The organism is Mesorhizobium sp. P2_E9 (assembly GCF_056403815.1).
The window spans coordinates 107,858-163,814 of sequence record NZ_JBFUET010000017.1 but is presented as its reverse complement, the minus strand read 5'-3'; the positions used below and the strand labels follow the sequence as shown (position 1 = coordinate 163,814).

Here is a 55,957-nt window from a genome sequence, read left to right as displayed (position 1 = left end):
AGGATTTCAAATACATCAAGACCATCGCCGTGTCGGTCTTCAGCAAGCGCGAATCGACCTCCTGGCATTTCGGTCCGCTGCGGCTCAGCCTGCGCATCCTCTACAATCTGGTTCCGGTGAAGTCGGAAATCTTCGTCGAATGCGGCAACGTCAAGAACTACTGGTACGACAACCCGCTGTTCATTTTCGACGACACGCTGCTGCATCGCTCGGTCAACGAGTATGACGGCCGCCGCTACTGCGTGTTCATGGACATCATCAGGCCGTCCCCGGTTCCCAGGCTTATCGCCGGTATGCTCGCGGTTGTCTCGGTCAGCGTCGAACGCATCAATTCGATGTTCTACAAGAACTGGAAGATGATCGGTTCGACCAAGCCGAAGAAGGTCGAAACCACCTGAACAGAAAACCCGTCGACCGGCAGCGGTTCGCAAGCAAGCACCTCTGCCGGTTGCCCGTGGGCCGGCCCATCCAGGCGTTTCTCCACGCTTGCGCCGTGCGCGTTCGAGCAACAGCCATTTGGGCTCTCGACAATTCAATATAAGAATCTGTTCGCAAGATTCGCCGGGATGGCTCTTGGCGGCGTCAGGGGATGGCTCCTGCTTGGTCCCGGCAGTTCTGTCCCTTCTCTTCCTTGGCGGCTTCGAGTGACAAAGAGCAAAATCCTCGGATTCTGGACGGTCACATACATATGCACCGTCTTGCTTGGGGTTGCCCTCAGCGCTGTGTACGTAAATCTCGAAGAGGCCGTCTACTATTGGGACTTCGCGGCCTATTTCAACACGTTCAACCAGCAGGGCGCGCTGCTGGTCGAGAGCCCTTTCGCGTGGCTGAGCCAATTGGGCACTTCTATCGCGACGGAAGATTACGGCGTGGCGATCCTGGTGCCCTTGATGCCGTTTCAGATCATTTTTGGCGGTTCAAGGCTTTCCTTCGTCGCCGGAATAGTCGCGGTTTACCTAGTCCCGGCGGTTCTCTTCATAGGCAGAATAAGCTATCTGGAGGCTGCCTCCGAGACGCCTTCCAGAAGTTGGATTGCCGTCTGGATTGCGGCCTTTCTCTATACTCCGTTTTGGGCGCCGACGCTTCGAGGGTTGCCTGACATTGCCGGTTGTACCGCTCTCACGGCGGCAACCTATTTTCTTTGGAAATCAAGGTTCCTGACCCGGGAGCCGGTGATGAGCGGAATATCGGTCGGCGCATGCCTCTGGTTGGCGTTCATGCTGCGTCGTTGGTACGCCTATGCCGTCATCGGGATCACCGTTTCCGCAGCATTTTTTTGTTTGCTGCAGATTGCAAGAGACCGAGACTTTCCCGCCTTCCGAAAAGCGGCGTTGGGCGGCGTGTGTGCGATTTTCGTTGTTGCCGCAACCGCCTTGAATTTCCAATTGCCGCTGATCGCCAAGATTCTGGGAACCAGCTATGCCGATCTTTACAGCGGATACAGGACGACCATCTTTACCCAACTCGGTGAAATTGGATCCCGCCTTAGCTACGTGAACTGGGCCTTGATCATGGTGGGTCTCTATATCTCCCTAGTGCGCCGCAACAGATTTTCCTTGTTCTGTACCATCGCTTCGATCCTCACCTTTTTTCTTTTTGTCCGTACGCAGGACCCGGAACGTCATCATTCGCTACCGATATTTCTCTGGCTCTTTCCTGCATACGCTCAAGCAATCGTTTCTATTGTTTCGGCGCCGGCGCTGAGATCGCAATGGTCGACCGCCGTGATATCCATTGCCGCTGGACTTGCTTTTTTGGGTACCTTTTTTCCAATCGGCCGGCAGATGCTGTCGCCGATCAGCTACGTTTTTGCCAGGGAAGCCACACTTCCTCTTCACCTCGACAATCTTCCTGAATACAGACGCCTGATCGATGACCTTGTTGAAAGAATGGGGCCAGCGGATCGATTTTCGGTCTTCGCCTCCGGCGCGGTCATGAGCGACGCGCTGTTGTCAGGTATGAACCGAGGCCTTCTCCAGCATGTCGGATGGGCTTGCCAGGTGGATAGCCGCGATCAGTTCCGATCGGACGCATTGAAATCCAGATATGTCGTCGTCACCGACCGGCCCGTTACCCATCTGCGATCCGGCGCACAGCTATGTGTCACGGTTCCGAACGAGTATATTGTTGAAGGGAAGGGTATTGGCGCCGCATACAAGCGCATTGCGGCATACCAGTTGTCCGATGGCGTTACCGGTTACCTCTATGAGCAGGTGCGTCCGGTCAGCAAAGCGGAACTCGATGCGCTTTATGGCGAGTTCAGGACAAAATATCCCGGGTGGGCAACGCCTGCGTGGTGATGATCAAGTTCGCCTGCGTTTGGGCAGTTAGGGCACAGTCCGCGGCTGTTGGACCATTGTCGTATAGCGCCTGCAGGCATCAGTCCTCTACAACTCGATGCTGCGGATATATCTGAACGGATATAACGCTGCTTGAGTTGGAAGCGCCTTGGGAGGATGAGGTGAGCGGACAGCCGGCCCATCATGCTGATATCGTCCAGGCGGCCATTGCCACCAGCGATGCCGCCCGATCGGCGTTGGTTGCCTCCTGGAGGCGCTCGCTCACGCTGCATGGACTGGATCCTGGCCAACGACAGGCGCCTCGACGACTGACCGAAGGCGAGTTCAGGCTGGCGCGGCAGCGGGTCGAGCAGCTGCTGCGGGCCGCGGATGCGAGCCTTGATCGTCTCTATCTCGCGGTCGGCGGCATTGGCTGTTGCGTCCTGCTTGCCGATCGCGACGGTATCCCTGTCGAACGCCGCGGGGCTTCCGCCGATGACGAGACCTTCGACGAATGGGGCCTATGGACCGGGACCGTATGGAGTGAGGACTCCGAGGGCACCAACGGCATCGGCACATGCCTGGCCGACCAGCGCGCACTGACCATCCACCGCGACCAGCATTTCTTTTCGAGCAACACGCTGCTCAGTTGCACCACGGCGCCGATTTACGACCACGAGGGCAATCTGGCTGCCGCGCTCGATGTCTCGTCGTGCCGGTCGGATCTGACCGAAGGCTTTGTCGGCCTGATCGCCATGGCGGTCGGCGATGCCGCCCGCCGCATCGAGGCCGAGAATTTTCGCCTGTCTTTTCCCAATGCCCGCATTCTGCTTGCCTCGGCGGCCGAACGCGGCGCCGGTGCGCTGATTGCGGTCGACGGCGATGATCTGGTCGTCGGCGCGACACGCTCGGCGCGGCAGACCCTCGGTATCACGCAACAGGCGCTGGCCAGGGGGCTGCCCGCCGCCGACATCCTCGGCGACGTCGCCAAGGCCGCGGAGGAACTCGAAGAGGCGGAGCGCGGAGTGATCCAGCGGGCGATCGCGCGAGCCGATGGCAACGTCTCCGCCGCCGCGCACAATCTCGGCATTTCCCGGGCCACTCTGCATCGCAAGCTCGCCCGCTTCGGCATCCGTCGGCCACATTGAGGTTTCCGCGCCGAACCTGTCGCAATCTTGCGACAGTCGGCCCGGGGTGGATGACTTGCCTGGGCTGACAAAGCCCGACGGCATCCTCACTCTCCCTCGCAGCGCGGTACATCCCGTACCGCTGTTTCCTGGGAGGAAGACAATGAACAAGGTGGAATTTTCACGCACGGCCAAGGTGCCCTTCGCCAAGCGTTACGACAACTACATCGGCGGCAAATGGGTGGCGCCGCATTCAGGACGGTATTTCGACAACATCTCGCCGGTGAACGGGAAGCCGCTGGGCGAAATCGCCCGTTCGGATGCAAACGACATCGAGGCGGCACTCGACGCCGCGCACAAGGCCAAGGACGCCTGGGGCAAGACCAGCCCGGCTGCACGCGCGTTGATCCTCAACCGTATCGCCGACCGCATGGAGGACAATCTCGATCTCCTGGCGCTCGCCGAGACCTGGGACAATGGCAAGCCGATCCGCGAGACGACCGCAGCCGACTTGCCGCTCGCCATCGACCATTTCCGCTATTTCGCCGGTGCTTTGCGCGCCCAGGAAGGCAGCCTGTCGCAAATCGACGATGATACCGTCGCCTATCATTTCCACGAGCCGCTTGGCGTCGTCGGTCAGATCATTCCCTGGAATTTTCCGTTGCTGATGGCGGTTTGGAAACTGGCGCCGGCCATTGCCGCCGGCAACTGCGTGGTGCTGAAGCCGGCCGAACAGACACCCGCCACCATCATGCTGTGGGCGGACCTGATCGGCGACCTGCTGCCGGATGGCGTGCTCAACATCGTCAATGGCTTTGGCCTCGAAGCCGGCAAACCGCTCGCGTCGTCGAACCGCATCGCCAAGATCGCCTTCACCGGCGAGACCACGACCGGTCGGCTGATCTCGCAATATGCCAGCCAGAACCTCATTCCGGTGACGCTCGAACTCGGTGGCAAGTCGCCCAACATCTTCTTCCAGGACGTGACCTCAGAAGATGACGACTTCTTCGACAAGGCGATCGAGGGCTTCGTCATGTTCGCGCTCAACCAAGGCGAGGTCTGCACCTGCCCCAGCCGGGCGCTGGTGCATGAGAAGATCTACGACAAGTTCATGGATCGCGCCCTGAAGCGCGTTGCCGCTATCGTCCAAGGCGATCCGCTCGACCCGGCAACCATGATCGGTGCACAGGCATCGGGCGAACAGCTGGAGAAGATCCTGAGCTACTTCGATATCGGCAGGCAGGAAGGCGCCGAGGTGCTGATCGGTGGCGAGCAGAACCATCTGCCGGGCGATCTGGCCGGCGGCTATTACGTCAAGCCGACCGTGTTCAAGGGCCACAACAAGATGCGCGTCTTCCAGGAGGAGATTTTCGGGCCAGTGGTCTCGGTGACGACCTTCAGGGATGACGACGAGGCGCTGTCGATCGCCAACGACACGCTCTACGGTCTCGGCGCCGGCATCTGGAGCCGCGACGCCAACCGCTGCTACCGCTTCGGCCGCGCCATCCAGGCCGGCCGTGTGTGGACCAACTGCTACCACGCCTATCCGGCGCATGCTGCATTCGGTGGCTACAAGCAGTCCGGCATCGGCCGTGAGAACCACAAGATGATGCTCGACCATTATCAGCAGACCAAGAACATGCTGGTCAGCTACAGCCCGAAGAAGCTTGGCTTCTTCTGAGAGCCCTCCCAGGGCTGCGTATGACCTCGGAAGGCCCTATATCGCCGATGGGTCATGCGTATCAGCAAAAGGGGCGCGGCCGTTCCGCCGCGCCCGATCACCTGATGATGCCCGATCGCTTGATAACGGAGAAATGCCGTGCTCGACAAGGTTTCGCTTGGGAAAGTCTCGGCGACGCCGGAGGCCAGAACATTCCTGGCTGAAATCATCGCCGACCACGGGCTGGTGCTGTTCCATCAGTCGGGCGGCTGTTGCGACGGCTCCTCGCCAATGTGCTATCCCCAGAACGATTTCATCGTCGGCGACAATGACGTCATGCTGGGCGAAATCGGCGAGACGCCGGTCTACATCAGCGCTTCGCAATATGAAGTGTGGAAACACACCGATCTCATCATCGACGTCGTGCCGGGCAGGGGCGGCATGTTCTCGCTCGACAATGGTCGCGAGAGGCGGTTTCTGACGCGTTCAACTGTGTGTGCGATCCCATCGCCCTCGGCTTGAAGGGATTGACGTCACCGCCCTTGCACGGGCAGTAGACGACAATGTTCAATCTGCTTCTCATTGTCATCGGCGGCGGCATCGGCTCTGGCGTCCGCCATCTGACCAATATCGGTGCGCTGCGCCTTGTTGGCCCCAACTATCCCTGGGGCACGATGGCCATCAACATCGTCGGCTCCTTTGCCATGGGGCTGTTCATCGCCACCTTGGTGCGCCGCGGCGGATCGGATGAAGTCAGGCTGTTTGTCGCTACCGGCATCTTTGGTGGTTTCACCACGTTTTCCGCCTTTTCGCTCGATTTCGCGACACTGTGGGACCGCGGCGCCACGCTGCCGGCGTTTGGATATGCGCTGGCCAGCGTCATTGGCGCCATCATCGCCCTGTTTCTGGGACTTTGGCTCGCAAGAAGCCTGCCTTAATGCTATTGCCGCGCCAAGCGCAGGCCGAGACCTGCTTTGGAAACGGATAAGCGAAGAAAAAATGGCAGGCGTTGAACAGATCACGGTGGAGGCCGGCGAGGCGGGCATGCGGCTCGATCGCTGGTTCAAGACCCATTTCCCGGGCCTTGGTTTTGGCCATCTGCAGAAGTTGCTGCGCTCCGGCCAGATCCGCGTCGATGGCGGCCGGGTCAAGGCCGACAGCCGTGTCGAGCCTGGCCAGGTGGTGCGTGTTCCGCCGCTCGAGGTCGACAAGAAGGGCGAGAGCGCGCTGACCGGCCATTCGATCCGCAACCAGGGCGATGCCGACGTCCTGGCAAAAATGCTGATCCATGAGGATCCGAAGGTTTTCGTCTTCAACAAACCGGCCGGCCTTGCGGTGCAGGGCGGCTCGGGCGTCACCCGCAATGTCGACGACATGCTGGAAGCCTGGCGCAACCAGAAGGGTGAGAAGCCGCGGCTGGTCCACCGGCTCGACCGCGACACGTCGGGCGTGCTGGTCGTCGCCCGCTCGAGACTGGCCGCCATGAAGCTGTCGGAGGCGTTCCGCGCCCGCGAAACGAAGAAGACCTACTGGGCCCTGGTCAAAGGCGTGCCACCCAAGCGCGAGGACAAGATCTCGACCTGGCTGATCAAGGAGCCGACTGAGGACGGCGACCGCGTTCGGGTGGCCGCGCATGGTGAAAAAGGCGCCGACCACGCCGTGTCCTACTACCGCATCATCGAGCAGGCGGCGCAGACCATGACCTGGCTGGAAATGGAGCCCTATACAGGCCGCACCCACCAGCTTCGCGTCCATGCCGCCTATATCGGTTGCCCGATCATCGGCGACCCGAAATATTTCGAGGCCGATACCAACTGGGATTTCCCAGGTGGCATTCAAAATCGCCTGCATCTGCATGCGCGCCGCATCATCATTCCGCATCCCGACAAGGGCGTCATCGACGTTACCGCGCCGATGCCGCCGCATATGCGCCAGAGCTGGAACCTGATCGGCTTCGACGACGCCAGCGCGGAGGACTGAGCTTGAGCGGCGCCACCGACACGCTCGATCGGCGCGACACAGTCGACATGGCCGCCGCCGCCATCATGGTCGGCCTGACCTTTTCCTGGGGCCTGAACTACGTCGCCGCCAAGATCTCCTACGCCGGCTACGACCCTGTCTTCCTGTCGATCGCACGCTCGGTCATCGGCGGCTTCTGCGTCTTCCTCTGGTGCCGCTGGCGCGGCATCGCGCTGTTCACACGCGATGGCACGTTGCTGGCTGGCATCGCGGTTGGCGTGCTTTTCGGCGTCGAATTCCTGTGCCTCTATGTCGGCCTGGAGCACACGACCGTTGCCCGCAACACGCTGCTGGTCAACTCCATGCCGTTCTGGATGCTGATTGGCGGGCACTTCCTGCTTGGCGAACAGATCACCATGCGCAAGTTCCTTGGCCTGCTGCTGGCCTTCGCCGGCCTTGCCGCCGTCTTTTCCGACAAGCTTGGCGGCGGCGGGGACATGCTGTTCGGCGACCTGCTCAGTCTCGGTTCCGGGTTCTTCTGGGCTTTGACCAATATCCTCATCAAGCGATCCAAACTGGTTGAGGCGAGCGCGGAGAAGCTGCTGCTCTATCAACTCGCCGGCGCGGCGGTCGTCGGCCTGTTGGTGCTGCCGCTCGCCGGCACGCCGGTGCGCGATCCCTCGCTGTTGCCGACATTGGCGCTGCTTTTCCAGGCGATCTACATCGTCGCTTTCACCTATGTCCTCTGGTTCTGGCTGCTGCGCCGCTATCCGGCCTCCGGCCTGTCCAGCTTCACCTTCCTGTCGCCGGTTTTCGGTGTTTTGTGCGGTGCGGTCATCTTGAACGAGCCGCTGACCATTCGCATCTTCCTGGCACTCGGCCTGATTGCCGCCGGCCTGATCATCGTCAACCGGCCGGCACGCAAGCTGACACCGGTGTGAGAGAGATTTTTCATGCGTGATATCCTCAACGACCTCGAAGCAGGCAAGTATCTTTCCGATCCGGATCCGGTGCGCCGCGCCCAGATTCAGATGAAGACACCGCAGCCCAAGCGCTTCTACAAGACCGTTTCGGTTGCGCCGACAGAGGGTGGTTTTGCCGTGCATCTCGACGGCAAGCCGGTGCGCACGCCGGGCAAGGCGCTGCTGGCGCTGCCGACCGAGGCGGCAGCAGTGCTGGTTGCCGAGGAGTTCGCTGAGCAGGGCGAGACGATCAATCCGGTAACGATGCCGGTCATGCGGCTGGTCAACACCGCCATCGACGGCGTCGCCAGCGATCCGCAGGCGGTGCTGGAAGACATACTGCGCTTTGCCTCATCGGACCTGCTCTGTTACCGCGCCGATGCGCCGCAAGGGCTGGTCGAGCGGCAGAACGAGCAGTGGGATCCGGTCATCGATTGGGCGCGCGCCACGCTTGGAGCCCGCTTCAACCTTGCCGAAGGGATCATTCATGTCGAGCAGCCGCGTGAGTCCATCGCCGTTCTGGGCAGTCATCTTGCTCAGCGCGTCGAACCGTTGCGGCTGGCCGCCATCCACGTCATGACCTCGCTGACCGGTTCGGCGCTGCTGGCGCTGGCCGTCGATTTCGGCGAACTCGACTCGGAGGCCGCCTGGGCCGCCGGCCATGTCGACGAGGATTGGCAGATCGAGCAATGGGGACAGGACGCCGAAGCGGTCGCGCGCCGCGCTGCCCGTAGGCGCGATATGCTGGCTGCGGTCAGCCTTCTCGAAGCGCTCAAGGCCTGACCGGCCGGTCCCTGCCGCACCGCACCTAATACCAAAGTCATAATCCCATCGTCGCTCTGCCTTCGGCGAGCGCTTTCTGTCATTTTTTCCGTGATGGCTCGGCATTTCCGAGTCCGCGTTCGGAGGAGAGCGCGGACGTTGGCGCCCGGCATCGAGGACAGGGTCTCACGGGAGGACAACTCAATGGCAATTGCATCGACCGCCGGCGGAACCAGCCGCGGCATGACTCGGGAGGAGAAGAAGGTTATCTTCGCCTCCTCGCTCGGCACCGTTTTCGAATGGTACGATTTCTATCTCTACGGTTCGTTGGCGGCCTTTATCGGCTCGACCTTTTTCAGCCCGACCATTCCGGAGGCGACGCGCAACATCTTCGCGCTGCTAGCCTTTGCCGCCGGCTTCCTGGTGCGCCCGTTCGGCGCGCTGCTGTTCGGTCGCATCGGCGACCTCGTCGGCCGCAAATACACATTCCTCGTCACCATGACGATCATGGGCCTGTCGACCTTCCTGGTCGGCCTGCTGCCCGGCTATGCAACCCTGGGCATCGCGGCTCCCGTGATCCTGATCGTCCTGCGCATGCTGCAAGGCCTGGCGCTCGGTGGTGAATATGGCGGTGCGGCGACCTATGTTGCCGAGCACGCGCCTGACGATCGCCGCGGCTTCTACACCTCATGGATCCAGACGACAGCGACGCTCGGCCTGTTCCTGTCGCTGATCGTCATCCTGATTGTCCAGGGATCAATTAGTAAGGAGTCTTATGCCGCCTGGGGCTGGCGCATACCGTTCATCGTCTCCTTCCTGCTGCTTGCCGTCTCGGTCTGGATCCGGTTGTCTCTGTCAGAGTCTCCGACGTTCCAGAAGATGAAGGACGAAGGTAAGGGCTCCAAGGCGCCGCTGTCGGAGGCCTTTGGCCAGTGGAAGAACGCCAAGATCGCTTTGCTGGCGCTGCTTGGTCTCACCGCCGGCCAGGCCGTCGTCTGGTACAATGGCCAGTTCTACGCGCTGTTCTTCCTGACGAACGTGCTCAAGGTCGACGCGCAGTCGGTCAATATCATGATAGCCATTGCGCTGGCGCTTGGCTCGATCTTCTTCGTCGTCTTCGGCTGGCTCTCCGACAAGATCGGTCGCAAGCCGATCATCATGGCTGGCCTCGCGCTCGCCATTGTCTGCACCTTCCCGCTGTTCAAGGCGCTGACCCGGGCGGCCAACCCGGCACTTGCTAACGCACAGCAGAACACAAGGGCGACGGTGACCGCAGCCCCGGGCGACTGCAGATTCCAGTTCAATCCGGTCGGCACGGCGAAGTTCACGACGTCCTGCGACATCGCGACTTCATTCCTGACCAAGAACTCGGTTCCCTATGAAGTGTTGTCGACGGCGGCGCCTGGAACGGCTGCGTCGGTCAAGATCGGCAACGAAACCGTGGACTCCTACGATGCGGTCGCTGCCGGTGATCAGGCCAAGGCCAAGGATGCAGCCTTCGCCAAGGCTATCAACATCTCCCTGAAAGACGGTGGTTATCCGCTGAAGCGCGCGGCGATCAAGGTCGCCGACCAGAAACTCGACGCCTTCATTGCAGCCAATCCTGAACTCAAGCTCGACGCGGCAACTATTCGCGGCGGCGAAAAGGCAGCGGTGCCGACTGATCAGGCGGTCAAGGACAAGCTCTTGACATCAGATGAGGCAGCGGGTGCGCCGGAGGTCACAGTCTACAACATACCGGGCGGCGGTGCCTTCGCCATGTTCGCCGACCCGGCCGGGATCAACTGGCCGATGACGATCGGCATCCTGTTTATCCTGATCCTGTTCGTGACCATGGTCTATGGTCCGATTGCCGCAATCCTGGTCGAGATGTTCCCGACCCGCATCCGATATACCGGTATGTCTCTGCCCTATCACATCGGCAATGGCTGGTTCGGTGGCTTGCTGCCGGCGACGGTGTTCGCGCTCAGTGCCTATAAGGGCGACATTTACTACGGCCTTTGGTACCCGGTGGTGATCGCGGCGTTCACGCTCGTCATCGGCATGATCTTCGTCAAGGATACGCTTGGCACTGACCTGCACGCCAAGGACTGACGGATCATCGGTCAACAGAAAGCCCGGCGTGATCGCTCACGCCGGGCTTTTGGTGCCTGAGACCTGAAGAAGCGGATCAGCTCTTGCGCTGATTTTCTTCCTCGACGGCCGCTTCGTGATACCAGCCGTCAAAATCGGCGTGCGTGTTGCGCAACGAGGCCAGCTCTGCCGCGAATTTCGCCTTTACGCCTAAATTTGAGGCAGAGTTGCGCGCTGCCAGAGGGAACACCAGAATTTTTGCCGACGGACGGGAGTGGACGACTTCCATGAGCGGTCTCCTTTCTTCTTATTGAGCTTTTCGATTCAGCTTTCCCAGAAGATAGGTCCTGCGATTCCTTTAGGCAATATGCCTACGAAAAGATCATCAAACGCCTAATATTTATGCAGTATCTGCGTTTGATCGATATGGACCCAGTGGTGAGACGGCTGAGTAAATTCAGCGCGATATCGCGGCCATTTTGCCGCACCCGTCGACGCCCGAGTGGCACACGAATTGCATTTTATCAATCGGCAGCGCCGGCTGCCGACGGCAGACGCATGTCGACCCCGTCTGGTGTTCGGTGATCAAGCAACGAGAGGCTAGAATGACGAAATACAAGCTCGAGTACATTTGGCTCGATGGATACACCCCGGTCCCCAACCTTCGCGGCAAGACGCAGGTCAAGGAATTCGCCGAATTCCCGACGCTGGAAGAGCTGCCGCTGTGGGGCTTCGATGGTTCCTCGACCATGCAGGCAGAGGGCCACAGCTCCGACTGCGTGCTGAAGCCGGTCGCGGTCTATCCGGACCCGACCCGCACCAATGGCGTGCTGGTCATGTGCGAAGTCATGATGCCGGACGGCGTCACGCCGCACGCCTCCAACAAGCGCGCCACCATCCTCGATGACGAGGGCGCCTGGTTCGGCTTCGAGCAGGAATATTTCTTCTACAAGGACGGCCGCCCGCTCGGCTTCCCGGAGACCGGCTATCCCGCGCCGCAGGGCCCGTACTACACAGGCGTCGGCTACAAGAACGTTGGCGATGTCGCACGCCAGATCGTCGAAGATCATCTCGACCTCTGCCTCGCCGCCGGCATCAACCATGAAGGCATCAACGCCGAAGTGGCCAAGGGCCAGTGGGAATTCCAGATCTTCGGCAAGGGCTCCAAGAAGGCCGCCGACCAGATGTGGATCGCCCGCTATCTGCTTCTGCGCCTCACCGAAAAATACCGCATCGACATCGAGTTCCACTGCAAGCCGCTCGGCGATACCGATTGGAACGGCTCGGGCATGCATGCCAATTTCTCGACCGCCTATATGCGCGAAGTCGGCGGCAAGGCATATTTCGAATCGCTGATGGCGCAGTTCGACAAGAACCTGATGGACCACATCGCCGTCTACGGGCCGGACAACGACAAGCGTCTGACCGGCAAGCACGAGACCGCGCCATGGAACAAGTTCAGCTACGGCATCGCCGACCGTGGTGCCTCGATCCGTGTGCCGCACTCCTTCGTCAAGAATGACTACAAGGGCTATCTGGAAGACCGTCGCCCGAACTCGCAAGGCGACCCCTACCAGATCGCTTCGCAGATTCTGAAGACCATCTCGGAGGTTGCGACCGACGCGAAGGTCTCGGCTGCTGCGTAGTCGGATGGGGCTGACGGCCCCATGCTATCTGACAACCGGACAAGAACCTCGGCGAAAGCCGGGGTTCTTTTTTTGCCGCAGGTCTGGTGAGCGCCGTTTGCCTATTGAACTGCCGCAAGCGCAGCATCCACATCATTGCAGAAATCCAGACACCATTTTCTGGCATAGTCCTGATCGATCCCCACCAGGCTCGCCTGCCCAAGCGTGCTCCTTGCCTTGGGGAGATTGCCACTGCGAAGGTAGCGGCCGGATTTCAGGAGCAGCGCAAGCGAAAGAGTTTGCCGAGCACTCTCATAAGGCATCAGCGAAAGCGCCTTTCCCGCGTACTCGATAGCGCCGTCGGCGTCAGCAAAGCGCATCAGCAAAAACTGCGCATAGTTTGCGTTCAGGTTTGGCGCCGTCGGCGCCATTTCCAATTGCCGCAGGTAGTAACGCTTCGCAGTGTCTCCAGTGCCGACACGCCCATCGGCCCTTGCAATCAATTCGTCATCCTGCAGGCCTGCTTGCTTGTAGAGAGCGATCAACTCCCGGAATTTTCCCTGGGCGTAGAGTTGTGTGCCTTTCTTGGGTGCAACCAATTGCACAGGATATTGTCTGCTTTCGCCCTCCGCGATCAATCGTTGGATCTCGGGCGAATCGTCGAGGCTTGCGACGATATCGAAACGAAGGCTCCAGGCCATTTGGGCGACATCCGGATCATCCCGGATTTGGTCCAGTATCTTGAGTGCGGCCTTCGCGTAGTCCGGCTGGTATCGGAACGTTCCTGCGTAGAAATACAGGTATCCAGATGCCAGGTTCCAGCGCGCCATCTGAAGCTGAAATTCCGGCGTTGGCTCCGACGAAGCCAGGACGCGCTGCGTGACTTGCGCGAGCGTTTGCAGAAGTCCCGGCTGAAACCTGTACTGATCCAGTGCCTTGGCCATGACCGTGGCCAAAGTCGAAGCATCTGCGTCGATTTTGTAGATCTGGTCCGCGAGCAGATCGGCGGATTTGTCATCCGGGATGCCGCCGTTGTTTGCGATTGCCAAGACAGCCTCGGCGATTGCCAATGGTTGCCCATTCGCTTTGGCAAGGCCAGCCCTGGCGGACATCACTGCCTTGTTGGGATCGCCGGTTCGGTCGAACAAAAGTGCCCAGGTCAGATCGACCCAGGGATCCTTGGCATCGAGTTCAGCAGCTTTGCCGAGTTGAAGCCTGGCGCTGGCCGGGTCGCCCGAGAGAATGAAGGCGCGAGCACCCAGAATGTAGGATTTGGCATAGGTCGGCTCGAGTTTTTGCAGCTCCAGAACAATCGGAGTGAATGACTTGGCTCCGATGGCCATGCCCAGGCCGTCCGAAACCCATAGCCATTTGGCGCGGGCTGCCTCCACTTGAATGGGGATAAAGCCGGGGTGGGTGGCGCTGAAATTCTGGATGTCCGCCTGAACCTTCGCGACTTGCGCGGCATCGCTGCGCCAATTGTCGAGGGCGTTCACGATATTGTCGAATGCGACTTTGTCGGCTTGGCTAAGCTGTTGGAGGCTCTCGCCAAGCGCGCTGGAAGATTGCCCCATCACGAACAAGGCGACCAGTAGGGCGGCAATAACTCGCCTGGCGATCATCGGGCAATGCTCCATCTTTGCAACCGAGGATAGATGGATAGATTTATGACCGGGTGAATCCGGTCATGAAAATTGAAGAGATGACTGCGAGTGCTTTGTCACCGGACGGCAGCTTGCTGGTGCCGACCTGGATTATGGCGTGCAAAGGGTCAGCCAGCGATCGCGTCGCGCACCTTCAGTGCGGCGACGACCTTGGCATGGGGCAAGGCAGGGCTGCGGTTGCCGTCGCGGCCGGTCATGTCGCTGTTGGCGACGAGCGCGTTGAGCACCGCCTCCTCGGTCGCCTGCACGACGGCGGCATAGAAATCGTCCATGCGCCCCCACGGGATGAAATCCATGCGGCTGTAGCTCTCTTCGCTGGCCGGACCCTTGGGAAAGCGGCCGTTGAGCGCATCGCGGTTGGCGGTCGAGAAGCCGAGGAAAATGTCGCCGGAGAAATGCGAGCCTGTCGTGCCGGTCCGCGCCAGGCCGAGCGGCACGCGCCGGGCCAGCGCCTTGCATTGGCCAGGCAAGAGCGGGGCGTCGGTGGCGATGATGCCGATGCAGGAGCCGGCGCCTGTCGGGCCGCCCCGGAAGTACGCCTCCATGGGGTTGTCGTCTGTCAGCTGGTCACCGAGCGGCACGCCGGCGATGGTGAGCTCGCGGCGCGAGCCGAAATTGGCCTGCAGGAAGACGCCGACCGTGTAGGAGCGATGGCCGTAGTCGACGACCCGTGAGGCCGTACCCGAGCCGCCCTTGAAGGCATAGCAATTCATGCCCGTGCCGCCGCCGACCGAGCCTTCCTCGATGCGCCCGCTTGCTGCGTTGTCGATCGCGGCCATCGCATGATCGACCGTGACATGCGAGCCGTTGATGTCGTTGAGATAGCCATCCCAGGTTTCAGCCACCACCGGCAGTAGCCACTGCTTGGCGACATCGGGCTTGTGGCGGGCCACCCAATCGATGGTACCGCGATGGCAGGGCCCGACCGCATGGGTGTTGGTTATCAGGATCGGCAGGCTGATGCTGCCGGCCTCCTCGATCCACGATGCACCGGTCATCTCGCCATTGCCGTTGAAGGAATGATAGCCGGCGGCGCAAGCGATACCGACGCCGTCATGGCCGAACGGCAAAATGGCCGTCACGCCGGTGCGCACCGGTCCGTGTCCATCGAGCTTGCCTTCGCCCTTGATGATCGTGGAGTAGCCGACCAGGACACCGTCGACATCGGTGATGGCATTGGCGGGGCCGGGCGTGCCTTGCAAGGGAATGGCGAGCGCGCGGGCTCGCGCCTTGCCGGCTGGCGTGGTGGTGTGGGTCGGCAATTGGTCCATGCTTGGGGCTCGCTCCGTTGATGTAAGCCGGCTCAGCGAAGGCTGCAGCCGGTCGCAAGCTCGGCGTAGCTGGTCAGGATTGCCAGCGCCGAAGCTTGATCGACCGCGGGCACAACGTTGACGAGATGCAGCCCCAGGCCGTCCTCGAGCACCACCAGGCTGCGCGCGATCGTCTCGCTGGCCGCCTGCAACTTGAAGATGCCGGTGGCGGCGCCCGCTTCCAGGATGCCGACATAGATCGACACCTGCCGTTCGAACAGCGTGATGTGGCGGGCGGCATAGCTCGGATCCGAGCGTGAATACGCGCCGAGCTCAAGCAGCAGCCGGCAGAGCTGGTCATCCGTGTCGGTCGGCAGCCCGTTCTCGATCATCGTTTTCAGCCGCAGCCGCGGATCGGCGATCTCGGCGACCGACGCCGCGCGTATCGTGCAGAACCGCTCGACAGCCTTGCGCTGCACATCGTCCAGCAGATCCTTCAGGCCGGGATAGTAGTAGAGCAGGGCGCTCGAACTCATCCCGGCCTCATTTGCAACGTCGCGCAGCGTGACGCCGGCAAGGCCGCGCTTGGCGATCATCGATTCTGCCGCTGCGACCAGAGTGAGGCGGCGATCGGTCTGGGTTTTGGGTCGTCCCATTTCTGTTTCCTGAATTATATTCAATTAAAAACTGGCGTGAAAAATTTTGCAAGCACCCATGTACCATATTTGTTGACGATATCTGACTCCGTCGATAGGTTCCGCGTCGGAGGATAATTTTTATCTGATTAAAAAAAGGGGAGGACGATGTCTACAAACGAAGGAATAACAGGGGCGGTCGACAAGGCTGCGCCAACCGCCAAGGGGCTGGACCGGGCGCTCAATGCGTTGGGCACGCTGATGATCGTGCTGTCGGCGGTGACGCCGGCGTCCTCGGTGTTCATCATCGTGCCGGGCGTCATCGCGCTGGCCGGCACCGGCTCATTCCTGAGTTTCGTCATTGCCGCCGTCATCGGGCTGTTCATGGCCTTCGTCTATGCCGAACTGTCATCGGCCTATCCGATGGCCGGCGGCGAATACACCATGATCGGCCGCACGCTTGGCCGCTTCTGGGGCTTTGTCACGCTGGTGCTGGTGTTCGTCTCGATCGTGCTGATCGTTGCCGTCATCGCGCTCGGCGTCGGCACCTATCTCGGCGTTCTCATTCCCAACCTCAGCCCGCAATGGGTCGGCGTGGTGACGATCGCGCTGGCCGGCACGGTCGCGGCAATGCGCATCAAGCTCAACGCCTTTGTCACTGGCATCTTCCTCGGCATCGAAATGCTGGCGTTGCTGGTTCTGACCGGGCTCGGCTTTGCCCATGTCGAGCGGCCGCTGTCGAGCCTGTTCACGTCACCGCAATTGCTCGATGCCACCAACACGCTGGTGCCGGCGTCGGCCGGGATCATCCTTGCGGCCACCGCTGTCTCGCTCTTTGCCTACAATGGCTATGGCGCGGCCGCCTATTTCGGCGAGGAGACGCAGGACGCCAAACGCAACATCGGCAAGGTTGTGGTCTGGGCGCTGTTGATCACGGTCGCTGCTGAACTCATTCCGCTGACCGCCGTGCTGCTCGGCTCTCCGGATCTGGCGGGGCTGCTCGCAGCGCCCCAGAAGATCGAATATTTCCTCGAGGCGCGTGGTGGCCATGCGCTGACGGTGCTGATCAGCCTCGCCATCGCGGTTGCGATCTTCAACGCGGTCATCGCCATCATCCTGCAGGCGGCGCGGCTGCTGTTCAGCTCCGGCCGCGATAAGACCTGGTTCGGCCCGATCAATGCCGCGGTCGCCTCCGTCCATGGCAGCTACGCGTCGCCGTGGGTCGCCACCATCGTCGTGTCGGTGCTGGCGGCGGTCGCCTGCTTCATCGACATCAACCTTTTGCTGGTGGTCAGCGGCACCTCGCTGGTGGTGATCTACGCGCTTCTGTGCGTGGCGGCGTTTGCCGGGCGCCGCAACGGCACCACGGCTGGCGGACACTACCGCATGCCCTTGTTTCCGGTGCCGGCCATCCTTGCCTTCGTGGCGCTGGTCTATGTCGCCTACCAAAACCTGCTCGACGCCGCCTTCGGGCGGCCGAGCCTGATCGCGACGCTGCTGATCATGGTCGTGGCGGCGATCTACTATGTGCTGGTGCTGGCCAGGCGGACGGACTGGAACCTGCACGGCCCCGACGAGCTTGCCGGATAGACGTCACCCTCCGACGCTCTGTCCGTGCGAGAACCCCGGCCTTCGCCGGGGTTCTTTTTGCCATGCTGGCCCGGCAGACCGAATTCCCCCAAAAAAAGTCAGGTTGAAAAGAATCCGACAAATTCACCAGGCTGGGAGGCTTTTGATTGATGCCCCTTGCCACCATTGGTGCTGTGCGTTTCCGCGTTCGCTGAAAAAGCCCGGAAAACAGCCTGTTTCAGGTCATCCGTACACCAATGATCAGCTATATAAGCCTCTGATCAAACACCGAAATCGGCGTTCGGCACCTCCGGCCGGCGGCGTTGACAGATTGCACCGCCGCATGCGTATTCGTGGCCTTGGGGTTACGCCAAAGCGATGCTGTTCGAACGGGGCGGGGTTTCTTGAACGACGGCATTGGCGGGGGCGCCGGACGAGCGGGCATTGCAGCCTGAGGCAGTGTGCCGCTCGCTCCTGGCGATTGATTGCGGTTGAAATGACCAGCCATCAGCCTTCATTTTGCGGCTTCTGCAGGTGGCCACGGCCGCAGGCTAGTCCGGCTATAAAAACCGCTCCTTAAACCAAAAAAGCTTGCCCGCTGTCGCGCGTGGTTGGTCGCACGCAAACCATCCGCGGAGCATTGGGGACAGCAAAAAGCCCTTGAAGGCGGAAATCCTTCAAGGGCTTTGCATTGTTATCCCGGCGGGATCTTAGACCGAATAGTACATGTCGTACTCGACCGGATGCGGGGTCATTTCGAAGCGCATCACCTCGGCCATCTTCAACTCGATGTAGCTGTCGATCTGGTCGTCGTCGAAGACGCCGCCGGCCTTCAGGAAGCCGCGGTCCTTGTCGAGGCTCTGGAGGGCTTCACGCAGCGAGCCGCAGACGGTCGGGATCTTCTTCAGCTCCTTCGGCGGCAGGTCGTAGAGATCCTTGTCCATCGGCTGTCCCGGATGGATCTTGTTCTTGATGCCATCGAGACCGGCCATCAGCAACGCGGAGAAGGCCAGGTAGGGATTCGCGCCCGGATCGGGGAAGCGGACCTCGACGCGCTTGGCCTTCGGCGACGAGCCGAACGGGATGCGGCAGGAGGCCGAGCGGTTGCGTGCCGAATAGGCGAGCAGCACCGGCGCTTCATAGCCGGGCACCAGGCGCTTGTAGGAGTTGGTCAGCGGGTTGGTGAACGCGTTGATCGCCTTGGCGTGCTTGATGACGCCGCCAATGAAGAACAGGCAGTTCTCCGACAGGCCCGCATATTCGTTGCCGGCGAAGGTCGGCTTGCCACCTTTCCAGATCGACATGTGGACATGCATGCCCGAACCGTTGTCGCCGAAGATCGGCTTCGGCATGAAGGTTGCCGTCTTGCCATAGGCGTTGGCGACCTGGTGCACGACGTATTTGTAGATCAGCATCTTGTCGGCGTTGCGGACCAGCGCGTCGAACTTGATGCCAAGCTCATGCTGGGCGGCAGCGACTTCGTGGTGATGCTTTTCGACGCGCACGCCCATTTCGGCGAGCACGGTCAGCATTTCCGAGCGCATGTCCTGCGCGCTGTCGATCGGTGGCACCGGGAAATAGCCGCCCTTGACGCGCGGGCGGTGGCCGAGATTGCCGGTCTCGTAGTCGGTGTCGTCATTCGACGGCAGTTCGGTGGAATCGAGTTTGAAGCCGGTGTTGTAGGGATCGGCCTTGTACTTGACGTCGTCGAACACGAAGAACTCTGCTTCCGGGCCGACATAGATGGTGTCGCCGATGCCTTCGGCCTTCATGTAGGCCTCGGCCTTCTTGGCCGTGCCGCGCGGATCGCGGTTGTAGGATTCGCCCGAAACCGGGTCGAGGATGTCGCACAGGATGACCATGGTCGACTGCGCGAAGAACGGGTCCATGTGGACCGTGTCCGGATCGGGCATCAGAACCATGTCGGACTCGTTGATGGCCTTCCAGCCGGCAATCGAGGAGCCGTCGAACATGACGCCATCGGCAAACATGTCTTCCTCGACCTCGACGACATCCATCGTCACGTGCTGCAGCTTGCCCTTCGGGTCGGTGAAGCGCAGGTCGACGAATTTCACGTCGTTGTCCTTGATCTGCTTCATGATGTCTTTGGCTGTCGTCATGTCATGTATCCCTGTTTGATGACGTTTTTTGATGGATGACGGTTCTTGGAGGATGGCCGCGTCAGACGGCGTCCATGCCGGTTTCGCCGGTGCGGATGCGTACGACTTCCTCGATATTGGAGACGAAGATCTTGCCGTCGCCAATGCGGCCGGTCTGGGCCGCCTTGCGGATGGCCTCGATCGCACCTTCGACCGCATCGTCGCCGAGCACGACCTCGATTTTCACCTTGGGCAGGAAATCGACGACGTATTCGGCGCCACGGTAGAGTTCGGTGTGGCCTTTCTGACGTCCGAAGCCCTTGGCCTCGGTCACGGTAATGCCTTGCAGTCCGGCCTCCTGAAGCGCTTCCTTCACTTCGTCCAGCTTGAATGGCTTGATGATCGCTTCGATCTTTTTCATGTAAAAAGTGGCCTCCACTGCCAAAAAAACGGGTTGTGAGCCCCCGCTTGCGCCTCAATCAAGCACGAACTGTGCCAATCCGAGGGATTCGAAGCGGTCTCATACGATTTCGAAGCCATGCCGCACCTGGATGCAAATTCGCGTCATTCACTGCAACGGATGCGGCATGGGCTGCAAGAGCCTACACAGTGCCGTCATTTGCGTCCGCACAAAAACCAAGCAAGTTGCTCATACAATGGGCGATCCTGCGCCTGCGACGTGCATCCTGACGGTCTGGCGGCGGATCGCAACAACTCCTCCCCGTTTGCGTCGAGCCGAAAACTGGACAATGCTTGATCGAATGCGGATCGGCAATCCATGAGCAACGAACTTCTTTCTCCCGCCGAAATGAGCGAGGCGGATCGGATGACGATTGCCGCCGGCGCAGTTGACGGCATCGGCTTGATGCGCCGTGCCGGAGAAGCGGTCGCGGCCGAAGTTCTCAGGCGTTATCCCTCAGCGACGCATGTCCATGTGTTGTGCGGTCCGGGCAACAATGGCGGTGACGGTTGTGTCGTCGCCCGCATCCTGGCCGGCAGCGGCGTTGCCACGACGATTTGGGCGTCCGGTGCGCCGCGGCCGCAAAGCGACGCAGCACTTGCTGCAGCGGAATGCCCGATCGAGCCGCGGCCGTTGTCCGGCTTTAGGGCCGAGCTGGGTTCGATCGTGGTCGACGCACTTTACGGGGCAGGGCTGTCCAAGCCACTGTCCGGCGGTGCCGCCAAGGCAGTCGAAATTGTCACGGACCTCCATTTGCCCGTTGTCGCGGTCGATCTGCCTTCCGGCGTTTCCGGCGATAGCGGCAAAGTGCTGGGCAAGGCATTTACCGCCGATGTTACCGTCACCTTTGCACGCAAGAAGCCCGGCCATCTGCTCCTGCCGGGCCGAGAGCGATGCGGCGAGATCGTGCTTGCCGATATCGGCATCGGCGACGACATCATTGCACGGCTCCAGCCCCGGGCGTTCGAGAATACGCCGGCGCTTTGGCTGCGCGGTTTTCCGGTTCCGGCTGTCGATGCGCACAAATACAAGCGCGGCCATGTCGGCGTCTTTTCCGGCGGGCCGAGCGCCACCGGCGCGGCACGGCTGTCGGCGGTGGCCGCGGCCCGAAGCGGGGCAGGGGCGGTGACCGTGCTGTCGCCGGGCAACGCCATGCAGGTCAATGCCGCCCATCTGACCTCGATCATGCTGCGCAAGACCGACGACGTCGCCAACATCAGCGAATTTGTCAGCGAACGCCGGCCTTCGGCCTTCGTTCTCGGCCCTGGCTTTGGCGTCGGTGAAAAAACGCGGACCTTTGGGCTGGTACTCCTCGCCGCCGGTCAACCGCAGGGTACTTCCGCACGGGTCGATGGCCTCGTGTTCGACGCCGACGCGATCACCGCGTTTCGCGACGAGCCGGACGTTTTGTTCGAAGCGGCGCGCGGGCCGCATGCGCCAGCCCTGGTGATGACGCCACACGACGGGGAGTTCGCCAGGCTGTTTCCCGACATCGCGAGTGATGACGCCTTGTCCAAGCTCGACAAGGCGCGTGCGGCGGCCGCACGTGCCAATGCCGTTATCGTCTACAAGGGCGCCGACACGGTGATCGCTGCTCCCGATGGCCGGGCGGCGATCAATTCCAACGGCGCGGCCTGGCTTGCCACCGCAGGATCAGGCGACGTGCTGTCTGGCATCGCCGCCGGGCTGCTGGCGCAAGCCATGCCGGCGTTCGAAGCAGCCTGCGCGGCGGTGTGGATCCATGCCGAGGCCGGCAGCCGGTTCGGACCGGGGCTGATCGCCGAGGATCTGCCGGCGGCGCTGGTGCCGGTGCTGCGCGAACTGGTCGAAGCACGGCCGAAGGTGCCGATCGGATGAAGCGTTTCGCGCTCGTCGTTGCGGCCATCATCGCGCTGTTTACGCCGCATGGCGTGCGCGCCGGGCAGCCTGTGACCATCGTCGACGATCCGGCGATGCTCGCCGCCCTCGATACCAAGGGCTACGGTTTTGCCTCACTTTTTGGCGCGGTGGGTGAGGGCGATTTGAAAACGCTCTATGACAAGGCGCCGGCCTATCATGCGATCGTCGATACGGTGGCATCAGACATTGCCGCACTGCGCGCCGAGATAAAGACCGGCGGGCGCACGCTCTATGAGGTGACCGACGGCAATGTCGGCCGCATCATGGACATGCGCTGGCTGAAGACTGAGGTGGCGCGCTTCCGGCTGGTCGGAATCGTCAACCGGCTCGACCGGCGTGATTTCGCTGCACTGGAGGGCGGCAAGAGCTGCGGCGAGGTGCGTTTCATCTATCGCCTGGCCTACAGCTTCAGGAAGGGCGGCAAGGTCCTGGCCTCGCGGCTGCCGTTCAATTTCAACGCCGTCTACAGTGCGGCACCCGATGCCGATGGCGGTTGCGTCGGCGTTGCCGGGCGCTGGACGCCGCTGCTGGATGAGAGCGTCGATGCCGGCTGGCTGACTGGTGGGCCGCTGGAAAAGGCCGGGCTGACCTTCAAGCAGCTCGAGCTCAATGCGCAGGTGGTGCGCTTTCCCTCCGGCCAGGAGACCGAATTCGGCGGGCAGGCCGCCTACCTCATGCGGATCTTCGGCATCGAAGGCGCCACGGTCAGCGAGAAGCCGCTGGAAAACACGCCGGACACCGCACGTCTCTCACAAGACGCGGGGCTAAAGAAAAGCCTTGCCGAGTATGTCAGCGCCAACGTCGCGGCGATCGATCTTGGCGTCTACGAAATCCCCAACGCATTCCTGGCAAAAAAAATCATCTCGTGGTCGACATTCGGCAGCGCAAGACAGGCCAACCATCCGTTTACGCAATTATTCCAGCCCAAGGAATTCGCACCACTCGATTATTCCACACTGAAACTGGTGCGCACGCCGGAGGCGCTGGTCGAGCGGCTGGACAATGGCGCCTGCCAGGGCTGTCACCAGGCGGGATCCACGGCCGGCTTCCACTTCATCGGCCTCGACGACAAGACGACATCGCCGCTCAACCGCATCGAGGTCGGCATCTCGCCGCATCTCCACGCCGAGATTCCCCGGCGCCAGGCCTGGCTGCGCGCAACGCAAGAAGGCAAGGAGTCGAACCGCTACCGGCCGCTGTCCTTCGCACCACCTGCGACATGGACAGACGCCGGCGACGTCGATTACGCGCCAGCCGAGATGGCGATGCCGTGCCTGATGCCGGACGATGCAAAACGCTTCGGTGCAACCTGGCAATGCGGCGGCGGCACCGTCTGCACGCCGCTGACGACAGCATCGGGCGTGCGCACCACGTTGGCGCAATGCCTGCTGCCGAAGGACAGTCCCAAAATGTTCTCCGGCCATCCCTGCCTGACCGGCTCGATCGCCAGCAACGCGGCGCAGCCTTTCAATGACCGCTACAGCATCACGGGGCAGTTCGCGGCCTTTGCGCCGGATGTCTCGCGCACCGCCTACACCTGCCGTCCGCCCAAGATCGGTGTGCCTGCAGGCATCGCCTATCGCGGTTGTGACGACAAGGATCGTACCTTCGCTGCCTTCAATGCCGGCAAGCCGATGCCGAACGAGATTTGCGGGCTGGTCGGCGGCAAGAAATTCGACATCTGCGTGGCGACCAACAATTTCGACCAGTGTCTTGGCGGCGCCGTCAATCGCGGCAACCGCCCGGCCTGTGATGCCGAGCATTTCTGCCGCGAGGACTATATGTGCCAGTCACTGCCGCCGGACACGCCGGGCATTTCAAAAGTGAAAGGCATCGGCTTCTGCTCGCCGACCTATTTCATCTTCCAGATGCGCATCGACAACCACGCAACGCCATGGGCGAGCCCGACGAGCGCCACCATGGACGCTGGGTTCGGCGCGGTGGAGGAGGAGTGAGGTCTCGACAGCTCCTCACAGCGGGATGTTGTCGTGCTTCTTCCAGGGGTTCTGCATGTCCTTGTTGCGCAGCATCCGCAACGCCCGCGCAATACGGCGGCGGGTCGAGTGCGGCATGATCACCTCATCAACATAGCCACGCTCGGCGGCGACAAAGGGTGACAGGAAGCGATCCTCGTAAGCCTTTGTATGGGCTGCGATCTTTTCCGCGTCGCCAATGTCCTTGCGGTAGATGATCTCGACCGCGCCCCTGGCGCCCATTACGGCGATCTGCGCCGTCGGCCAGGCATAGTTCATGTCGCCGCGCAGATGTTTCGACGCCATCACGTCATAGGCGCCGCCATAAGCTTTGCGGGTGATGACGGTGATCTTCGGCACGGTTGCCTCGGCATACGCGAAGAGCAGCTTGGCGCCATGCTTGATCAGCCCGCCATATTCCTGCGCCGTGCCGGGCAGGAAACCGGGGACATCGACGAAGGTGACGATCGGGATCGAGAAACAGTCGCAGAAGCGCACGAAGCGCGCCGCCTTGCGGCTGGCGTCGGAATCGAGCACGCCGGCCAGCACCATCGGCTGGTTGGCGATGAAGCCGACGGTGCGGCCTTCCACGCGCCCGAATCCGGTGACGATGTTTTTGGCAAAGCTCTGCTGGATCTCGAAGAAGTCGCCTTCGTCGGCGACCTTCAGGATCAATTCCTTGATGTCGTAAGGCTTGTTGGCGTTGTCGGGGATCAGCCGGTCGAGCGACGGATCATGGTCGGTGACCGACTGGTAGCATTCGATCTCGGGGATCTCCGACGTGTTCGACGCAGGTAAGAAATCGACCAGCCGGCGCATCTGCAGGAGCGCCTCGACATCATTGTCATAGGCGCCGTCGGCGATTGAAGATTTGGTCGTGTGGACGGACGCACCGCCGAGGCTTTCGGCCGTCACTGTCTCATTGGTGACGGTCTTCACCACATCCGGCCCGGTGACGAACATGTAGGAGGTGTCGCGCACCATGAAGATGAAGTCGGTCATGGCGGGCGAATAGACGTCGCCGCCGGCGCACGGACCCATGATCACGGAAATCTGCGGGATGACACCGGAGGCCAGCACGTTGCGCTGAAAAATCTCGGCATAGCCGCCAAGCGCCGCCACGCCCTCTTGGATGCGGGCGCCGCCGGCGTCGTAAATGCCGATGATCGGCGCACGGTTGCGCAGCGCCATCTCCTGCACCTTGATGACCTTCTCGGCATGGGCTTCCGACAGCGAGCCGCCGAACACGGTAAAATCCTTGGCGAAGAGATAGACCGGGCGGCCATTGACCGTGCCCCAGCCGGTGACGACACCGTCGCCGGCGATCTTGGTCTTCTCCATGCCGAAATCGGTCGAGCGGTGCTCGACATACATGTCGAACTCTTCGAACGATCCTTCGTCGAGAAACACCTCGATGCGTTCGCGCGCGGTGAGCTTGCCCTTCTTATGCTGCGCATCGATGCGCGCCTGTCCGCCGCCCATGCGGGCGATGTCGCGCCGGCGCTCGAGTTCCTTCAGCACGTCCTTCATCGCTTGGTCCCCATGCGCGATACTTCTTGGCAGGCATTCGCCAGATATGGCAGAATAAGCCTATGAAGAACAACGTAGAAATTTCCGAGGATTTGAACCGCCGGATCGACATGTTGACCTCGCGCTCGACCCTGACTCGCGACCAGATCATCGAGGATGCCCTGTCGCATGGCCGTTCTCTGGCGTGGCAGGAAAAGTGGGTCGCGGGCGTTCAGGCGGGAATCGAAGCCGCCGACCGTGGCGACTTCGCCAACGAAGAAGAGATCGCGACGGTTCTCAACAAGTACAGTCAGGCATGAGCCTCTGTGCGAATTGTCTGGACCCGACACTATCTGATCGAACTTGCATCGATCGGTGACTACATCGGCCAACATAACCCGCGGGCCGCTGCCCGGATCGTCAACGAAATTCACTCAAAGACCGCTCGGCTGTTGTCCGCCAACCCGTTCCTAGGACGCGTTGGAGAAATCAAAGGCACGCGCGAACTGGTGATTCCCGGCACGCCCTACATCGTCGCGTATCGGGTCACGGACACTCAGATAGAAATTCTGTTCGTTCAACACGGCGCCAGGAAATGGCCGGATGAGGTTTGAGCGGACATTTCCGACCGCGTCCTAGCCGGTTTTGCTGCACCGCAACATGACACCCCTTGCATTCCAAGGCGAACTCAGCCATATGCAGCCCATAGGCGCTTGGGCCGGGAGATTCCGGCCTTCTCGACAAATGAGACTGGTTGCGTCTGTTTTCCCTCTTTCCGGTATATCGGCCCCTCTTTCCGGTACATCACAAAGTGGCGAAAAAGCCCCGTGGCATGATGCCTGCGGGCACGACAGCGCAGCCGAGTGGACGTTTACGTCCCCCCGCCTTGTCGTTTCATATCAAATTTTTCGACGGCAGGTTGCGCCCTGCCGCCATCGATGTTTGCGGCTACAGAGCCGCGTGAAAGAAGATTATTTTGACCAACGAAAACACGTTGCCCGGCAACGACACTACGGAACTCACCGGTTTCGCAGCGCTGGGAATTACGGGTGCGCTGCTCAAGGCCACCCACAATGCCGGCTTCACCGAACCGAAGCCGATCCAGGTGCAGGCGATCCCGCCGCAGCTGCAAGGCCGTGACATTTTCGGCATCGCGCAGACCGGCTCCGGCAAGACCGCTGCCTTTGCGCTGCCGATCCTGTCGAAGATCATCGCGCTCGGCACCAAGCGGCGCGCCAAGACGGCCCGTGCGCTGATCCTGGCGCCGACCCGCGAACTCGCCGTGCAGATCGAAGACACCATCAAGATCCTCGCAAAAGGCCAGCATGTCTCGACCGCACTCGTGCTGGGCGGTGTCTCGCGCTTCAGCCAGGTCAAGAAGGTTGCGCCCGGCGTCGATATCCTGATTGCCACGCCCGGCCGCTTGACCGACCTGGTGCGCGAGGGCGACCTGATCCTCTCCGACACCAAATGGCTGGTCCTGGACGAGGGCGACCGCATGCTCGACATGGGCTTCATCAACGACGTCAAGCGCATCGCCAAGGCGACCGCGCCTGATCGCCAGACGGCGCTGTTCTCGGCCACCATGCCGGATGAGATCGCCGAACTGGCCAAGGGCCTCTTGAAGAGCCCGGTTCGTATCGAAGTCTCGCCGCAGAGCACCGCGGCCGTCGAGATCGTCCAGGGCGTCGTCTTTGCCCGCACCAAGCAGAAGCGCCAGGTGCTGTCGACCATGCTCGCCGACGAGGCGATGAAGTCCGTCATCATCTTTTCGCGCACCAAGCATGGCGCCGACCGGGTGACCAAGGACCTCGAGCGCGATGGCTTCAAGGCGGCCGTCATTCACGGCAACAAGTCGCAGAACGCCCGTCAGAAGGCGCTCAACGATTTCCGTGAGGGCTCGGTGCGCATTCTGGTCGCGACCGACATTGCCGCGCGCGGCATCGACGTCCCCGGCATCAGCCACGTCGTGAACTTCGACCTGCCCGACGAGGCCGAAAGCTACGTCCACCGCATCGGCCGTACCGGCCGCAACGGTATGGACGGCATTGCGATCACACTTTGCGATCCTTCGGAAAACAGCAAGCTGCGTCAGGTCGAGCGCATCATCCGCACCAAGCTGCCGATCGTTGCCGACCATCTCGGCAGCCCCGATCCTGTGCGCAATCCGGCTGAAAAGAACGAGCGTTTCGAGCCCGCCAATGACCGCAACGACCGCAATGGCCGTCGCGACGGCAGGCGGCCGGGCGGCGAGAACAAAGGCAACGGCTTCGGCAAGAAGCGCTTCGGCGACAAGCCGGCCTTTGCCGGCGAGCGCAAGCCGGAAGGCGGCAAGCCGGCCTTCAAGGGCAACAACAAGCGCCGCTTCGGCGGCAAGCGTCCGGCAGCGCGGGCTGCGTAAGCCAGACCGCGTTGTAATCAGTCAGGCCTTTGGGCCTAGCTGGTTGCCGTGATTGATAAGAAGAGGGCGGCCGAAGCGATGCTTCGGTCGCCCTTTCGTTTGACCGTTACTTTGCCACTGCTTCGACCCAGACGGCGATTCTCTGCGCCAGGAAAGCCGTGGTCGATGGCGACAGCACATCGCCGGCGATGACATGGTTGTCCGGGTCGCCGGTGCTTTCGATGGGCACCAGCTCATGCGCGCCACCCCAGCGCCCGGCGATCTCGCGGGTGCGGTCAGGCCGCACCACCTTGTCCATATCCGAGAAGATGAACAGGGCAGGGATATCAGCCTTCTCTACCGGCGCCCCATAGGCAAGTTCCGTCAGCGCCTGCATCGGCAGCGTCGCGGCAATCGGATATTTGGTGGTCCAGAATTTCTCGTGCAGTGCGTTGCGCGCCACGAAGCTGCGCTCCTTGCCGATCACCAGTTCGGCGATCTGCTTGCCCCAGGGCATGGTCAGGATCTCAGCCCCGGATGCCTTCACGCCGAAATTGGGCGAGATGAACGCGATGGCGGCCACGCCATCCGATGCACCCGGCTGCGTTGCCGCCCATACCGCCAGCGAACCGCCGGTCGAGGTCGAGATGACGATGACCTTGTCGCCGATCGCCCGGCCGATGGCGAGCGCCTCCTCATAGTCGTTGATCCAGGCATTGACGCTGCCTTGCGTCATCGCCGCGCCGTCCTGCCCGTGACCGGTGAGGCGGGTGTAGAACAGGTTGGCGTCGAGCCGGTCGGCCACGTCGTCGGGCAGGGGGCGGACCTCGCCCTTCGATGCGGAGAAGCCGTGGATATAGACGATCGATAGCGGCGTCTTGGCATGCACCATCGGGTTGGCCCAGACGATCTCCTTCTCCAGCCCGTCGCGGATACCGGGCACGGCGGCTTCCACCTTGGCCACATAGGCCTGCGGATCGTCACCGATGACGGAAGGATCGAAGCGGATCGTGGTGTCGACGGGAACGCGTGGGCCAAAGACGAAAGCCAGAGCAAGGACAGCGATCAGGCCCAGCACAGCAAGCACGATCCGTCGCCCCATCGCAGACTCCACGCAACAACAACAAACCTATGGCGACGGTCATCAACAGGCAACGCCGTTCAGGCAGTCACACAACCAATCCTGTGGGCATCTATGCGTTCGGCGGCTTGCGCTCGTAATGCAGCGGTCGGGCCTTCCAGCTGGTCATCAAGATGATCACCCATCGGGTGACCGGCCTCGGCAGCAGGCTGAGAAATTTCAGCGGCCAGCTCGTGCGGTACGGAAAGGTGACTTCGAAGCCACCGGATTTGATTGCCTTCACCATGCGGCGTGTCGCCCGGCTGACCGGCATCAGGCCTGGCATCGGCAGCATGTTCTTTTCGGTCAGCGGGGTGTCGACAAAACCGGGGTTTATCACCTGGACGCGGATGTTCATCTTGTCGAAATCATACTTCAGCGACTCGGCCAGGATGTTGATCGCCGCCTTGGTGCCGCCATAGGCGGCCGTGGTCGGCCAGCCGAAATAGGCGGTGACCGATCCGACCAGCACGACATGGCCGCGCGCCCGCACGCGCATATAGTCCACGACCGGCACCAGCCCGTTGATGATGCCGAAATAATTGACCTCGAAGGACCGGCGAAAGTCCTTGACGACGAGAGCCTCTCCAGGCGTGGAAATGTAGTTTCCGGCGTTGAAGACGGCGAGCACGATCGGGCCGAGTTCCTTCTCGATCGCGGCCACCGTCCTTGCCATGCGCGGCTCGTCGCTGACGTCGCAGGGAAATGCCGTGACGCTGCCCGGCATCTGCGCTGTCTCGACGATGAGCGTGTCGATAGGATCGTCGTCCAGTGCCGTCACCGCCACAGCATAGCCCTGGGACGCCAGGTCCCTGGCCAGCGAGCGGCCAATACCGCTCGAGCCGCCCGTGACCCAGGCGACGCCGTGCTTCGGATCGGCCCGATAGAGTGTCATGCTGCGCCCTGCCGAGTTTGTTGGTGCCTTGCTCTAGCGGTGAAGAAATCGAATGAAAAGAGTGCTTTTCGACGTTGGGTGCAAATGAACTGTGCGATATCCACCGGTCTTGGGGCTGTCCATGCACGGCCGTGCTGGAAATGCGACTGGACCAGACAAATTCTTGCCTTGAAACCGAAGCTTCGGGTTTCTAGGGTTTCGGCGTACGCACACAAGGAATCCTGAATGCCCCGTTCTGTGATCGACGCGATCGGCAACACGCCTCTGATCCGCCTCAACAAAGCTTCCGAAGAAACCGGCTGCGAGATCCTGGGCAAGGCCGAATTCATGAATCCGGGGCAATCGGTCAAGGATCGCGCCGGTCTGTTCATCATCCGCGACGCCGAACAGCGCGGCCTGTTGCAGCCGGGCGGTGTCATCGTCGAGGGAACTGCCGGGAATACGGGCATCGGGCTGACGCTGGTCGCCAAGGCGCTGGGCTACCGCACCGTCATCGTCATCCCGGACACGCAGAGCCAGGAGAAGAAGGACACGATCAGGCTGCTCGGCGCCGAGCTGATCGAAGTGCCGGCAGTGCCCTACAAGAACCCCAACAATTACGTGAAGCTGTCGGGACGGCTGGCCGAGCAGATGGCCAGGAGTGAGCCGAACGGCGCCATCTGGGCCAACCAGTTCGACAATGTCGCCAACCGCGACGGCCATATCCGCACCACGGCGCAGGAAATCTGGGCCCAGACCGGCGGCAAGGTCGACGGTTTCGTCTCGGCGGTGGGTTCCGGCGGCACTCTTGCCGGCGTTGCCATGGGGCTGAAGGCCAAGAGCAACAATGTGAAGATCGCGCTGGCTGATCCGTTGGGGGCCGCGCTCTACAGTTTCTACACCAGCGGCGAGTTGAAGTCCGAGGGCAGCTCGATCACCGAAGGCATCGGGCAAGGGCGCATCACCGCCAATCTCGAAGGGTTCACGCCGGACTTCTCCTTCCAGATCAGGGACGAGGACGCGCTGCCGATCGTCTTCGACCTGATCCAGGAAGAAGGCCTTTGCGTTGGAGGTTCGACCGGCATCAACATTGCCGGCGCCATCCGGCTGGCCAGGGAACTGGGCCCCGGCCACACCATCGTGACCATTCTTTGCGACTACGGCACACGCTACCAGTCGAAGCTGTTCAACCCGGAATTCCTGCGCGAGAAGAATCTCCCGGTGCCGGGCTGGATGGAACTGCAGAGCAAGATTTCGGTACCTTTCGAAAAGGTCGCATGATGGCGCACAAGACAGAAGCGCTGTTTCGCGACGATGCTTATCTCAGCACGGCGGAGGCGACGGTTGTTGCCGTCAATGATCGTGGCGGCATCATTCTCGACCGCACGATCTTCTACGCCACCTCGGGCGGTCAACCGGGAGACACCGGCTATCTCGAACGCGCCGATGGCAGCCGCATCGCCATTGCCGCCACCATCACGGGTGAAACCAAGGACGAGATCATCCATGTGCCGGCGCCGGAACAGGCGGCCTTGGCGATTGGCGAGAAGGTCAAACTCGCCGTCGACTGGGAGCGTCGGTATCTCCTGATGCGCATGCATGCGGCCTGTCACCTGCTCACAGTCGTCTGCCCGTTTCCGATTACGGGTGCCGCGGTTTCCGAGGACGATAGCCGTGTCGATTTCGACATTCCGGACGCCAGCTTCTCGAAGGAAGAGGTGACCGCGAGCCTGATGGACCTGGTGCGGGCCGATCATCCGATTTTCACCAGGCTGATCAGCGACGAGGAACTCGCCGCGAACCCTGGCCTGGTGAAGTCCAAGAACGTCCGGCCGCCGGTCGGCACCGGCAAGATCCGCCTGGTCTGCATCGGTGAGAATGGCGCGGTCGATAGCCAACCCTGCGGCGGCACGCATGTGAAAAGCACCGGCGAAATCGGCGAAATCCATATCGGCAAGATCGAAAAGAAGGGCCGTGAAAACAGGCGCTTCCGCATCCGCTTCGGTCCGATGCCGGCGGCCTGACACGCAACGCTTTGCTTTACCCGGGATAGAGAGAACCAGAATGGCCGAAGACAGTCCTTTTATCGTCGATGCGGACTGGCTGCAGGGGCGCCTGGGCGAGCCTGGCCTGACGATTGTAGACGCGTCCTGGTATTTGCCGGCGCAAAAGCGCGACGCGCGTGCCGAATACGAGGCGGGCCACATTCCCGGCGCCCGTTTCCTGGATCAGGATGCGGTTTCGGATCCCGACGCCGCTTTGCCGCACACGCTGCCATCACCTCGGCATTTTGCCCAATATGTCGGTGCGATGGGTGTTTCGGCCGACGACACCATCGTCGTTTATGACGGTCCGGGGTTCTTCTCGGCGCCCCGGGCATGGTGGATGTTCCGCATCATGGGTGTCTTCCAGACCTATATTCTGGATGGCGGTTTCGATGGCTGGAAGGCGGCCGGCCGGCCGGTAACGTCCGAGCCGACGAAGATCGCGCCGAGTGTGTTCTATGCCGATTTCGACGCCGGCCGCGTCGCCAGCCTCGCCGATATGCGCCGGATCGTCGAGACCAGCGCCAGCCAGATTGCCGATGCCCGTGGACCCGGCCGTTTCACCGGGGCCGAGCCCGAGCCTCGTGCGGGAATCCGCTCCGGCCATATGCCGGGCGCGCGCAATGTGCCGTATTCCGTACTGTCGGAAAACGGCATGCTGCTGTCGAAGGACCGTTTGCGCAAAGTGATCGAGGAGGCTGGCATTGACCTGTCGAAGCCCGTCGTCACATCTTGCGGCTCAGGTGTTACCGCCGCGGTGATCACTCTGGCGCTGGAGACGCTTGGCCACACCGACAACAGGCTCTATGACGGCTCATGGACCGAGTGGGGCGGGCTCTCCGACACGCCTGTCGTGACCGGCCCCGCGAAGACCGGCCCCGATATGACCGGCCCCGATATGACCGGCCCCGATATGACCGGCAAGGAATGAACGCGATGGAAAACGGCGTGCTGCAGGACATTGAAGTCACGGTGACTTTTCTCGAAATGCATGCCCCTCCTGCCGTCTCGCCGCCAGTGCCCTACAACCGCCAGGTCGCGCTGCTGAAGACCAGGGAAATTCCCTTGCATTTTTATCGCTATTTGATGGACCGGGTCGGGCGCAAATGGCACTGGGTGAATGTTCTCAGACTGAATGATGACGAGCTTTCGGCCGGCATCCACCGTGAGGATCGCGACATCAGGGTGCTTTATCTCGACGGCGCGCCGGCCGGCTTCTTCGATCTCAAGCCGCATCTGCCTGATGAAGTCGAACTCGCCTATTTCGGCATGATGGAACATGCCACCGGGCAAGGCATTGGCCGCTGGTTTCTGGGCTCGGCGATTTCAGCCGCCTGGTCGCATGGGCCGAAACGGGTGACGGTGCAGACCTGCACGCTCGACCATCCGGCGGCTCTGCCGCTCTACCAGAAGCTCGGTTTCAAGCCGGTCGCGCAGAAGAAAGAGGTCGTACACCCGCTGCCTTTCGCCGAGCGCTCGGCCAGCGTCATGCGGCCCTGATTTCAGCCGGAATCCGACACCAGCGCGAAGCCGAACCACTCGTTCATCGGCGCTTCAGCCTGTCTTTGGCATCTTGCCCGCATCATCAATGCGGCAGAGGCCGAAGGAGAAAAAACATGCTGACACGCCGTACACTGGCCGCCGCGCTGATCGCAGCGATTGCCATGCCGAGCCTTGCCGCCGCCCAGGCGACGACGCCTTCGGCGGCGACGATCGAGCGCAAGCTCGAGGCGGCGCCGCGGGTGAAGTTGCGGCCAAACGAGCGCGTCACCATCCGCGAATTCAAGCGACGGCCGGATTTGCGCCGCATGGCGCGCTCGATCGATATCCAGTCGATCAATTTCGCCTTCGGCTCGGCCGCCATTTCCAGTTCGCAATACGACAAGATCGAGACCATCGCCGACGCGCTGCAGCGCATCCTGCGTCGCGACCGCGGCGCGCGCGTGCTGATCGAAGGGCACACCGATGCCGTCGGCTCCTTCCAGTCGAACCAGATCCTGTCCGAACAGCGCGCCGCCTCGTTGAAGCGCACGCTGGTGCGCGAGTTCGGAGTGCCTGGCTATGCCTTGGAGACAGTGGGTTACGGCGAGGAGTTCCTGCTGGTGCCGACGCAAAACGAAAACTGGCAGAATCGCCGGGTGACGTTGCGACGCTTTGACGACTTCATCCGCTGATTTGGGACTTGCCAAGCATTTTATTGGCCGGCTTATTTCACCGAGTTGGCGCCGATGCTTTATCTATGTGAGGGACTGATCGCCGAGATCGGATCGGTCCCTCGATCCCTTGGCAAGAATCGGGTGGGAAGCATTGGCCCGCGCGCATAATGTCCGGTCGACAACGCCGGAGGTTTTCACGATGACCATTCAGTTCAAGGCACTACCCACCGAATCTGTCAGGGTTCTGCAGCGTGGTGGACCCGATGCTTACGGCCACACGCCCGAGCGGAATATCTCTGACGGCGACGGCATGCCTTGCCGGCATTGTCTGAGGAACATCGCAGCCGGCGACGCCTATCTCATTCTCGCCTATCGGCCGTTCCCGAACCTGCAGCCCTATGCGGAAACCGGGCCGATCTTCCTGCATGCCGAAGAATGCGAGCGCGCCGCCGGGAGCGAAATGCTTCCCGAGATCCTCGAAAGCCCGGACTACATCGTGCGCGGCTATGGCAGGGATGACCGCATCGTCTACGGCAGCGGCGGTGTTATCCCGACCGAGGCAATCGCAGCGCGGGCCGAAACGCTTTTCGAACGCGACGACATTGCCTACGTGCATGTCCGCTCGGCGCGTAACAACTGCTACCAGTGCCGGATTGAACGGGCCTGAACCGCAAAGGAATGCGGTCAGGAGGCCTGTCGTACTCCCGTCGCATAGATGCGATAGAAAGCGAGTGTCGATCGATTGGCCGACCGCGGATGAACCGGCGGCAATCTCGATATCGAGGAAGCGGGGCTTTGGCTCCGCTTTTTTGTTGCCCGCATTTTCGCGAAGAGCACAGGCACACAAAGAAAAAGCCCGCCGGCCAGGCCGACGGGCTGCAACTTTTGCCTGGAGGGGCTTTTTAGTTGAACTTGTACTTCGCGCCGATGCGCACAGTCTGGAACGAAGCCTTGTCGGTCAGCGTACCGTCCGGAGCGCCGAATTCGGACGAGAAGTCCTTCTTGCCGAACTGCGAATAGCGATATTCAAGGCCAACAGTCATGTTGCTGGATACCGCCGTTTCGAGGCCGCCACCGATCGTGAAGCCACTCTTGCCCCAGTCGATGATGTCGCCGATCGGATCCGAAGCTTTGAGGTCGAAATGCTGGTAGCTATAGCCGCCGATGACATAGGCTAGGGTCGATTCATTGACCTTGGCGCCGACGCGGGCCAAAGCATCGAAGCCGTAATCGTTGTCGAGCTTGACCGAGCCGCCAGGGATGTCGAGTTTCGAGCGAATTCCAGAATAGCTGCCATCGAGCTGTATACCGGCAACCCAGCTGCCGAAGTCGTAGTCATAACCAATGCTGGCTTCGCCGAACACGCCTTCGCTGCCGATGCCATTGAGATCGAGAGCGCCGCCACCAAGGTCGACGCCTAGGTCGTGAACCGCCGTGCCGGCACCGAGGGCGCCACCAACATAGAAGCCGGTCCAGTTGTAGGTCGGGGCCGCAAATGAAGCGCCGCCACCATTCTGAGCACCGAAGCGATAGTTGGCGGCGATATGGAAGGTGTGGGTGGACGGCTCGACGTTCAGAGAACCGCCGCCAAAATCAATAACCGACTTGTCGCCATAGTTCGCGTAACGGTATTCGGTCTTCAATGTCCAGTTGCCACGCAGCACGGTTTCCATGCCGACGCCGAGCACATAGCCACTGCGATTCTGGGTGAAATTCAAGCCCTCGGCAAAGCCCGATCCATCAAGCTTGAAATGCTGCCAAGTGTAACCGCCGAGCACATAGCCGAGCGTATTGGCGTTAAGGAGATAGCCAGCGCGCAGGCCGACATCGAAACCGTAGGAATTGGTCAGGTCGATATCGGCACCTGGAATGCTGATCGACGGGCCGATGTTTCCGCCGTTGGCGTCAATGAACCCGCCCAAGAGGAAACGTTCGGAGACCATATAGTCATAGCCGGCTGTCAGTTCGCCGAATACGCCGTTGCCGCCGATGCCGTTGAAGTCGACAACCGGCGCGATGCTGAACTTGTGCACGCTGGCGCCAAAGCCACCACCGATGCCGACATAAGCGCCACCCCAGTTAAAACCGGATGCTTCGACCGGCTGCACGACGTCTGCGGCATGTGCCGCGGACATCAAGGCCACAGCAGAAACAGCACCAAGAAGAAAAGATTTCGCAGAGACGCGAAGAAACATTGCCCAAACCCCTAATCAATAAACCCACCATGTCTCTAGCAGGGACTCGGCCAGATTTGGAATGACAAATATGCAACAGTTGTGGGTAAACCCACCCCTGCAACCGACACCAGTAAACGGGCTTGCCACCCTAGATCGACCAATAAAAAGCCCGCCGGAACGAACCGGCGGGCAACAATAGCAAGTTGACTTTTTCTGGGTGTATCAGGCGGCCAGAACAGCTTTCGGCTCGACCAGTTCGTAGCCGAGCGCATCGGCCACCGCACGATTCGTGATCTTGCCCTTGTGGACATTGAGGCCGTTGCGCAAATGATGGTCGTCGACCAGCGCCTTCAAGCCCTTGTCGGCGAGCTGCAGGCCGTAGTGCAGCGTCGCATTGTTCAGCGCATGAGCCGAGGTGACCGGCACGGCGCCTGGCATGTTGGCGACGCAATAGTGGATGACACCGTCAACCTCGTAGGTCGGCTCGGCATGAGTCGTCGCATGCGAGGTCTCGAAGCAGCCGCCCTGGTCGATGGCGACGTCGACCAGCACCGAGCCCTTCTTCATGCCGGACAGCATTTCGCGGGTGACGAGCTTGGGTGCTGCAGCGCCAGGGATCAGCACGGCGCCGACGACGATGTCGGCCGAGAAGCATTCTTCTTCGAGCGCCTCGACGGTCGAGTAGCGGGTGTGCACGCGGCCGGCGAAAAGGTCGTCGAGCTGGCGCAGGCGCGGGATCGAGCGGTCGATGATGGTGACGTCGGCGCCAAGACCGGCGGCCATGCGGGCCGCGTGCAGACCAACGACGCCGCCGCCGAGCACGGTAACCTTGCCGGGCAGCACGCCGGGCACGCCGCCGAGCAGCACGCCACGGCCGCCATTGGCCTTCTGCAGCGCCGTCGCGCCGGCCTGGATCGACAGGCGGCCGGCGACTTCCGACATCGGCGCCAGCAGCGGCAGGCCGCCACGGTCGTCGGTTACGGTCTCGTAGGCGATTGCGGTCACGCCCGAAGCGAGCAGGCCCTTGGTCTGCTCCGGATCCGGAGCCAGGTGAAGATAGGTGTACAGGATCTGGCCGTCACGCAGCTGCACCCACTCATTGGGCTGCGGCTCCTTAACCTTGACGATCATGTCCGACTTGGCGAACACGTCGGCGGCGGTCTTGGCGATGGTGGCGCCGGCAGCACGATAGGCGTTGTCATCGGCGCCTATGCCCGCGCCGGCGCCGGTCTCGACCAGCACTTCGTGGCCATGCGCCACATATTCGCGAACCGCGCCTGGCGTGAGGCCGACACGATATTCGTGGTTCTTGATTTCCTTGGGGCAGCCGACGCGCATTGTCTTCTCCTGATCCGGGCCCTTTTGGGCTCACTCCCTGTATCGGTGAAGTGAACCATGAATCGGCTCGCAAGTGTTTGCGAATGCGCTTGCGCGGACAGGCAGGTTTCGATAATCGTTGCGCGAAATAGCAGGATATTCGCAGGATTCACGAAAAATGCCGCTCGACAGGATCGATATCGCCATTCTAGAGGCTTTGCAGAAGGATGGCAGGATACCCAATGCGGCGCTCGCCGAGAAGGTTGGCCTGTCGCAGTCGGCCTGTTCGCGCCGGCTCGACAATCTCGAGAAATCCGGAACCATTCGCGGCTACCACGCCCGGCTTTCCAATGCCGCCCTTGGTCACCAGATGACGGCGATCGTGCATATATCGCTGTCGGGCCAGTTCGAGAAGACGCTGTCGGATTTCGAGGCGGCGATCAAGCGCTGCCCCAACGTGCTGTCCTGCCACCTGATGTCGGGTGAATACGACTATATCCTGCGCATCGCGGCGAAGGATCTCGTCGACTATGAGCGCATCCACAAGGAGTGGCTGTCGGCGATGCCGCACGTGACGAAGATCAACTCGTCATTCGCCTTGCGCGAAATCGTCGACCGTACGGCGATGGGCATGAAGCCGGAAATGGCTTAGCGCCAAAGGCACACCCGGACGTCCTTGCCTATATAACATGCGCCTTCGCGGCGCAGTTCTTCCCAATGTTCATCACCGTGCGTTTCGTCAATCTCGGAGTTCGCATAGCCGGCCCAAACATCACCGTCCTTGTAGACATCTGCCCAATAATCTTCGGACCTTTCACCAGCCCCACTATGCGTATCAGGATAGTCGATACCTGCAAAAACTTGCCGGGGCCCCTGGATATTGAAATCGCCACCCGCCTCGATTTGATAGGAGCATTTTCCGGATATGCGGGTCTGACCGCTGACAATAAGCAGGCAACGGCCCCATTTGTAATCGCTCGGCAAACGATGCCGTGGTTGCGCATGCGCAGGCGACAAGGAAAACGCGATGGCAAGGGCAGCCGCTATCGTTCGTCCGATCATCTTGTCCTCCGTTGTGAAGTAGACAATCCAAGAGCGACCGAACTGTTGGATCCGCCCAGAGCGCATGTCGAAACGGTCCTCCGTAGCATGGTCAGCTTAAAGGGCAGATTATTTATCGACCAGGTCGGATTTTTGTCACGTGACATCTGCGCTGCTGCGCGGCGGAAGTATGGATAATTTTCCGGAAAAGGCTCTCAGGCTTCGGTGACGACCCGATCCATCGCAATGTCGTGCGGCTGAGGATAGATGGTGGCGATGCGCTGCAGTTCGTAGCCGACGCCGATGACCAGTGGCTTGAACGGCATGGCGGCCAGTGTGCGGTCGAAGAAGCCGCCGCCATAGCCCAGGCGGTAGTTTGCCGGGTCGATGCCGACGATCGGCGAGATGACGATGTCGGGCAGCACCGGATCGCCCTCGGCCGGGATCGGGATGTTCCAGATGCCTTTTTCCAGCCGGTCGCCGGATTTGTAGGCACGGAAGATCAGCGGTTGCCCTTTCTCGACGACGATAGGCAGCGCCGTGCGGCCGCCGCGCTCATTGACGGATGCCATCCATGGCCGCAAATCCGGTTCACCGCGAAACGGCCAGTAAAGACTGACCATGCGGTCGCTGATCTCGCCGATGATCGCATCGAGGCCCTTGGCGATGCGCTGCGACATCACCGTTCGCGCGTCGGCCGAAACAGCGAGGCGTGCCGCGATCAGGCGTTCGCGCTCGGCCTTGCGCCAGCGCCGGACATCGGTCCAGTCGGATAGCGGCGCCCGGAATTCCGGATCGAGTTCATGCATGAAGCAGGGCGGCGAGGAATACTGCGCCGGACGCTGGTCGTCATGATCGTTGGCCATGCTTTACCTCGTAAGCGTGTTCGAAGACGCTATACCTCGCGACACGATACATCTTGTGCGTTCACGACATGAGACGACGAGTCCCGGGCACTGTCCTTCTGTTGCTGCATTGCACAAAAATACCTACATCTAGGACAGGCAATCTTACCGGCAGGGTGAATGAGATGAACGAAGCCAGCCATCATGTCGTCGTTGTCGGCGCGGGGTTCGGCGGCCTCGAACTCACCCGCGGGCTGTCAGGCGCGCCGGTGCGCATCACCATGATCGACAAGCGCAACCATCATCTTTTCCAGCCGCTGCTCTACCAGGTGGCGACGACCACGCTGGCAACCTCCGAGGTTGCCTGGCCGATCCGCCATCTCCTGCGCAAGCGCAAGGATGTGACGACGCTGCTGGTAAATGTCGCCGGCGTCGACCGCGCCGGCAAACGCGTGTTGCTCGATGATGGCAGCGCGGTCGCGTATGACACGCTGGTGCTCGCCACCGGCGCCCGCCATGCCTATTTCGGCCACGACGAATGGGAGCCTTTCGCGCCGGGCCTGAAGACGCTTGAGGACGCCACCACCATCCGGCGGCGCATTCTCCTGGCCTTCGAGCAGGCCGAGCGGGAAATCGATCCCGCCAAACGCCAGGCGCTGCTGACCATTGCGATCGTCGGCGGTGGGCCGACCGGCGTGGAATTGGCCGGCACCATCGTCGAACTGGCGCACGACACGCTGCGCGGCGAGTTCCGCAACATCGATACGCGGCAAACGCGCGTGGTGCTGATCGAGGCCGGCGACCGCATCCTTGCCAATTTCGCGCCAAAACTTTCCGACTATGCCAGCAAGGCACTCGAGCGGCTCGGCGTGACGGTCGAACTCGGCCGCGCCGTTACGCGCTGCGACGCCGAAGGTGTTGTGTTTGGCGACAGGCAGCTGGAGGCGAGAACGATCCTGTGGGCCGCCGGTGTTGCCGCTTCGCCCGCCGCCGAATGGTTGGGAGCGAAGGCGGACCGCGCGGGCAGGGTGCTCGTCGAGCCCGACCTCAGCGTGCCCGGCAGCCCGGAGATTTTCGTCATCGGCGACGCCGCCCTTGTGCTGCGGCCCGATGGACGGCCAGTACCTGGCGTGGCGCCTTCCGCCAAGCAGGAGGGCCGCCATGTCGCGGCGACCATCAAGGCCAGGCTCGGCGGCGATAGCACCGCGCGGCCATTTCATTACAAACATGCCGGCGATCTGGCGACGATCGGCAAACGCGCCGCCGCGATCGACTTCGGCTGGATCAAGCTTACGGGCTGGCTCGCCTGGTGGCTGTGGGGCATTGCGCACATCTATTTCCTGATCGGTTTCCGCAACCGGCTTGCGGTTTCCCTGAGCTGGCTATGGATCTACGTCACAGGCCAGCGCAGCGCCCGGTTGATCACCCAGGGCGACGACGACAAGACCTGACTTTTCTCCACTGTCCGGTTCATCCGCGCGTCATCTGTCGCTGATCGACTGGCGCTTCAATGCGCGACTTCTTGAGTGGACTTGAGCCGGTTTCAGCGCCAAGTTCGCTTCGGGGCAGGGCGTGTCACGTTGTTGATGAGGAGAAAACATGTCGCAACTGCTCCACCCCGTCTCCCGCCGCGCTTTTCTCGCGGGTGCCGCAGCCACAGGGGCGCTGATCGTGCTTCATCCCTTCTCCGCCCGCGCGCAAGCCAACCAGGCGCATCTTCGGATCATGGAAACTACCGACATCCATGTGAACGTGCTGCCTTATGACTACTACGCCGACAAAGCCAACGAGACGATGGGCCTGTCGCGCACGGCGTCGCTGATCGACGCGGTGCGCAAGGAAGCCGTCAATTCGATGCTGATCGACAATGGCGATCTGCTGCAGGGCAACCCGATGGGCGACTACGTCGCCTATGAGAAGGGCCTGAAGGACGGCGATCTGCATCCGATCATGAAAGGCATGAACCTGCTCGGCTACGAGTGCTCGACGCTCGGCAACCATGAGTTCAACTACGGCCTGTCCTTCCTGGACAAGGTGCTGGCCGGTGCCAATTTCCCGTTCGTTTGCGCCAATCTGATCCGCGGCACCGAGCTTGCCGCCAACCCGCGCGACGACAAGCTCTACCTCAAGCCCTACGTGATCCTCGACAGGAAGATCAAGGACGGTACGGGCGCCGAACAGCCGATCAGGATCGGCATCATCGGTTTCGTGCCGCCGCAGATCATGGTCTGGGACCTCAAGAATCTCGAGGGCAACGTCAAGACGCGCGACATTGTCGAGGCGGCCAAGGCCTGGGTGCCGCAGATGAAGGAAGAGGGCGCCGACATCGTTATCGCGCTCTCCCATTCCGGCATCGATGTGAAGCAGGGCGACATGATGGAGAACGCCTCGTTCTTCGTCGCCGGCGTCGATGGCATTGACGCCGTGTTCACCGGCCACCAGCATCTAGTGTTCCCCGGCAAGAAGGATTTCCAGTCGCTCGAGGGCGTCGATACGCAAAAAGGCACGCTGCAGGGCAAGCCGGCCGTCATGGGCGGCTTCTGGGGCTCGCATATGGGTCTGATCGACCTGATGCTGGAGCGCGACGGATCGAAATGGAAGGTCGTTTCCGCGACCTCTGAGGCGCGGCCGATCTTCGAGCGCGTCGACAACAAGAACAAGCCGACTGTTCCCGACGACAAGCGCATCATCGCCGCCCTCGAACAGGACCACCAGGCGACCCTGGCCTATGTGCGCCGTCCTGTCGGCAAGACTTCGGCGCCGCTCTACTCCTATTTCTCGCTGGTCGCAGACGATCCGTCGGTGCAGGTCGTCAGCCAGGCGCAGACCTGGTACTTGAAGGACATTCTCAAGAGCACGCAGTGGAAGGATGTGCCGCTGCTGTCGGCCGCCGCTCCCTTCAAGGCCGGTGGGCGCAACGGCGCCGACTACTATACCGACGTGCCGGCCGGCGACATCGCCATCAAGAACGTCGCCGACCTCTATCTCTATCCCAACACCGTGCGCGCCGTCGAAATCACGGGTGCGCAAGTCAAGGAATGGCTGGAAATGTCGGCCGGCATCTTCAACAGGATCGAGGTGGGGAAGGCCGACCAGGCGCTCATCAACACCGATTTCCCATCCTACAATTTCGACGTCATCGACGGCGTTACCTACAAGATAGACCTGTCGCAGGCACCGAAATACGATGCCAAGGGCGGCGTGGCGAATGCCAGCGCCAATCGCATCGTCGACTTGATGTTCGGCGGAAAACCAATTGATCCCAATCAGAAATTCGTCGTTGCGACCAACAATTACCGGGCCGGCGGCGGTGGCAATTTCCCTGACATCAATGCCTCCAAGATCATCTATGAGGCGCCGGACACCAACCGCGACGTCATCGTTCGCTACATCGTCAGCCAGGGCACGATCAACCCGTCCGCCGACGACAACTGGTCGTTCGCGCCGCTGCCCGGCACCAGCGTCGTGTTCGAGACAGGCGTCAAGGCCAAGGACTTCATTGCCGACGTGAAGTCGCTGAAGATCGAACCGGCGGGCGAGGGCGAAGCCGGTTTTGCCAAGTATCGCATCACTCTTTGAGGAAAGAAACAAACCCACGCAACAGGTGCGTGGGTTTGTTTCTTAAGGCGGCGCGGCTTCAGTTGGTTGCAGGCACCGCCGTCAGCGGCAAGGCTGTCGCGGGGGCTTGCGGGCTGACTGGCTGTGTCGGCTCGAGCGACGTGCCTGCCTGCAGGGAAGGTGCTGGGCGAGCGCCTCCTTGCCGGGTTGATTCGGGTGCTTCGATAGCTTGATGTTTCGAGGTGAAGGTGACTCGCGTTCGTCACCGGCGCAACCTGGCCATCTTGCTTTTTCTGTTAGCGTAATTTCAAGATGCGTCCTTCGAGCTCAATGTTTTCAAGGGCTCTCGGACAATTGAAAAATTGGTATTCGGAGGGGGCCATGAGGACATACTTTTCAATCAACACCGACGGCATTTACAGCACCAACCTTCAACTGTATTCATTGCTGCAAGCTAAGCGCTATTGGAAGGCTCTCGCCAGAGATTATCGGCGGCACAATCAAGCTACCGGGCACTTGACTGAGCGATGTGTTTTCATCGTCGCGACTTTGGGCCTCAGCGTTTCTCAACTGCTGGGCCAGAATGATCCCGCACCGAGATCTCGAGTCGCCACACCGAGCGAGATTTGGAAGCGTTTCGTGGACCAGCACGGCGTGACTGATGTCAGCACGGGCGAATTTGACAAGTTGATCGATGTCTACAACGCTTGCCGGCATTTCGGGATCTCATCGGGCGACGCTGGCCACGCCAGACTTGAGCCACTGGACTTTGACGCTACTCGCAAATGGTACGAATTGACCCTCCGAATATGGGTAGCGGTTATGAAGGCTCTGCGTGTTGCGGATCCATGGAACGTCACCGAAGACGTCAACGTCGCCAGCCTCAGGGCTCTATCGATGTCGCGTCTGTCGCAATCTTGAGAGAGATGCTTTGCTATCCCTGCAGCGACGCCTTCGGGCCAGCTTCAGACCCATGAGTCTGACATTCTGGCCGGCAATGTCGCCCAAAAGTGACCTCGATTTTAGGAGAACGACATGCATAAAAGCAAGGACATAAAGCGCGTCGCGTGATCCATATCGACGCGACACACTTTATGTCGAGACCATGCCAGACATCGTCCGGGCACCGGCTACGGGCCAGCGCTACGCCTTGTAGACCACCTGGCGCACATCGATGTAGCTGGCGCGGAAGCCGGCTTCGCAATAGTGCAGGTAGAATTCCCAGAGCTTCTTGAAACGATCGTCGAAGCCGAGCGGAACGATCTTGTCCCAGGATACCCAGAAGCGCTGCCGCCATTCGGCGAGCGTACGCGCATAGTCATCCGGAAACACGCGCTCGCGCAGATGCGCAAGGCCATGATCCGCGCCCAGCGCCTTCAGGATCGACGGTGTCGGCAGCATGCCGCCCGGAAAGACGTAGCGCTGGATGAAATCCGGCCTGGCGCGATAGGTGTCGTAGGCGGCCTCGTTGATGGTGATGATCTGCAGGCCCGCGGTACCGCCGGGGCGCAGGCAGGCCTTCATCTTGCCGAAGAACACCGGCCAGTATTTCTCGCCGACCGCCTCGAACATCTCGATCGACGCGATGCGATCGTAAGTCCCTGTTTCGTCGCGGTAATCCTGCAGCTTGATGTCGACCTTGTCGGCAAGTCCGGCCTTGGCGATGCGTGCCTTGGCGAAATCGTGCTGTTCGCGGCTGATCGTCAGTCCGGTAACGCGGCAGCCGATTTCGCGTGCCGCGAATTCGGCGAAGCCGCCCCAGCCGCAGCCGATCTCCAGCACATGATCCTTCCTGCCGATACCCGTATCCCTGGCCAGCGCCCGATATTTGGCGGCCTGGGCGCTTTCCAGGTCGTTGGCGCCATTGGCGTAAAGCGCTGAGGAATAGGTCATGCTCGGGTCGAGCCACTCTTTGTAAAAGGCGTTGCCGAGATCGTAGTGCGCCGAGATATTGCGCTTCGAGCCGGTGCGCGTGTTCTCGTTGAACCAGTGGCGGATGCGCTGGACGGTGTTGATGAGCCAGCTGGCGCCGCCGGCGACGCGTTCGCCGATCGCCGAATTGACCACGAACAATTCCAGGAAGCTGGTGACGTCAGGGCTTTCCCAATCGCCATCCATATAGGATTCGGCAACGCCGATCGTGCCGCCGGAAAAGGCGCGGCCTGGCAGGCGCCAGTTCTTGAGCACCAGTTCGGCGTCCGGGCCGGGTCCCTTGCCGCCGACGAGAACGGCGCGACCATCCGGCATCCTGACCCTGAGCGTACCACGCGGCAGGTTCATCGCCGCCGACAGCACCATGCGCGCCTTGGCCGGCAGGCCTTTGACGATCTCGGCGAAATTGAACTCGTCGAGCCTGACCGCTTCGCCCGGCGCTACGCTATGATGGTCCCCGTCTGCCATTTCATGCCCCTGGATTTCCGTGGTGCCAGCGCAATTGCCGGGCCACGGTTCTCTTGGATCATCCGCCAGTTTCGAACACCCTTGCCTGGTCCCGTTGGCTCACGGGTTCGGCGACAGGCGGGTCGAACGAAAGCGCGCGCCCGTTAACCGGAGCTTCCGCGCTTCCCAGCGAATGCCGATCACAATCTTCCACGTCATGAGGGGGAACTTCAAGAGGCAAGCCGATAGCTGGGCTGTGCCACATGGCGTTCGGCATTTTCGTCGAGTCGCTGCTGCCCAAAAGCAAAAAACGTCTATGGCCGCAGTCGCGCTTGTGCGATAGCTTTAGCCATGCGTTATGTAGTCGTCATTGCCGCCATCGCGTTCTTCCTGATCTGGGACGGCCTCTACAATCAGGGCCGGTATCTCGACATATCGGTCCGGGAGTTCTCCCATGCCGTGCGCTACGTCACCGGCAAGGCATAATATCCCCTTCGAGAGATAGCAGCCCGGCGCTTCTGCGAGGTGTTCGTTGCGCGAGATGAGGTCCGGCCCCATCCGGGCGCGTCGCAAGGACGCGTGGCGCCATGGACGGTTGACGCGAGGGGACCGCCGTCACTAAAGACCCCGACATTCAGATCGAGGAGGCGTGATTGATCCGGCATATCGTTTTCTTCAGCGCGCGGCGCAAGGCGGATGTGGAGGCAGTGCGCACCGGGCTGCTGGCACTCGGCAACATTCCTCATTCCAGTCTCTTCGAGGTCACTTTGAATACCAAGGTCGACCCGCTGTCGGATGAAGTCGATGTCGTCGTCTACGCCGAGTTCGCCGATGACGCAGCGCTGGCCGCCTACAAGGCGCATCCGCTCTATGCGCAGACCACAGCCAAGGTCAAACCATTGCGCGAACTGCGCTATTCAGCCGATGTCGTGGCGGTCAGCTGATCCAGCGCGCGGTTCCGGATCTCGACAAGTCCCCGGCCGCCACCAACGGAAAATGGCCTTGAACCGCTCCTCGGAATGATGCACACCGCGCCTGATGACCGACAGACCAACCACCGGCACGCATCCGCTTGACCATCTCGTTCTGCCGACCGGCAGCCTCGACACCGCGCGAGCCCGGCTCATTTCGCTAGGCTTTGTCGTCGCCCCGACCGGCATCCATCCCTTTGGAACGGAAAACTGCTGCGTTTTCCTCGCCGACGGCACCTATCTGGAGCCGCTCGGGATCGGCAGTGACCAGACAGCGATTGACGCAGCCGCCGGGGGCAATGTCTTCGTCGCGCGCGACCGCCTCTATCGCGACAGCCGCGGCGATGAGGGATTTTCCGCGGTCGTCCTCGGCACGGACAATGCCGACGCCGCTCATGCGCGCTATGTCGAGGCCGGCCTGTCGGCGGGCGACACGCTAAGCTTTTCACGCGCCTTCATGGATACATCGGGCAAGAGCGATGTGGCGTCATTCAAGCTCGCCTTTGCTGCGACCCGCGGAGCAACCGACGCGTTCCTGTTTGCCTGCCAGCGGATCAACGCGCCGAAAGTGGACCGTACGGCTTTGCAGGCCCACGCCAATGGCGCCACGGGCATTGCGGAAGTGGTGGCGGTCAGCGACCAGCCTGCCGAACAGATCAGCCTGATCTCGGTGGCGGCGAACGATCCTGCCGCCGACGGCGAGGCGTTTCTCCTCCCGAATGCAACTTTGAGCGTACTTGATCCCAAATCCTTCACCGCCCGCTTTGGCATTCCGGCCGGGTCATCGACGAAACTTCGCTTCGTGGCGATCGTCTTTGCCGTCCGAAGCATTGAAGTCACGTCACGGCTGCTTGCAGCCAATTCCATCCAGCACGATATAGCGGGCAATGACATTGTCGTGCCGCCGGCGTCCGGGCAGGGCGCGGCTTTCATCTTCCGGGAGATTCCATGAGCAAGTCCCAAGCGTCCAATTCGATGGCGCCCAATTCGTCGGTAACGGTCGGCAACGTCGTTTTCGACAACAACGCGGCTTTGGCGCTGATCGCTGGCCCGTGCCAGTTCGAATCGCGCCAGCATGCCTTCGATATGGCCGGCGCTCTGAAGGAACTGACCGGCAAGCTCGGCATCGGCCTCGTCTACAAGACGAGCTACGACAAGGCCAACCGCACCTCGCTGTCGGCAACACGCGGCGCCGGCATGGACGCCGCACTTCCGGTCTTCGACGAACTGCGCAAGGAATTCTCGCTTCCCATTCTGACCGATGTCCACACCGAGGAGCAGTGCGCGATCGTCGCGCCGCATGTCGATGTGCTGCAGATTCCGGCCTTCCTGTCGCGTCAGACCGACATGCTGGTTGCCGCCGCGAAAACGGGCAAGGTCATCAACGTGAAGAAGGGGCAATTCCTCGCGCCCTGGGACATGAAGAACGTGGTCGCCAAGATCACCGGCTCCGGCAACGCCAATGTTTTGACCACCGAGCGCGGCGCGTCCTTCGGCTACAACACGCTGGTGTCGGATATGCGCGCGCTGCCGATCATGGCGGAAATCGGCGCGCCGGTGATTTTCGACGCCACGCATTCGGTGCAGCAGCCGGGCGGGCAGGGCGGTTCCTCGGGTGGCGAGCGGCGCTTTGTCGAAACGCTGGCGCGTGCGGCTGTCGCCGTCGGCGTCGCCGGCGTGTTCATCGAGACCCACCAGGATCCGGACAATTCGACGTCTTCCGATGGTCCGAACATGCTACCGCTGAAGGATATGCCGGCTCTGCTCGAGAGGCTGATGGCATTCGATCGCATCGCCAAGGGTCGCTAAAGCGCCCTGAGGGATGCTTCAACCGCCTGCATGTCAGTTGTTCTGGCCTACCGCCTCATGTCGATCGCGAACACCGCGTAATAGTCGACGCCTGGCATCGGCGCCGTGACGGTCAGGATCCAGCGCACATTGCCATGCTGGCGCTCGTAAACCGGCGGGCCGTTCGATGGCAGGGCATCGGCCGGGATCGCAAAGGCGAAGGGAATGCCCACGCTCGACTGCACGGAACCACGCGGCACGACGAGCTTTTCCTCGTATCTGAGCTCTTCCTTGTAGGTCGATTTATCCCCGGCGGTCGTGTTCACGGCCGGTCCGCCGACGCGGTAGGTTCTGATGCATCGCAATTTGACGACGTAGTCACCGGAAGGAGCCAGATCGCGGCCCGACCGGAGCCGGCCTTCGAAGCGTCCGCCAGGTTTTGCCGGCCCCGCCTTTAGCGTCGTTGCGCCGAATTTGCGCACGCGCAATGTGTCACGGATCGCCTTCAGCAATGCGTAGAGCCCGATGACGGCAAACACGACCGGGACGAAGACCAGTGGATTGAATTCGCGGTCGTTGACGTTGAAGTTGAGCGGCAGCTCGAAATACCAGGGGATCAGGGCGGCGATCAGCACCATGGCGCCGGCAAAGAAGTAGCCGCTGGACGCATTCGCGGCATTGGCATCAACCACTGGTGCCGGCGGCTGCGCCGCTGCTGGCTGCTGACTGCGCCTTCGGGCCATTGCCGCCTCACAAAACGACCGGACGCTCCCTCAATGCCACGCTGGACGGCGGCATGACAATGGCCCCGATGGGGCCGCGCTTGTGGAAGGCATAGACCGGTTGTACGCTTGGCCGGCAAATGAGCGTTTTGGCAGGAGGAAGCCATGTCCGTCGCCCGCGTCACCGAAATCACCTCGTCATCGAAGAAGAGTTTTCAGGACGCCATCGAAAAGGGGATCGCCCGCGCTTCGAAAACCCTGAAGAACGTCGAAGGCGCCTGGATCCAGGATCAGAAGATCGTCGTCGAGGACGGCAAGATCGCTGCCTACCGCGTCAACATGAAGGTCACTTTCATCCTCGCGGAGTGATTGGCCGCCGCCGAAAAAGTCGGGAACTTTCGCCCGCGCCCCTCATTGTCAAAGCAGAGTTCAACGACAATGAGGAGCAGATCATGACAACTCAGACAGGTCACACCGAAGCCATTGCCGCTTCGCGAGTCATCGGCACGTCGGTCTACAACACCGAAGGCAAGAGCATCGGCAGCATCGAGGACATCATGCTCGACAAGACGTCGAACGGCATCATGTTCGCTGTGATCGGCTTTGGCGGCTTTCTCGGCATCGGCGAGAAATACCACGCCGTTCCCTGGGCAAGTCTCGACTATGACGAGCACAAGGGCGGTTATGTCGTGCCCTTCTCGAAGGATCAGCTGAAGGCAGCGCCCGCCTATTCGATCAACGAACTGGCCGGTGCGGATGGTGAGACCGCCCGCGACGCGTCATATGAGTATTACAAGGTCACGCCCTACTGGCATTGACGCAACCACAATCAAAAAAGGGCCTCGTTTCGACGGGGCCCTTTTTCGCGTCAACGCCAACGTCTATTCGCTGGTGCTCAACACCGACAAAGCCGCGAAAGCCTTCGGTGGCGATTGTTGGGTGTCGCACGACGTCAGGAACGCCGCCGCGATCAGGAACAAACTCACGATACCGCTCAACTCGGACATGGCGAAACTCCTCCTGTTTCGCCCCGCCCATTGAGACCGTACCTCGAAATGCGTGTCCGGTGACATGACTTATGATGACAGAAATTTGCGCTTCGTGAATCGGGCTGGCGGCACTATTCGGCCATGGCCGGATTGCCTTTTGCGTCGCTTTGGCTAAGACGGGCGCGACCTTTCGTCAGATCAATCGGGGACATCGCAATGACCGCCATCATCGACATTGTCGGACGTGAAATCCTGGACAGCCGTGGAAACCCGACCGTCGAGGTCGATGTCGTACTCGAAGACGGCTCGATGGGTCGCGCCGCGGTGCCATCCGGCGCCTCGACTGGCGCTCACGAAGCCGTCGAGCTTCGCGACGGCGGCGCCCGCTATCTCGGCAAGGGCGTGCTCAAGGCCGTCGAGGCGGTCAATGGCGAGCTGTTCGAGGCGATCGGCGGTATGGAAGCCGAAAACCAGATCCATATCGACCAGACGATGATCGAACTCGACGGCACACCCAACAAGAGCCGCCTCGGCGCCAATGCCATTCTCGGCGTTTCGCTGGCGGTGGCCAAGGCCGCGGCGGATGCCTCAGGCCTGCCGCTCTATCGTTATGTCGGCGGCACCAAGGCGCACGTCCTGCCGGTGCCGATGATGAACATCATCAATGGCGGCGCCCATGCCGACAACCCGATCGACTTCCAGGAATTCATGATCCTGCCGGTCGGCGCGCCGACGCTGCGCGAAGCTGTTCGCTGGGGGTCGGAAATCTTCCACACGCTGCGCAAGAAGCTGAAGGATGCCGGCCACAACACCAATGTCGGCGATGAAGGCGGCTTTGCCCCGAACCTGAAGAGCGCGCCGGTGGCGCTCGATTTCATCATGGAATCGATCGAAAAGGCCGGCTTCAAGCCGGGCGAGGAGATCGCGCTCGGACTCGATTGCGCCGCGACCGAATTCTTCAAGGACGGCAACTATGTCTATGAGGGCGAGAAGAAGACGCGCGATCCCAAGGCCCAGGCCAAGTACCTCGCCAAGCTCGCCGCCGACTATCCGATCATCTCGATCGAGGACGGCCTGGCCGAGGACGACTGGGAAGGCTGGAAGTACCTGACCGACCTGATCGGCAAGAAGACGCAGCTGGTCGGCGACGACCTGTTCGTCACCAACACGGCGCGCCTGCGCGACGGCATCCGCATGGGCGTTGCCAATTCGATCCTGGTCAAGGTCAACCAGATCGGCTCGCTGACGGAAACGCTCGACGCCGTCGAGACCGCGCACAAAGCGGCCTATACGGCCGTCATGTCGCACCGTTCAGGCGAAACCGAGGATTCGACCATCGCCGATCTCGCCGTCGCCACCAATTGCGGGCAGATCAAGACCGGCTCGCTGTCGCGTTCGGACCGCATGGCCAAGTACAACCAGCTGATCCGCATCGAGGAAGAACTCGGCAAACAGGCGCGTTACGCCGGCAAGTCGGTGATCAAGGGCTGATTGGGAAAAACTAAACTTAGATATTTGCGCGAAGGGCGGGATCATTCCCGCCCTTTTTCATATCGCTGATCGCCGGGCCGGTCTCCGTAACCGTCCGTTAAGCACAATCAGGCGAAAAAGGTTCCGGGTCGCCTGAGTTCGCGGCCATGGGGAATCGGTCATGTGGACGCGTCAGCACAAGCAGAGAAACACCGGCCGGCTGATCATCCCTTCGCTTTGCGTGGTGTTCCTGGCGTATTTTGGGTTTCATGCCTATCACGGTGAATTCGGCATCAATTCGAAATATCAGCTGGAAGCCCAGACGGTTGCGCTGCAGGCTCAGCTCGATGTCGTCAAGGCGCGTCGTATGGAGCTCGAACGGCGCGTTCGGCTCATGCATGACGGTACGCTGGAGAAGGATATGCTCGACGAGCAGGCGCGCAGGGCGCTCAATCTGTCCCAGGCTGATGAAATCACCATCATGCTGCCGGCTTCAGCGAAATAACTGATTTTCAGTTAATCGCCAATATTTTCAATGATTTTAATCGCTTAGGCGCATGCCAGCTATGCAAATTCGTCATGGCGCAACGCTCTGACGCGTGTTAGCTTTGCATAAATCGGTGGGGAGAGCTGATCTTCCCAGGGCAGATTTCGTCCTGCCTAATGTCCACAAAGAGACGCAACAGGGAGTGATGCATGGCGACCGCAGCCAGAAAAGCGCCTGCCAAATCGAAATCCGACGGCAAATCTGGGCTTTCCGCGCCCAAGCCGGCTGAATTCACCAAGGACGAAGAGCTTGCCGCCTACCGGCATATGCTGCTCATCCGCCGCTTCGAGGAAAAGGCCGGCCAGCTCTACGGCATGGGTTTCATCGGCGGCTTCTGCCACCTTTATATCGGCCAGGAAGCGGTCGTCACCGGCATGAAGATGGCGCTGATCGACGGCGACCAGATGATAACAGCCTATCGCGACCACGGCCACATGCTGGCGATGGAGCTTTCGCCACGTGGCGTCATGGCCGAGCTGACGGGACGCCGTGGCGGCCTGTCGCGGGGCAAGGGCGGCTCCATGCACATGTTCTCCAAGGAGAAGCATTTTTACGGCGGCCACGGCATTGTCGGCGCGCAGGTCTCGCTCGGCACGGGCCTGGCCTTCGCCAACCGCTACCGCGACAACAACAATGTCTCGCTGACCTATTTCGGCGATGGTGCGGCCAACCAGGGCCAGGTCTATGAAAGCTTCAACATGGCCTCGCTGTGGAAGCTGCCGGTGATCTACATCATCGAGAACAACCGCTACGCCATGGGCACCTCTGTTTCGCGCTCGTCGGCGGAAACCAATTTTTCGCATCGCGGCGCCTCGTTCAAGATTCCGGGCATCCAGGTCGACGGCATGGATGTGCGCGCCGTCAAGGCGGCCGGCGATCTGGCTACCGAGTGGTGCCGCGCTGGCAACGGGCCGATCATTCTCGAAATGCAGACCTATCGCTATCGCGGCCATTCCATGTCCGATCCGGCGAAGTACCGCTCGAAGGAAGAAGTGCAGAAGATGCGCTCCGACCATGATCCGATCGAACAGGTCAAGGCACGGTTGATCGAGAAGAAATGGGCGACCGAGGACGAGTTGAAGACCATCGATAAGGAGGTTCGCGACATCGTCGCAGACGCCGCCGAATTTGCCCAGAACGATGCAGAGCCGGATCCGTCCGAGCTCTGGACCGATATCGTACTGTAAGGGAGGGCCAGGACATGCCGATCGAAATTCTCATGCCCGCTCTCTCGCCGACCATGGAAGAGGGTAATCTTTCCAAGTGGTTGAAGAACGAGGGCGACAAGGTCGTCGCCGGCGACGTCATCGCCGAAATCGAAACCGACAAGGCGACGATGGAAGTCGAAGCCGTCGATGAAGGCACGATTGGAAAGATCCTGATCGCCGCCGGCACCGAAGGCGTCAAAGTCAACACACCGATCGCCGTTCTGCTGCAGGATGGCGAGAGTGTTGCCGACGTAGGCAAGTCCGCGGCTCCCGCCAAGGCGGAAGCCCCGGCGAAGGCAGAGGCACCAGCCGAGGAAAAGGTGGAGGCCGCCAAGCCCGCCGCCGCTCCTGTCGCAGCCGCCCCGAAAACGGAAATTGCAGCCGATCCCGACGTTCCGACCGGCACGGAAATGGTCTCGACCACGGTGCGCGAAGCGCTGCGCGATGCGATGGCCGAGGAGATGCGCCGCGACGGCGATGTCTTCGTCATGGGCGAGGAGGTCGCCGAATACCAGGGCGCCTACAAGATCACCCAAGGGCTGCTGCAGGAGTTCGGACCACGGCGCGTCGTCGATACGCCGATCACCGAGCATGGTTTTGCCGGCGTCGGCGTCGGTGCGGCGATGGCCGGTCTGAAGCCGATCGTGGAGTTCATGACCTTCAACTTCGCCATGCAGGCGATCGACCAGATCATCAACTCGGCCGCCAAGACGCTCTATATGTCGGGTGGCCAGATGGGCGCGCCGATCGTGTTCCGCGGACCGAATGGTGCCGCCGCCCGCGTCGCCGCCCAGCACTCGCAGTGCTATGCCGCCTGGTACAGCCACATTCCGGGCCTGAAGGTGGTGATGCCGTATACGGCCGCCGACGCCAAGGGCTTGCTGAAGGCAGCGATCCGCGATCCGAACCCGGTCATCTTCCTCGAGAACGAAATCCTCTACGGCCAGTCCTTCGACGTGCCGAAGCTCGATGATTTCGTGCTGCCGATCGGCAAGGCGCGCATCCACAAAACGGGCAAGGACGTCACCATCGTATCCTTCGGCATCGGCATGACCTACGCGGTCAAGGCGGAAGCGGAACTGCGCGGCATGGGCATCGACGCCGAGATCATCGACCTGAGGACCATCCGCCCGCTCGACCTCGACACCATCATCGCCTCGGTTAAGAAGACCAACCGGCTGGTCGTGGTCGAAGAAGGCTATCCGCAGAGTTCGGTCGGCGATCACATCGCCAACCAGGTCTCGCAGCGCGCCTTCGATTTCCTCGACGCGCCGGTCATCACCATTGCCGGCAAGGACGTGCCGATGCCTTATGCGGCAAACCTCGAAAAGCTGGCATTGCCGAATGTCGGCGAAGTCATCGAGGCGGTCAAAGCCGTCGCATATCGCTGAACCGGGCGGGAGGACAAGAAATGCCAATCAACATCACCATGCCGGCGCTCTCGCCCACGATGGAAGAGGGCAATCTTTCCAAATGGCTCGTGAAAGAGGGCGACAAGGTTTCGCCGGGCGATGTCATTGCCGAGATCGAGACCGACAAGGCGACGATGGAAGTCGAAGCCGTCGATGAAGGCACGGTCGCAAAGCTCGTCGTCCCCGCCGGCACCGAAGGCGTCAAGGTCAATGCGCTGATCGCCGTGCTTGCCGCCGAGGGCGAGGACGCAGGCGCCGCCGCGAAAAGCGGTGGCGGTGCTGCGCCAGCGAAAGTCGAAGCTCCCAAGACTGAGGCACCAAAGACTGATGCACCAAAGGCTGAGGCGCCGAAGGCAGAACCTGCGGCCGCAGCCGCTCCGAAAGCCACGGCGGCTCCGGCCGCCAATGGCCATGCGGCTGGCGAGCGCACTTTCGCCTCACCGCTGGCCCGCCGTATCGCCAAGGACGCCGGCGTCGATGTGTCTGGTGTGACCGGCACCGGACCGCATGGCCGTGTGGTGAAGGCCGATGTCGATGCCGCGATTGCCGGTGGTGGTGCCAAGGCCGCACCCGCAGCCAAGGCTCCGGCCGGCGCGCCTGCCGCTGCCGCTCCCGCCGTGAAGGCGATGTCGGACGACCAAGTGCTGAAGCTGTTCGAGCAAGGTTCCTACGACCTCGTCCCGCACGACAACATGCGCAAGACCATTGCGAGGCGTCTCGTCGAGGCCAAGACCACCATCCCGCATTTTTATCTCACGCTCGACTGCGAACTCGACGCACTGCTGGCGCTGCGCACGCAGATCAACGCGGCAGCTCCCGTCAAGAAGTCCGACAAGGGCGAGGCTCCGGCTTACAAGCTGTCGGTCAACGACATGGTCATTAAGGCGATGGCCATGGCGCTGAAGGCAGTGCCGGATGCCAATGCCTCGTGGACCGAGAGCGCCATGGTCAAGCACAAGCACGCCGATGTCGGCGTTGCCGTGTCGATCCCCGGCGGCTTGATCACCCCGATCATTCGGCATGCGGACGAAAAGACGCTGTCCACCATCTCCAACGAGATGAAGGATCTGGCCAGCCGTGCCCGCAGCCGCAAGCTGAAGCCGGAAGAATACCAGGGTGGCACCACGGCGGTGTCGAACCTCGGCATGTTCGGCATCAAGGATTTTGCCGCGGTGATCAACCCGCCGCATGCGACGATCCTGGCTGTCGGTGCGGGCGAGGAGCGGGCGGTGGTCAAGAATGGCGAGATCAAGATCGCGACCGTGATGTCGGTGACGCTGTCGACCGATCATCGCGCCGTTGATGGAGCCCTCGGTGCCGAACTGCTGGTCGCCTTCAAGCGGCTGATCGAAAACCCGATGGGCATGCTGGTCTAGGAAAGGGAAAGGCTGTGCGGACATTCTTCACCAGCCTTTTCGCTTTCATCCTTTCCGGCTTTGCCGGCGGCCTGGTC

At 61.4% G+C, this 55,957-nt stretch carries 56 protein-coding genes (2 of these 56 cut by a window edge); 39 read left to right on the top strand and 17 right to left on the bottom strand.

What is annotated here, in order from left to right:
- The 10 genes from AC1D05_RS27760 to AC1D05_RS27715 all read left to right on the top strand — a co-directional run.
- Positions 1-398, top strand: the end of a protein-coding gene (locus AC1D05_RS27760; protein WP_477444943.1) for an aspartyl/asparaginyl beta-hydroxylase domain-containing protein. It extends 433 nt beyond the left edge of the window; only the last 398 of its 831 coding nucleotides appear in the window; its start codon lies off the left edge, out of view; its stop codon occupies positions 396-398.
- 246 nt (positions 399-644) lie between these two features.
- Positions 645-2,300 (top strand): hypothetical protein, encoded by a 1,656-nt coding sequence (locus AC1D05_RS27755; RefSeq protein WP_477444941.1) that lies wholly within the window; start codon positions 645-647, stop codon positions 2,298-2,300.
- Positions 2,301-2,461: 161 nt separating this feature from the next.
- A complete protein-coding gene (locus AC1D05_RS27750) occupies positions 2,462-3,427 on the top strand; it encodes a helix-turn-helix domain-containing protein (RefSeq protein ID WP_477444939.1) in 966 nt (321 codons plus the stop codon).
- A gap of 142 nt (positions 3,428-3,569) precedes the next feature.
- Entirely contained in the window at positions 3,570-5,087 is a 1,518-nt protein-coding gene (gene adh, locus AC1D05_RS27745) for an aldehyde dehydrogenase (RefSeq protein WP_477444937.1), read from the top strand.
- Positions 5,088-5,225: 138 nt separating this feature from the next.
- Positions 5,226-5,588 (top strand): DUF779 domain-containing protein, encoded by a 363-nt coding sequence (locus AC1D05_RS27740; protein WP_477444935.1) that lies wholly within the window; start codon positions 5,226-5,228, stop codon positions 5,586-5,588.
- Between the two features lie 41 nt (positions 5,589-5,629).
- Complete coding sequence (gene crcB / locus AC1D05_RS27735) at positions 5,630-6,004, top strand: fluoride efflux transporter CrcB (RefSeq protein ID WP_477444933.1); 375 nt, start codon at positions 5,630-5,632, stop codon at positions 6,002-6,004.
- Positions 6,005-6,065: 61 nt separating this feature from the next.
- Positions 6,066-7,046: an RluA family pseudouridine synthase gene (locus tag AC1D05_RS27730; protein ID WP_027028859.1), complete on the top strand. Its 981-nt coding sequence runs from the start codon at positions 6,066-6,068 to the stop codon at positions 7,044-7,046.
- A 47-nt stretch (positions 7,047-7,093) separates the two neighbouring features.
- Entirely contained in the window at positions 7,094-7,966 is an 873-nt protein-coding gene (locus AC1D05_RS27725) for a DMT family transporter (protein WP_477444972.1), read from the top strand.
- Positions 7,967-7,978: 12 nt separating this feature from the next.
- A complete protein-coding gene (locus AC1D05_RS27720; RefSeq protein WP_477444931.1) occupies positions 7,979-8,770 on the top strand; it encodes an ATP12 family chaperone protein in 792 nt (263 codons plus the stop codon).
- A gap of 183 nt (positions 8,771-8,953) precedes the next feature.
- On the top strand, positions 8,954-10,843 hold the full coding sequence (locus AC1D05_RS27715) for an MFS transporter (protein WP_477444929.1): 1,890 nt from the start codon (positions 8,954-8,956) through the stop codon (positions 10,841-10,843).
- 76 nt (positions 10,844-10,919) lie between these two features.
- Here AC1D05_RS27715 and AC1D05_RS27710 read toward each other — a convergent pair whose 3' ends face one another.
- Positions 10,920-11,111, bottom strand: a complete 192-nt coding sequence (locus AC1D05_RS27710; RefSeq protein ID WP_477444927.1) for a DUF2735 domain-containing protein — start codon at positions 11,109-11,111, stop codon at positions 10,920-10,922.
- A 316-nt stretch (positions 11,112-11,427) separates the two neighbouring features.
- Here AC1D05_RS27710 and AC1D05_RS27705 point away from each other — a divergent pair, with 316 nt between their 5' ends.
- Complete coding sequence (locus AC1D05_RS27705; RefSeq protein ID WP_477444925.1) at positions 11,428-12,468, top strand: glutamine synthetase beta-grasp domain-containing protein; 1,041 nt, start codon at positions 11,428-11,430, stop codon at positions 12,466-12,468.
- Between the two features lie 101 nt (positions 12,469-12,569).
- Here AC1D05_RS27705 and AC1D05_RS27700 read toward each other — a convergent pair whose 3' ends face one another.
- The 3 genes from AC1D05_RS27700 to AC1D05_RS27690 all read right to left on the bottom strand — a co-directional run bounded on the left by AC1D05_RS27700 (position 12,570) and on the right by AC1D05_RS27690 (position 16,017).
- On the bottom strand, positions 12,570-14,069 hold the full coding sequence (locus AC1D05_RS27700; protein ID WP_477444923.1) for a hypothetical protein: 1,500 nt from the start codon (positions 14,067-14,069) through the stop codon (positions 12,570-12,572).
- Positions 14,070-14,218: 149 nt separating this feature from the next.
- A complete protein-coding gene (locus AC1D05_RS27695; RefSeq protein ID WP_477444921.1) occupies positions 14,219-15,382 on the bottom strand; it encodes a DmpA family aminopeptidase in 1,164 nt (387 codons plus the stop codon).
- 32 nt (positions 15,383-15,414) lie between these two features.
- A complete protein-coding gene (locus AC1D05_RS27690) occupies positions 15,415-16,017 on the bottom strand; it encodes a TetR/AcrR family transcriptional regulator (protein ID WP_477444919.1) in 603 nt (200 codons plus the stop codon).
- 147 nt (positions 16,018-16,164) lie between these two features.
- Between AC1D05_RS27690 and AC1D05_RS27685 the strand changes: the two genes are divergently transcribed.
- Positions 16,165-17,586, top strand: coding sequence for an APC family permease (locus AC1D05_RS27685; RefSeq protein WP_477444917.1), 1,422 nt, complete (start codon positions 16,165-16,167; stop codon positions 17,584-17,586).
- Positions 17,587-18,275: 689 nt separating this feature from the next.
- On the opposite strand, the gene glnA is transcribed toward AC1D05_RS27685, so the two are convergent.
- The gene (gene glnA, locus AC1D05_RS27680) at positions 18,276-19,685 is read right to left on the bottom strand and encodes a type I glutamate--ammonia ligase (RefSeq protein ID WP_140701085.1); all 1,410 of its coding nucleotides are present in this window, start codon (positions 19,683-19,685) and stop codon (positions 18,276-18,278) included.
- Between the two features lie 61 nt (positions 19,686-19,746).
- Complete coding sequence (locus AC1D05_RS27675) at positions 19,747-20,085, bottom strand: P-II family nitrogen regulator (protein ID WP_006205430.1); 339 nt, start codon at positions 20,083-20,085, stop codon at positions 19,747-19,749.
- A gap of 357 nt (positions 20,086-20,442) precedes the next feature.
- Here AC1D05_RS27675 and AC1D05_RS27670 point away from each other — a divergent pair, with 357 nt between their 5' ends.
- Entirely contained in the window at positions 20,443-21,981 is a 1,539-nt protein-coding gene (locus tag AC1D05_RS27670) for an NAD(P)H-hydrate dehydratase (RefSeq protein WP_477444915.1), read from the top strand.
- Positions 21,978-23,978 (top strand): hypothetical protein, encoded by a 2,001-nt coding sequence (locus AC1D05_RS27665; protein WP_477444913.1) that lies wholly within the window; start codon positions 21,978-21,980, stop codon positions 23,976-23,978. Before AC1D05_RS27670 ends, AC1D05_RS27665 begins: the two co-directional genes overlap by 4 nt.
- Before the next feature lie 15 nt (positions 23,979-23,993).
- Here AC1D05_RS27665 and AC1D05_RS27660 read toward each other — a convergent pair whose 3' ends face one another.
- Positions 23,994-25,526, bottom strand: coding sequence for an acyl-CoA carboxylase subunit beta (locus AC1D05_RS27660; protein ID WP_477444911.1), 1,533 nt, complete (start codon positions 25,524-25,526; stop codon positions 23,994-23,996).
- A gap of 62 nt (positions 25,527-25,588) precedes the next feature.
- Between AC1D05_RS27660 and AC1D05_RS27655 the strand changes: the two genes are divergently transcribed.
- From AC1D05_RS27655 to AC1D05_RS27645, 3 genes are all read left to right on the top strand, one after another.
- Positions 25,589-25,825, top strand: coding sequence for a transcriptional regulator (locus tag AC1D05_RS27655; RefSeq protein ID WP_477444909.1), 237 nt, complete (start codon positions 25,589-25,591; stop codon positions 25,823-25,825).
- Between the two features lie 6 nt (positions 25,826-25,831).
- Entirely contained in the window at positions 25,832-26,119 is a 288-nt protein-coding gene (locus tag AC1D05_RS27650; RefSeq protein WP_477444907.1) for a type II toxin-antitoxin system RelE/ParE family toxin, read from the top strand.
- Between the two features lie 362 nt (positions 26,120-26,481).
- A complete protein-coding gene (locus AC1D05_RS27645; RefSeq protein ID WP_477444905.1) occupies positions 26,482-27,906 on the top strand; it encodes a DEAD/DEAH box helicase in 1,425 nt (474 codons plus the stop codon).
- Positions 27,907-28,012: 106 nt separating this feature from the next.
- On the opposite strand, the gene AC1D05_RS27640 is transcribed toward AC1D05_RS27645, so the two are convergent.
- Together AC1D05_RS27640 and AC1D05_RS27635 are read right to left on the bottom strand one after the other, a co-directional pair.
- The gene (locus AC1D05_RS27640; protein ID WP_477444903.1) at positions 28,013-28,987 is read right to left on the bottom strand and encodes an alpha/beta hydrolase; all 975 of its coding nucleotides are present in this window, start codon (positions 28,985-28,987) and stop codon (positions 28,013-28,015) included.
- A 91-nt stretch (positions 28,988-29,078) separates the two neighbouring features.
- Positions 29,079-29,900 carry an SDR family oxidoreductase gene (locus AC1D05_RS27635; RefSeq protein ID WP_477444901.1) on the bottom strand — a complete coding sequence of 274 codons (822 nt, stop codon included), beginning with the start codon at positions 29,898-29,900 and terminating at the stop codon, positions 29,079-29,081.
- Between the two features lie 225 nt (positions 29,901-30,125).
- Here AC1D05_RS27635 and AC1D05_RS27630 point away from each other — a divergent pair, with 225 nt between their 5' ends.
- The 6 genes from AC1D05_RS27630 (at position 30,126) to AC1D05_RS27605 (ending at position 34,747) form a co-directional block, all read left to right on the top strand.
- Positions 30,126-31,160, top strand: a complete 1,035-nt coding sequence (locus AC1D05_RS27630; RefSeq protein ID WP_477444899.1) for a cysteine synthase A — start codon at positions 30,126-30,128, stop codon at positions 31,158-31,160.
- Complete coding sequence (locus AC1D05_RS27625) at positions 31,160-31,903, top strand: alanyl-tRNA editing protein (RefSeq protein WP_477444970.1); 744 nt, start codon at positions 31,160-31,162, stop codon at positions 31,901-31,903. The genes AC1D05_RS27630 and AC1D05_RS27625 overlap by 1 nt, the downstream gene beginning before the upstream one ends.
- A gap of 40 nt (positions 31,904-31,943) precedes the next feature.
- Positions 31,944-32,855, top strand: a complete 912-nt coding sequence (gene sseA, locus AC1D05_RS27620; RefSeq protein WP_477444897.1) for a 3-mercaptopyruvate sulfurtransferase — start codon at positions 31,944-31,946, stop codon at positions 32,853-32,855.
- A 5-nt stretch (positions 32,856-32,860) separates the two neighbouring features.
- The gene (locus AC1D05_RS27615) at positions 32,861-33,424 is read left to right on the top strand and encodes a GNAT family N-acetyltransferase (RefSeq protein WP_477444968.1); all 564 of its coding nucleotides are present in this window, start codon (positions 32,861-32,863) and stop codon (positions 33,422-33,424) included.
- 116 nt (positions 33,425-33,540) lie between these two features.
- Positions 33,541-34,098 carry an OmpA family protein gene (locus AC1D05_RS27610; protein ID WP_477444895.1) on the top strand — a complete coding sequence of 186 codons (558 nt, stop codon included), beginning with the start codon at positions 33,541-33,543 and terminating at the stop codon, positions 34,096-34,098.
- Positions 34,099-34,279: 181 nt separating this feature from the next.
- Positions 34,280-34,747: a DUF1203 domain-containing protein gene (locus AC1D05_RS27605; RefSeq protein ID WP_477444893.1), complete on the top strand. Its 468-nt coding sequence runs from the start codon at positions 34,280-34,282 to the stop codon at positions 34,745-34,747.
- A 235-nt stretch (positions 34,748-34,982) separates the two neighbouring features.
- Here the strand turns inward: AC1D05_RS27605 and AC1D05_RS27600 are convergent, their stop codons facing one another.
- Complete coding sequence (locus AC1D05_RS27600; protein ID WP_477444891.1) at positions 34,983-36,215, bottom strand: outer membrane protein; 1,233 nt, start codon at positions 36,213-36,215, stop codon at positions 34,983-34,985.
- A gap of 264 nt (positions 36,216-36,479) precedes the next feature.
- Positions 36,480-37,595 (bottom strand): alanine dehydrogenase, encoded by a 1,116-nt coding sequence (gene ald / locus AC1D05_RS27595; RefSeq protein WP_477444889.1) that lies wholly within the window; start codon positions 37,593-37,595, stop codon positions 36,480-36,482.
- Positions 37,596-37,752: 157 nt separating this feature from the next.
- Between ald and AC1D05_RS27590 the strand changes: the two genes are divergently transcribed.
- On the top strand, positions 37,753-38,226 hold the full coding sequence (locus tag AC1D05_RS27590; RefSeq protein WP_013531467.1) for an Lrp/AsnC family transcriptional regulator: 474 nt from the start codon (positions 37,753-37,755) through the stop codon (positions 38,224-38,226).
- Here AC1D05_RS27590 and AC1D05_RS27585 read toward each other — a convergent pair.
- Together AC1D05_RS27585 and AC1D05_RS27580 are read right to left on the bottom strand one after the other, a co-directional pair.
- Entirely contained in the window at positions 38,223-38,636 is a 414-nt protein-coding gene (locus AC1D05_RS27585) for a hypothetical protein (protein WP_477444887.1), read from the bottom strand. The two genes, AC1D05_RS27590 and AC1D05_RS27585, sit on opposite strands and share 4 nt — an antisense overlap.
- Before the next feature lie 194 nt (positions 38,637-38,830).
- Positions 38,831-39,481: a 5-formyltetrahydrofolate cyclo-ligase gene (locus tag AC1D05_RS27580; protein WP_477444885.1), complete on the bottom strand. Its 651-nt coding sequence runs from the start codon at positions 39,479-39,481 to the stop codon at positions 38,831-38,833.
- A 164-nt stretch (positions 39,482-39,645) separates the two neighbouring features.
- Here AC1D05_RS27580 and AC1D05_RS27575 point away from each other — a divergent pair, with 164 nt between their 5' ends.
- The 3 genes from AC1D05_RS27575 (at position 39,646) to AC1D05_RS27565 (ending at position 43,939) form a co-directional block, all read left to right on the top strand.
- Positions 39,646-40,911: an NAD(P)/FAD-dependent oxidoreductase gene (locus tag AC1D05_RS27575; RefSeq protein WP_477444883.1), complete on the top strand. Its 1,266-nt coding sequence runs from the start codon at positions 39,646-39,648 to the stop codon at positions 40,909-40,911.
- Positions 40,912-41,059: 148 nt separating this feature from the next.
- Complete coding sequence (locus AC1D05_RS27570) at positions 41,060-43,039, top strand: bifunctional 2',3'-cyclic-nucleotide 2'-phosphodiesterase/3'-nucleotidase (RefSeq protein WP_477444881.1); 1,980 nt, start codon at positions 41,060-41,062, stop codon at positions 43,037-43,039.
- Between the two features lie 360 nt (positions 43,040-43,399).
- Positions 43,400-43,939 (top strand): hypothetical protein, encoded by a 540-nt coding sequence (locus AC1D05_RS27565; protein ID WP_477444879.1) that lies wholly within the window; start codon positions 43,400-43,402, stop codon positions 43,937-43,939.
- 222 nt (positions 43,940-44,161) lie between these two features.
- On the opposite strand, the gene AC1D05_RS27560 is transcribed toward AC1D05_RS27565, so the two are convergent.
- Entirely contained in the window at positions 44,162-45,418 is a 1,257-nt protein-coding gene (locus AC1D05_RS27560) for a class I SAM-dependent methyltransferase (RefSeq protein ID WP_477444877.1), read from the bottom strand.
- 99 nt (positions 45,419-45,517) lie between these two features.
- On the bottom strand, positions 45,518-45,631 hold the full coding sequence (locus tag AC1D05_RS27555; protein ID WP_477444875.1) for a hypothetical protein: 114 nt from the start codon (positions 45,629-45,631) through the stop codon (positions 45,518-45,520).
- Positions 45,632-45,748: 117 nt separating this feature from the next.
- On the opposite strand from AC1D05_RS27555, the gene AC1D05_RS27550 reads away from it, so the two are divergent.
- The 4 genes from AC1D05_RS27550 (at position 45,749) to kdsA (ending at position 48,177) form a co-directional block, all read left to right on the top strand.
- The gene (locus AC1D05_RS27550; protein WP_475450872.1) at positions 45,749-45,883 is read left to right on the top strand and encodes a hypothetical protein; all 135 of its coding nucleotides are present in this window, start codon (positions 45,749-45,751) and stop codon (positions 45,881-45,883) included.
- 167 nt (positions 45,884-46,050) lie between these two features.
- A complete protein-coding gene (locus tag AC1D05_RS27545; RefSeq protein ID WP_477444873.1) occupies positions 46,051-46,341 on the top strand; it encodes a Dabb family protein in 291 nt (96 codons plus the stop codon).
- Between the two features lie 94 nt (positions 46,342-46,435).
- Positions 46,436-47,320, top strand: coding sequence for a VOC family protein (locus AC1D05_RS27540; RefSeq protein WP_477444871.1), 885 nt, complete (start codon positions 46,436-46,438; stop codon positions 47,318-47,320).
- Positions 47,317-48,177: a 3-deoxy-8-phosphooctulonate synthase gene (gene kdsA / locus AC1D05_RS27535; RefSeq protein WP_477444869.1), complete on the top strand. Its 861-nt coding sequence runs from the start codon at positions 47,317-47,319 to the stop codon at positions 48,175-48,177. The genes AC1D05_RS27540 and kdsA overlap by 4 nt, the downstream gene beginning before the upstream one ends.
- Before the next feature lie 47 nt (positions 48,178-48,224).
- On the opposite strand, the gene AC1D05_RS27530 is transcribed toward kdsA, so the two are convergent.
- Positions 48,225-48,899 carry a hypothetical protein gene (locus AC1D05_RS27530; RefSeq protein ID WP_477444867.1) on the bottom strand — a complete coding sequence of 225 codons (675 nt, stop codon included), beginning with the start codon at positions 48,897-48,899 and terminating at the stop codon, positions 48,225-48,227.
- Positions 48,900-49,043: 144 nt separating this feature from the next.
- On the opposite strand from AC1D05_RS27530, the gene AC1D05_RS27525 reads away from it, so the two are divergent.
- Both AC1D05_RS27525 and AC1D05_RS27520 read left to right on the top strand, forming a co-directional pair.
- Positions 49,044-49,247 carry a dodecin family protein gene (locus AC1D05_RS27525; RefSeq protein WP_027045027.1) on the top strand — a complete coding sequence of 68 codons (204 nt, stop codon included), beginning with the start codon at positions 49,044-49,046 and terminating at the stop codon, positions 49,245-49,247.
- Between the two features lie 83 nt (positions 49,248-49,330).
- Entirely contained in the window at positions 49,331-49,696 is a 366-nt protein-coding gene (locus tag AC1D05_RS27520; RefSeq protein ID WP_477444865.1) for a PRC-barrel domain-containing protein, read from the top strand.
- A gap of 63 nt (positions 49,697-49,759) precedes the next feature.
- Here the strand turns inward: AC1D05_RS27520 and AC1D05_RS27515 are convergent, their stop codons facing one another.
- Positions 49,760-49,885 (bottom strand): hypothetical protein, encoded by a 126-nt coding sequence (locus AC1D05_RS27515; protein ID WP_477444863.1) that lies wholly within the window; start codon positions 49,883-49,885, stop codon positions 49,760-49,762.
- A gap of 198 nt (positions 49,886-50,083) precedes the next feature.
- Between AC1D05_RS27515 and eno the strand changes: the two genes are divergently transcribed.
- The 6 genes from eno to AC1D05_RS27485 form a co-directional block, all read left to right on the top strand.
- Positions 50,084-51,358 carry a phosphopyruvate hydratase gene (gene eno, locus AC1D05_RS27510; protein ID WP_477444861.1) on the top strand — a complete coding sequence of 425 codons (1,275 nt, stop codon included), beginning with the start codon at positions 50,084-50,086 and terminating at the stop codon, positions 51,356-51,358.
- A gap of 160 nt (positions 51,359-51,518) precedes the next feature.
- The gene (locus AC1D05_RS27505; RefSeq protein ID WP_477444859.1) at positions 51,519-51,842 is read left to right on the top strand and encodes an FtsB family cell division protein; all 324 of its coding nucleotides are present in this window, start codon (positions 51,519-51,521) and stop codon (positions 51,840-51,842) included.
- Between the two features lie 191 nt (positions 51,843-52,033).
- Complete coding sequence (gene pdhA / locus AC1D05_RS27500) at positions 52,034-53,071, top strand: pyruvate dehydrogenase (acetyl-transferring) E1 component subunit alpha (protein WP_477444857.1); 1,038 nt, start codon at positions 52,034-52,036, stop codon at positions 53,069-53,071.
- 14 nt (positions 53,072-53,085) lie between these two features.
- Positions 53,086-54,483, top strand: a complete 1,398-nt coding sequence (locus tag AC1D05_RS27495) for a pyruvate dehydrogenase complex E1 component subunit beta (protein WP_477444855.1) — start codon at positions 53,086-53,088, stop codon at positions 54,481-54,483.
- A 20-nt stretch (positions 54,484-54,503) separates the two neighbouring features.
- Positions 54,504-55,880 carry a pyruvate dehydrogenase complex dihydrolipoamide acetyltransferase gene (locus tag AC1D05_RS27490; protein WP_477444853.1) on the top strand — a complete coding sequence of 459 codons (1,377 nt, stop codon included), beginning with the start codon at positions 54,504-54,506 and terminating at the stop codon, positions 55,878-55,880.
- A 14-nt stretch (positions 55,881-55,894) separates the two neighbouring features.
- On the top strand, positions 55,895-55,957 hold the start of the coding sequence (locus AC1D05_RS27485) for a hypothetical protein (RefSeq protein WP_477444851.1). It continues 354 nt past the right edge of the window; 63 of the gene's 417 nt are visible here — the first part of the coding sequence; the start codon lies at positions 55,895-55,897; the stop codon falls past the right edge of the window.

Coding starts and splice junctions, on each gene's coding strand:
- AC1D05_RS27580 (WP_477444885.1), bottom strand. CDS start 39,481: ATGGCCAACGATCATGACGACCAGCGTCCGGCGCAGTATTCCTCGCCG.
- ald (WP_477444889.1), bottom strand. CDS start 37,595: ATGCGCGTCGGCTGCCCCAAGGAAATCAAGAACCACGAATATCGTGTC.
- AC1D05_RS27490 (WP_477444853.1), top strand. CDS start 54,504: ATGCCAATCAACATCACCATGCCGGCGCTCTCGCCCACGATGGAAGAG.
- pdhA (WP_477444857.1), top strand. CDS start 52,034: ATGGCGACCGCAGCCAGAAAAGCGCCTGCCAAATCGAAATCCGACGGC.
- eno (WP_477444861.1), top strand. CDS start 50,084: ATGACCGCCATCATCGACATTGTCGGACGTGAAATCCTGGACAGCCGT.
- AC1D05_RS27695 (WP_477444921.1), bottom strand. CDS start 15,382: ATGGACCAATTGCCGACCCACACCACCACGCCAGCCGGCAAGGCGCGA.
- AC1D05_RS27515 (WP_477444863.1), bottom strand. CDS start 49,885: ATGTCCGAGTTGAGCGGTATCGTGAGTTTGTTCCTGATCGCGGCGGCG.
- AC1D05_RS27550 (WP_475450872.1), top strand. CDS start 45,749: ATGCGTTATGTAGTCGTCATTGCCGCCATCGCGTTCTTCCTGATCTGG.
- AC1D05_RS27505 (WP_477444859.1), top strand. CDS start 51,519: ATGTGGACGCGTCAGCACAAGCAGAGAAACACCGGCCGGCTGATCATC.
- AC1D05_RS27730 (WP_027028859.1), top strand. CDS start 6,066: ATGGCAGGCGTTGAACAGATCACGGTGGAGGCCGGCGAGGCGGGCATG.
- sseA (WP_477444897.1), top strand. CDS start 31,944: ATGGCCGAAGACAGTCCTTTTATCGTCGATGCGGACTGGCTGCAGGGG.
- AC1D05_RS27600 (WP_477444891.1), bottom strand. CDS start 36,215: ATGTCCGCGGCACATGCCGCAGACGTCGTGCAGCCGGTCGAAGCATCC.
- AC1D05_RS27525 (WP_027045027.1), top strand. CDS start 49,044: ATGTCCGTCGCCCGCGTCACCGAAATCACCTCGTCATCGAAGAAGAGT.
- AC1D05_RS27725 (WP_477444972.1), top strand. CDS start 7,094: ATGGCCGCCGCCGCCATCATGGTCGGCCTGACCTTTTCCTGGGGCCTG.
- AC1D05_RS27590 (WP_013531467.1), top strand. CDS start 37,753: ATGCCGCTCGACAGGATCGATATCGCCATTCTAGAGGCTTTGCAGAAG.
- AC1D05_RS27715 (WP_477444929.1), top strand. CDS start 8,954: ATGGCAATTGCATCGACCGCCGGCGGAACCAGCCGCGGCATGACTCGG.
- AC1D05_RS27615 (WP_477444968.1), top strand. CDS start 32,861: ATGGAAAACGGCGTGCTGCAGGACATTGAAGTCACGGTGACTTTTCTC.
- AC1D05_RS27570 (WP_477444881.1), top strand. CDS start 41,060: ATGTCGCAACTGCTCCACCCCGTCTCCCGCCGCGCTTTTCTCGCGGGT.
- AC1D05_RS27670 (WP_477444915.1), top strand. CDS start 20,443: ATGAGCAACGAACTTCTTTCTCCCGCCGAAATGAGCGAGGCGGATCGG.
- adh (WP_477444937.1), top strand. CDS start 3,570: ATGAACAAGGTGGAATTTTCACGCACGGCCAAGGTGCCCTTCGCCAAG.
- AC1D05_RS27700 (WP_477444923.1), bottom strand. CDS start 14,069: ATGATCGCCAGGCGAGTTATTGCCGCCCTACTGGTCGCCTTGTTCGTG.
- AC1D05_RS27520 (WP_477444865.1), top strand. CDS start 49,331: ATGACAACTCAGACAGGTCACACCGAAGCCATTGCCGCTTCGCGAGTC.
- AC1D05_RS27630 (WP_477444899.1), top strand. CDS start 30,126: ATGCCCCGTTCTGTGATCGACGCGATCGGCAACACGCCTCTGATCCGC.
- AC1D05_RS27705 (WP_477444925.1), top strand. CDS start 11,428: ATGACGAAATACAAGCTCGAGTACATTTGGCTCGATGGATACACCCCG.
- AC1D05_RS27540 (WP_477444871.1), top strand. CDS start 46,436: ATGACCGACAGACCAACCACCGGCACGCATCCGCTTGACCATCTCGTT.
- kdsA (WP_477444869.1), top strand. CDS start 47,317: ATGAGCAAGTCCCAAGCGTCCAATTCGATGGCGCCCAATTCGTCGGTA.
- AC1D05_RS27640 (WP_477444903.1), bottom strand. CDS start 28,987: ATGGGGCGACGGATCGTGCTTGCTGTGCTGGGCCTGATCGCTGTCCTT.
- AC1D05_RS27710 (WP_477444927.1), bottom strand. CDS start 11,111: ATGGAAGTCGTCCACTCCCGTCCGTCGGCAAAAATTCTGGTGTTCCCT.
- glnA (WP_140701085.1), bottom strand. CDS start 19,685: ATGACGACAGCCAAAGACATCATGAAGCAGATCAAGGACAACGACGTG.
- AC1D05_RS27685 (WP_477444917.1), top strand. CDS start 16,165: ATGTCTACAAACGAAGGAATAACAGGGGCGGTCGACAAGGCTGCGCCA.
- AC1D05_RS27605 (WP_477444893.1), top strand. CDS start 34,280: ATGACCATTCAGTTCAAGGCACTACCCACCGAATCTGTCAGGGTTCTG.
- AC1D05_RS27530 (WP_477444867.1), bottom strand. CDS start 48,899: ATGGCCCGAAGGCGCAGTCAGCAGCCAGCAGCGGCGCAGCCGCCGGCA.
- AC1D05_RS27565 (WP_477444879.1), top strand. CDS start 43,400: ATGAGGACATACTTTTCAATCAACACCGACGGCATTTACAGCACCAAC.
- crcB (WP_477444933.1), top strand. CDS start 5,630: ATGTTCAATCTGCTTCTCATTGTCATCGGCGGCGGCATCGGCTCTGGC.
- AC1D05_RS27720 (WP_477444931.1), top strand. CDS start 7,979: ATGCGTGATATCCTCAACGACCTCGAAGCAGGCAAGTATCTTTCCGAT.
- AC1D05_RS27690 (WP_477444919.1), bottom strand. CDS start 16,017: ATGGGACGACCCAAAACCCAGACCGATCGCCGCCTCACTCTGGTCGCA.
- AC1D05_RS27585 (WP_477444887.1), bottom strand. CDS start 38,636: ATGATCGGACGAACGATAGCGGCTGCCCTTGCCATCGCGTTTTCCTTG.
- AC1D05_RS27610 (WP_477444895.1), top strand. CDS start 33,541: ATGCTGACACGCCGTACACTGGCCGCCGCGCTGATCGCAGCGATTGCC.
- AC1D05_RS27655 (WP_477444909.1), top strand. CDS start 25,589: ATGAAGAACAACGTAGAAATTTCCGAGGATTTGAACCGCCGGATCGAC.
- AC1D05_RS27635 (WP_477444901.1), bottom strand. CDS start 29,900: ATGACACTCTATCGGGCCGATCCGAAGCACGGCGTCGCCTGGGTCACG.
- AC1D05_RS27575 (WP_477444883.1), top strand. CDS start 39,646: ATGAACGAAGCCAGCCATCATGTCGTCGTTGTCGGCGCGGGGTTCGGC.
- AC1D05_RS27660 (WP_477444911.1), bottom strand. CDS start 25,526: ATGAAGGACGTGCTGAAGGAACTCGAGCGCCGGCGCGACATCGCCCGC.
- AC1D05_RS27665 (WP_477444913.1), top strand. CDS start 21,978: ATGAAGCGTTTCGCGCTCGTCGTTGCGGCCATCATCGCGCTGTTTACG.
- AC1D05_RS27675 (WP_006205430.1), bottom strand. CDS start 20,085: ATGAAAAAGATCGAAGCGATCATCAAGCCATTCAAGCTGGACGAAGTG.
- AC1D05_RS27625 (WP_477444970.1), top strand. CDS start 31,160: ATGGCGCACAAGACAGAAGCGCTGTTTCGCGACGATGCTTATCTCAGC.
- AC1D05_RS27560 (WP_477444877.1), bottom strand. CDS start 45,418: ATGGCAGACGGGGACCATCATAGCGTAGCGCCGGGCGAAGCGGTCAGG.
- AC1D05_RS27495 (WP_477444855.1), top strand. CDS start 53,086: ATGCCGATCGAAATTCTCATGCCCGCTCTCTCGCCGACCATGGAAGAG.